Source organism: Streptomyces erythrochromogenes (assembly GCF_036170895.1).
GTDB lineage: Bacteria > Actinomycetota > Actinomycetes > Streptomycetales > Streptomycetaceae > Streptomyces > Streptomyces erythrochromogenes.
The window spans coordinates 1,357,661-1,415,331 of the sequence record NZ_CP108036.1 but is presented as its reverse complement, the minus strand read 5'-3'; the positions used below and the strand labels follow the sequence as shown (position 1 = coordinate 1,415,331).

Genomic DNA, 57,671 nt, shown 5'->3' with positions numbered 1-57,671 from the left:
GGCGGTCTCGGCGAGGAGCCGGCGTACGTCCGGGCCCTCCATGACGGCCAGCGCGAGGTAGGGGACCCCGCCCGCGGCGGCCACCGCCCCGGCGAAGGCCGCCTGGTCGCTCACCCGGGTCATCGGTCCCTGCGCGACGGGCAGCGGCCCGAGGAGCGGCTCGGACCGTACGGCGTCCGCCAGATGCCCGGTGACGGCCTCGCGTACGGCCTGGAGCACGCCGCCGGTGGTCCGGTGGCGGGCGGCCAGCCGGGCGGAGCACGCACCGTCCTGCCCGACGGGCAGGAGCTGCGTGCGCAGGTCCCGTGCGCCGAGCAGGCCGGCCACCGGGCCTTCTGGCGGGGTCAGGTCGGGCCGGGCGAACACCCTGTGCCCGTTCAGGACCCGGGTCTGCGATCCGTCCATCGCCCGCAGTGCGGCCGCCACTTCGTGCGGCAGGTCGGCCTCTCCCTCGACGGTCAGGGCCAGTTGTACGTCGAGCAGCACTCCGGCGGCCCCGCCCGCGACGGCCGCGGCCGCCGTGTGCGGCCCGATCCCGCCGCAGGCCAGTACGGGCAGGCCGATCGCGGGGTCCGCGAGGAGCTGCTGGAGCAGGACGAAGGTGGTGCTCCCGCCCACCCGGCCGCCGGCCTCGTGTCCCTTGGCGACGAGGGAGTGCGCGCCGGCGGCCACCGCGGTCGTGGCCTCGGAAAGGGTGGTGACCTCGGCCCAGACCCGCGGCCGGCCGGCCGCCGCGGCCCAGTCGGCCACCCTGCCGGGGGTGAGTGACGCGGGGTCGGCGAGCAGCACCGTGTCCACCTCGGGCGGCAGGTCCCCGGGCCCCAGCGGGCAGCCGGCGGGCACCCGCACGCCGTACCGGCCCGCGCCCGCGGCCGCGCCGCTGCCGGGGGAGGCGCCGGTGCCGGGGGAAGCACCGCCGAGCCGGCGGCCCAGTTCCGCGAGTGCGCGGCGGGCGGCGCTCGCGTCCCGCCCGAGATCGAGCAGCCCGAGGGCCCCGGCACGTTCGGCGGCGGTCACGATCCGCGGACGGGGCTCCTCGAAGGGGCTGACCGCGACGACCAGGTCGCGGACGGCGGGAGACTGTGGGGGATGGGGGATCACGAGCGCTCCTCTTCCAGTGCTGTGTGACATGACGCAAGGCAGGGCGGAAGAACGGGAGGACGGGCGAGCCGGCGGACGGCGGGCGGGCGGAGAGCGGCGCAGCCGGGAGGCGCGGCGGGCTTGAACGGTGGTCAAACACCCGGACGCCGCGTTGCATCGTGCGGGGGGCGCTGTGCACTGTCAACAGCCGTGCGGAGGAGGGCGCTTCGCATTATCGGTACCCCGGGCACACCCGGCGCGGCCCGTGGGCGGCCCCACCGGCCGCCCTCGCCGAGCCTTTGACCTGCGGCGATCCCGGCCGGCCCGGGCCGGGCCGGCCGCGCGGGCCGGCGTACGGCGGCGCCGCGGGCATGCCGCACCGGTATGCCTGGGGGCCGACCGGGCATGAACGTCACGCCGGTCGCGGGAAGTTGTTCACCGGACGAGCCCTTACAGGTACGGCCCCGCGCGGTTACCGTCCGGTCATGACCCCCACCCTCGCCCAGCTCCGGTATCTCGTCGCCGTCGCGGACTGCCGGTCCATCACCGGCGCCGCGGCCTCGGTCTTCGTCGCCCAATCCGCCCTGTCCCGGGCCGTCCAGGCCATGGAACGGGACCTGGGGGTCGAACTCCTCGCCCGCCGGGGAAGGGGGGTGGACCTCACACCGGAGGGGGCCCGGGTCGTCCGGTTGGCCCGCACCGTGCTCAACGCGGTGGAGGCCATCGACGACATCGGGATCTCGCACGGCAAGGACACCAGGGCGGTGCTCACCCTCGTCAGCACCCCCACCCTGGCGCTGGACCTGGCCGCCGACCTGATCGTCGCCTTCACCGAGCGCCACCCGAACGTCGACGTGCGGCTCCAGCAGCACAGCAGCCGGGAAGCGCTGGTCGAGGCACTGACCCAGGGGCGGTCGGAGCTGGCCCTGGTCGACCTGCCCGTCGACAAGGAGCTCTCCACCCACTTCATCCAGGAACGCGAGGTGGTGCTGATCTCCCCGGTCGGCTCCCGGCTGCCCGACCCGGTGCCGTTCCGCATGCTCGACGGACTGCCGATGGTGCTGCCCACCCCCGGCACCGGCCGGCGTACGGAGATGGAGGCCATGTTCAGCTGCCTGGGGGTGCGGCCCGTGCCCTCCCTAGAAGTCGACGAACGCCTCGCCTGGGTGACGGGTGTGACGGACGGCCGCGGCTCCCTCATCTGGTACCGGGACGTGGTGTTGAGGGCGTTCGGGAGTCGGGCGGAGATCCGCTCCTTCACCCCGCCCCTGCTGCGCCCGGTGGGCATCGCCCACGCCCGGCGGCCGCTGAGCCGCGCCGCCCGCGCGTTCATCGCGCAGGCCGGGCACAAGGCCCCGGTCCGCGAGCCCGTGCGCTGACGGGACGTGCGCTGACCGAACGTGGCCCGACCGGACGTGTCCCGACCGAACACGCCTTGTCCGTACCTGCCCCGACCGGACATGCCCCGACGGAAACGCGCCACATGCACCCGTGGCATTGAACGATGCTCGAACGGGAGGAGGTTGGGCCTGGCGCCGGCGCCGTTCGTCCCCTCACATGGTGCACATGTCCCCACTCCTGACAGCTCCCCGGGCCGCCGCCCTCGCGACCGCGGCCCTCGCCACGATCCTGCCCGCGGCCGCCTGGATGACCAGTGCCACCGCCTCCCCGGCCCCCTCCGACACCGCGGTGGCGGCCGCGGCCCCGTCCCTGGCGCCGGAGAAGAAGTGCACCCTGCCCGGCGGACTGGCCGAGCTCAGCGGCATCGCCATGAGCCGCAGGCACCCCGGCGTCTTCTACGCCGTCAACGACAGCGGCAACACGAACCAGGTGTTCGCCGTCGACTGCAGCACCCCGACCGGCCGGCTTGCGGCCACCCTCACCGTCTCCGGCGCCGCCAACACCGACTGGGAGGGCCTGGCGCTCGGCAAGGACGCCGCCGGCGGCCCGGCGATCCTGGTCGGCGACATCGGGGACAACCTCAGCGGGCGCGCCGAGATCACCGTCCACGCCTTCCCCGAGCCGGAGCGGCTCGCCGACGCCACCGTCACGCCGGTGACCCACCGCTTCGCCTACGCCGACGGCAGGCACGACGCCGAGTCCCTGCTCGCCGACCCGGTGACCGGCCGGATGTACGTGGCGAGCAAACTCATCGGAGCCACCGGCCGGCTGTACCGGGCCCCGCTGCCGCCGCTTCCCGGGCAGGTCAACACCCTCACGGCGGTCGGTCCCGCCCCGGTGTTCGCCACCGACGGCGCCTACTCCCCGTCGGGGGCCTCCTACGTCCTGCGCAGCGGCGGGCCGCTGGGCGCCAACACGGCCTCCGTCTACGACACGGCCGGGGTCAAGCTCGCGGACGTCGCCCTCCCGGCCCAGTCGCAGGGCGAGACGGTCACGTACGCGGACTGCGCCAACCTGCTCGTCGGGTCGGAGGACGACACCCAGATCTGGCGGGTGCCGCTGCCGCCGGATGCCGCGCCGGGCTGCGGATCCACCCCGACGCCCACACCCACGCCCACCCCGACCCCCACGCCCACCCCCGGCGACCTGAGGCTCGCCGATCCCGGGCCGCAGGCGTGCAAGTTCAACCAGCCCTGCACCATCCAGCTCACCACCACCGGCGGGAAGCCCCCCGTCCGGTACGCCGCCACCGGCCTGCCCTGGGGGCTGACCCTCGACAGCGCCTCCGGGCGGATCACCGGCCGGCCCTGGGGCGGCGGCACGGTCCGGATCACCGCCACCGCGACCGACTCCACCGGAGCCACCGCGGGCGCGGCCTTCCCCCTCACCCTCACCTGGTTCTGAGACGGGCCGGGGCGCGGGCTTGTCCAACCACCCGGCGGAGCAGCACTGTTGACCGAGTTCCGTCCACCAGGTCAGGAGAACCGGCTTGTCGTCGCACACCGCACCCGTCCCGCACACCGCACCCGTCCCGCAGACCCCGCCAGGCCCGGACACCCCGTACGTGATCGACCCCGCCGGCGGCTGCCCCCACGCCCTCAACGCCCGGCTGCGCGCCGAGCACGGCGCGGTCGCGCAGGTCGTGCTCCCCGGCGGGGTGCCCGGAGCGGTCGTCCTGGGACACGACGCGCTGAAGGAGTTCCTCGCCCACCCCGAAGTGGCCAAGGACGCCCGGCACTTCACCGCCCTCCACGACGGCAGCATCCCCCGCGACTGGCCCCTGCGGGCCTTCGCCAACGCCCAGGGCATGCACACCGCCGACGAGGACGACCACCGCCGGCTGCGCGCCCTGGTCGGCCGGGCCTTCACGGCCCGCCAGGTGGAACGCCTGCGCCCGCGCGTCGAGGAACTCACCGCCGAGCTCCTCGACGACCTGGACCGGGCCGCGGCCGCATCCCCCGACGGGGTCGCCGACCTGCGCGAACACTTCGCGCTCCCGCTCCCGATGAGCGTCATCTGCGAGCTGCTCGGCGTGAACCCCGAGCACCGGGGACGCCTGCACCACCTGTCCAACAAGGTGCTCGTCGCGACCGACACCACCCCGGCCGAGGCGATGGCCGCCGTACGGGAGCTCGTCGAGCTCATGGGCACGATCGCCGCGACCCGCCGGGCGGAGCCGGGCGAGGACCTCACCAGCGCCCTGATCGCCGCCCGCGAGGACGACGGCGACCGGCTCAGCGAGGCCGAACTCATCGGCAGCATGCGGCTGATGCTCGTCGCGGGCCACGAGACCACCCTCAACCTCATCAGCAACGCCGTGCGCGCCCTGTGCACGCACCGCGACCAGCTCTCCCTCGTCCTGGAGGCCAAGGCGACCTGGTCGGACGTCGTGGACGAGACGCTGCGCTGGGACGGCCCCGTCAGCTGGTTCCCCTTCCGCTACCCCACCCGCGACCTGACCGTCGGCGGCACCGTCGTCCCCCAGGGCACCCCGGTCCTCGCCGGCTACACCGCGGCCGGCCGCGACGAGGACTTCCACGGCCCGGACGCCGACCGCTTCGACATCACCCGCCCCACCGCCGCCCGCAGCCTCTCCTTCGGGCACGGCGCGCACTACTGCGTCGGCGCCCCGCTCGCCCGCCTGGAGGCCACCACCGCCCTGGAGCGGCTGTTCACCCGCTTCCCCGACCTCGACCTCGCCGGCCCCGAGGCCGAACTCCCGCACCAGCGCAGCTTCATCGGCAACAGCGTCGAGGCGCTGCCGGTCCGCCTGCACCGCCGCTGACCCCCGCTGCCCGCCGGGACCGGGTCCCGCGGTCAGCAGGTCAGCAGGTCAGCCCAGGGTGACGGGGCGCTCCGGGGCCAGGTGGGCGGCGATCGCCTGGAGCACGTTCGAGCTGGCGTTCTGGACGGTGCTGCCGAGGCCCTGGGTCGCCACCGTCGCGATGGCGAGCTTCCGCGACGGCAGGTAGGCGACCGTACCGGCGTAGCCCGCGAGGGAGGGGTTCTGGAGGATCCAGGTGTTCTCCACGGGGAGCCCCAGGGCGAACCAGGCGTTCCCCTTGACCTTGACCACGGGCGTGAGCTGGAGCTCGTGCGACTCGGGGGTCAGCAGCCTCCCCTCGCCGATGGCCGCGAAGGACTTCGCCATGTCCTCCAGCGTCGAGGTCATCACCGCCCCCTCCGCCACCGTCCACGAGGGGTCCCAGTAGGTGGAGTCCTCGAACACGCCCCGCTCGTTGTCGAAGCCGTGCAGCACCGGCGCGGGGATCTCGGCCCTGGACGAGATGGCGGTGTGCGTCAGGCCCATCGGTTCCAGGACGTTCTCCCGCATCACGTCCCCCAGGGGCCTCTGCTCCACCCTGGCGATGACGTCGCCCAGGAGCACCCAGTTGGCGTGCGAGTAGGCGAAGCCCGAACCGGGCGGCCGGGCCATGGGCCTGGACATCGCGATCCGTACCAGCTCCTCGCCGGTCCAGTGCCGGAAGGGGTTCTTGTAGAGGGCGGCGATGAAGGCCTTGTCCGTGACGTAGTCCGCGTACCCGGAGGAGGCGGACGCCAGCATCCTCAGCGTGATCTCGGCCGCGTGCGGGAGGTCCGGGCGCCAGCGGGAGAGCTTGTCGTCGAGCGTGACCCTGCCCTCGTCGACCAGCTTGAGCAGCTCGGTCGTCATCAGCGGGATCGCGACGGACCCGATGCGGAACCGCATGTCCGTCGTCGCGGGGAAGCCCGTCATCGTCTCCCCGGCCGCGGCGGTCGAGACCCGCTCGCCGTCCACCCACACCCCGGCCATCGCCGCGGTGAGCCTGTACGTCTTCAGCGCCTCCGTGACCTGCTGCGCGACGAACTCCTCCGTGTCGTCCGGCAGGCAGGTGCCTCCCCGGGAGACCCGGCCCTCCGGGCACTGCGCGGCGGCGCTCTCGGCGCGGTCGGCGGTCCAGCCGCCCGCCAGTGAAGCGCCCAGCAGGAGACTGCCCAGACAGGCGGCTGTGAAGGTCCGGTAGCGCCGCACGGCGTGCCTCCCATTGCGGGTTCGAAGGCGAAGGTCCCCCAAGCGATCGCAGGCCTCGTCCCGGCAGGCTAACCGGCGGCCCCACCCGTCGCATGCGGGAGCCGTTCCACGGGTGACGCGGCCGACCGGCGCCTCCCGGCCGGTCCGACAGGCGCAGGAGCGGGGGATCAGCCCGGGGCCCGGACGCGGACGTCCACCGCGTGCCATCCGGTCGCCCCGTCCGGCACGGTTCCGCCGCGGACCCCGGTCTGGACGGCGCCCGTCCCGTCCGTCGCCCGGACCTCCAGCGTGTGCAGCCCGGCCGTCGCCTCCCACGGCCACACCCACTGCCGCCACGTGTCCACGCCGTCCGCCGCCCCGAGCCTCGCCTCCTGCCAGGGGCCGCCGTCCACCCGTACCTCGACCCGCCGGATCCCCCGGTGCTGCGCCCAGGCCACCCCCGCCACCGCCACCCGGCCCGGTCGCAGGGCCGCGTACGGGCGCGGGGTGTCGATCCTCGACTGGGTCTTCACGGGGGCCTGCTGCGCCCAGGACCTGCGCACCCAGTACGCGTCGTACGCGGCGAAGGTGGTCAGCCGCAGCTCGCTCAGCCATTTGCAGGCGGAGACGTACCCGTACAGGCCCGGTACGACCATCCGGACGGGGAAGCCGTGCGCGAAGGGCAGCGGCTCGCCGTTCATCCCCACGGCCAGCAGCGCCGCCCGGCCGTCCATGACCGTCTCGACGGGCGTGCCCAGTGTCATTCCGTCGACGGAACGGGCCACGAGCTGGTCGGCCGGGCCGCCGCGGGAGGGGGGCCGCACCCCGGCTTCGCGGAGCAGGTCCGCGAGGCGCACGCCGAGCCATCGGGCGTTGCCCGCGTACGGACCCCCGACCTCGTTCGACACGCAGGTGAGGGTGATGTCGTGCTCGACCAGGGGGCGGGCCAGCAGCTCCCGAAGGTCGAGGGTGAGGGGACGCGAGACCCCCTCGCCGTGGATGCGCAGCCGCCAGGTGTCGGCGTCCACGCGGGGCACGACCAGCGCGGTGTCCACCCGGTAGAAGTCCGGGGCGGGGGTGAGGAAGGGGCCGAGGCCAGGCACCCGCAGGTCCGCGCCGGCCGGCACCGGCGGTGCGGGCACGGCGGGCCGCGGGAGGACGAGGCGGGCCCTGGAGGCGGTCGCCCCGGCGGAGCCGTGGGCGCCCAGGCGCCGCCCGGCGAGACCGGCCGCGGAAGACACCGCCAAGACGCCGACGACCAGCCGGCCGAAGCCGCGCCGGTCCATCGCCCAGGCGCCGCCGGTCGGGGCCCCCGCCGGCCGGGGCCGCGCGGCCGCGGTGACCAGCAGCCACAGCACACCGGCCGCCGCCAGTCCGCCGGCGAGCGAGGGCAGCGCGTCCTGCCAGGCGGCTTCCGGCCGGCTGAGCGCGGCCGCAGCCCCCAGCAGCCCGAAACCGCCCGCGACCGCGATCCCGGCGGGCAGGCTGCGTACCGCGAGCAGCCCGGCCGCGGCCGCGACCGCGGCGAGGACGGCGACGATGCCGAGCGTCAGCACCGCCTTGTCGGCGGTGCCGAACAGGGCGATGGCCCACTCCCTGACTGCCGTGGGCGTCAGGTCGACGGCGGCCCCGCCGACTGCGGTCACCGGGGAGGCCTCGGGCCGGACCGCCGCCGCGACCAGCTCCGCCACCGCGAGGCCGGCGAACGCGGCGACGACGCCGCAGGCGGTGCCCACCGCTCGCCGCGGCCTCCCGGAACCGCCTCGGTCTGCCCTCACACCGCCAGTCTGCCCCGGGCCCCGGCGCGGCGCGTCGTCGCCACGGGGGAGCGGAGGGACGTCAGTGCACGGGCGCCGGCGGCACCCAGCGCCCGGTGCGCGGCGCCTTCACCCCGTAGTCGCCCTTCAGCTCCGCGGGGATGGCGTGGTGCATGACCCGGCCCCGGGTCAGGGAGGCCAGCTCGAAGCCGGAGAGCAGCGAGCCGGCCTTGTCGAGCGCCCACTCCGCGTACGGGCTGCTGTCCTCGATGGTCTCCAGCAGCCCGAGGAACACCGGCACCGCCTTGGCCGCCGTGTCCCAGGCGGTGCGCGGGATCTCCAGCCAGTCGCCGATGGTGTCGCCGACGAGGAACCGGACGGTGGCGGGGACCATCGGGTCGAAGAAGGTGCCCGGGACCACGTCCTCGTACATGCGCATCAGCTGGGCGTTGAGGCGGACCCCCTCGGGCGACGGGCCGAGGTTGCGCAGGAGGTAGAGGTCGCAGTAGTCGCGGGCCTCGGTGAGGGTCTCCGGCACCGTCGACATGTCGCAGCCGAGCATGGCGCCCACGACCCGCCAGGCGTAGAAGTAGGCCTCGGCGCCGTCCTCGCTCATGTGGATGCCGAGCCGGTGCATGGCGTCGAGGACCAGCAGCGAGAAGCAGATCTGCCCCCCGATCATGTCCTCCTGGCAGATGGGCACCCCGTCCTTCTCGACGTCCCAGTGGCCGCCGTGGCGCAGGTGGTGGCGGACCGCCGCGTGCAGCAGCCGCACCTTCTGTGCGGCGGGGATGAACTTGCTGCCCTCCGCGAAGGAGTTGGTCTGCATGAGGTAGGTGACGAACTGCCCGGTGTTGGCCATCCGGCGCGAGGGGTACGCCATCGAGTGCGTCGAGGCCAGCAGCCGGGAGAGCCGGGGGACGGCGTAGGTCGCGGGCATGGCCGCGAAGGACAGGCCGGTGTTGATGTGGGCCGCGTTGTCCATGAAGAACAGCCTGGCCTGCTCCATCACGTCCCAGTCCACCCAGCTCGGGGGCATGGCGGTCGCCTCGAAGTAGGCGCGCGCGGAATTCGGGAGCTGCTCGGGGAGCTTGTCGCCGGCGGTGGTGAAGAACCGCATGAGGGTGTTGAGGTCGCCGACCTCCTCGCGGCGGAACATCTCGGCGACGGTCTCGTCGGCGAGCGGATCGCCCTGGGTGCTCAGGGCGTCGAGGGCGGCGTGGTCGTAACGGGGGCGCGCCGGGGCGGTCTTGGTTGCGTTGGCGTTCACGTCGGTCGTCCTTGTCGTCTTCTTCGGGTGCGGGGCGGCAGGCGGGGCTTGTTCGCCGATCGGCTACAGGGAGCGGTCGGCGGCGGTCGCGGCCAGCCCCTTCAGCGCGGACCGGGCCTCCGCAGGCATCGGGGCGAGGTCCAGCGCGGCCTCGGCCCGGCCGATGCGCTCGCGGATCATGTCCTCCACCCGCTGTCTGGCCCCGCACCGCTCCATCAGCTCGCGCACCGACGAGGCCTCTTCCTCGCACAGCTCGGGGTTGCCGACCAGCTTCGCGAGCAGCCGGCGGTCGTCGGGTCCGGCCGCCGCCACGGTCAGGGCGAGCAGGGCCGTGGGTTTGGCGTCCCGCAGGTCGTCCAGGTTCGACTTGCCGGTCCGTGCCGGGTCGCCGAACGTCCCCAGCAGGTCGTCGCGCAGCTGGAAGGCCTCGCCGAGCGGGAGGCCGTAGCCCGAGAAGGCGTCCAGCAGGGCGCCGGAGCCGCCGCCGAGGGTGGCGCCGAGGTGCAGGGGCCGCTCCACCGTGTACTTGGCCGTCTTGAAGCGGGCGACCTCCAGGGACTCCGCCACCAGCGGTTCCCGGTCCGCTCTCGCCTCGGTGCGCAGCACCTCCAGGAACTCGCCCGCCATCGTCTCGCGGAGCAGCGTGGACCAGAGGGGGACGGTCCGGGCCAGGTACGCGCCGGGCAGCCCGCAGGAGGTGAAGACGTGCCCGGCGTACCCCATCAGCAGGTCGCCGAGGATCATCGCGAGGGCGGTGGAGCGCTGCCCGTTGGCGGCGAAGGCGGCGTGCGCGGTGAGCTGCCCGTGCCGCATCCGGCTGTCGTCGATGATGTCGTCGTGGGTGCAGGCGGCCGCGTGGACGAGCTCCATGGCGGCCGCGGCCCGGATCACCCCTTCGCAGTCCGGCTGGCCCGCCGCCCGCCACCCCCAGTACAGGAACGCGGCCCGGATGCGCTTGCCCTGCGCCAGTGAACGGCGTAACTGCTCCGAAAGCGGCGTGAGTTCGGCGTGCAGCCCGAGCAGGGCCCGCTCCTCGTCGTCGGCCAGCCGGACGAGCACCTCGTCGATGCGCTCCTTGAAGCCGGTGTGGTCATGCACAGGGGCGGCCCTCGGAGGTGGTCCGCTCCGCGGCGCGCCGGGCCATGGTCTCCAGGTAGTTCTCGTCGCCCATGCCCGCCCTGCGGGTGGCCAGTTCGCCGCGCTTGCGCAGCTCCACCACCCCGTCGGTGAGCAGTTCGCGCAGGTCGGCGCGGCGCAGCGCGTCCTGCGCGCGGTCGGCGGTCTGCCGCAGCTGGTCGAGGGCCAGGTCGGCCACCCCTGCGGCGAGCAGCGTCAGCAGTTCCAGGGACGCGGCGGCGGAGCCGGCGCCCGCGGGCCGCTCCTGCTGCTGTTGCTGTTCCCGCCGGTAGGCGGACTGGTCGTGTTCGGTCTGGGACATGCTCGGGTGCACTCCTGCTCGCGTCGCGCTTCGTGGCATCGGAAGGGGCGGCCACCGGATCGCTCCGGCGGCCGCCCCTGGTCTTCTCCGGGCCAGTCAATCGAGTGCCGTCCCCGCGCGGCGAACCGCAGCCCGCGATCTCCCCCGCACGAGCGCCGACTTTCCTCCTGGCGGGTGATCATCCGGGCATCGGGCGGTCGCAGCCGCTGCAGCTGGTGTAGGCCGCGTCCTGGTCAGCCGGTGGCCGCCGCCGGGGGGAGGGCCGCCGCGACGGCGACGGCCAGCCGGTACGGGTCCCCGTTCGGCCGGTCCGGGTGCCGGGTGGTCCGCCCGGCCCACTCCTCCTCGAAGGCGTGCCAGTCGATCTCCCGCGGTGCGGCCTTGGCGACCAGTGCCTCGTCCAGCGTCGCGAAGTAGGCCGCCCAGCGCGGGGCGTACAATTCCGAGATCAGGCCGCTCCATTCGCGGTTCGCGTAGTCGTGCAGGAACCCGCCCTCGCTGGTGCTGCGCCGGCCCCACACGCTCAGCAGGGAGCGGGCGTCGTACTCGTACCGGTCCTGCTCGGCCCGGTCGGCGCCCCAGGAGCGGGCCCGGGAGAGCCACGTCCCGAGGAGGAGGTTCGGGTCGGATCCGGTCACCTGGTCCAACAGCCGCATCCCATCCTGCCATTCGGCCGTCAGCACGCGGAAGCGGGTCAGGTCCTCGGCCTCGTAGGCCGCCTTGATCTTCGGCAGCAGTACCCGCGAGTGGTTGGCGAGGGCCTGCCGGGCGGTGTCCACGAGGTCGAAGCGGTAGGCGCTGGATCCGCGCAGCGCCGGATCCACCCTCAGGAGGTGGTCCAGCGCCCGGCGCACCGAACCGGCGGGATAGCGCATCGACTTGGGGCTCCAGTACGCCGCCCCCGTCGAGGACAGGCTCGGCCGGGCGCTGAACAGGCTGTCCTGCGACTCCGACCACAGCCCCGAGGAGGTGCTGTACGGGCCCTTGCGGAGCTCCTCCCAGGCGGCGGCGGCCTCGGCGTCGGGCCGGCCGTAGCGGCGGGCCGCGAAACCGGCGAACCACGCGCGCTGGTCGACCGGCCCGGGATCCCAGGCGAGGTCGGTGAAGAGGTCGAAGGCCGCCGGGTTGGTCCCGGTGGCCTCCGGCAGGTAGGCGATGCCCGTCAGCGCGCTGTTGCTCTTGGCGCGCCAGGGACCGAAGCGCTCCAGCCACACCGAGGTGTTGGCGCCGATCGTGGTGTGTCCGCCGAAGTTGTAGATGGTGCCCATCGCATACGGGGCGCCGCCCCAGCGCTGCTCGCGGTCCAGCCGGTTGTAGCGGTCGGACAGCCCGTCCAGGATCAGCAGCTTCGAGGTGTCCACCCCGGCCAGCAGCTCCGCGGTCGGATCGTCCTGCCAGCCCAGTACGGCCCACAGCGCACCGGGGTGGGCTGCGTGCAGGGCGTCCTGGATGGCGCCCGCCGCCGCGCCGACGTCGACGGAGCCGGTCTGGCCGCCCTCGTGCAGCGGGCTCATCCGGTACATCGCGCTGTCCCCGAACACCGCGCGCTGTTGCGCGTAGTAGGCGGCGGCCAGCTTCGCGAAGACCGGCGAGGAGGGATCCAGCCAGTCCGGGCGGTCGAAGCCCGCCCAGTCGCCCTGCGCGACCGTGGCCGCCCCGGCGTTGCGGGCGGCGAAGCCGGGCGGCACGGTGCCGAAGTAGCCGGGCAGCACCGGCGTCATGCCGAGCCCGCGCAACTGCTCCGCGATCCGGCCGCCGAGCTCCGCGCGTTCGCGCATCAGCCGCTCGGAGACGGGGCCGCCGAAGCCGCTCAGGTTCTGCAGCAGCCACCAGCTCTGGTGGCCGGGGCCGGGGACCCACTGGCGCAGCTCCTCGGCGGAGTACCCGAACCCCTGGAGCGCCCGGTAGTACGGGTACTCCGCCCCGGCCTGCACGAACACCTCGTTGATGCCGTGCAGGGCGAGCAGGTCGATCTGCCGCTGGTGCTCTTCGAAGGTGCGGTACGGGCCCGAGTACCCGTCGTCGGTGTCGTTGAGGGCGTACCGGTGCGGGACCTGTGCGGCGCGGGTGACCGCTGACGGTACGGCCGGCAGCCGGGCGGGCAGCATGCCGATGCTCTCGCCGGGCCAGCCGATGTCGGCCCCGGCGACGTGCTGGAGGTACCAGCCGACGCCCGTGAGCAGGGTGGCTCCGGTGCTGCCGCGCACGGTGATCGCCCCGGCGGTCCCGGACACGGTGAAGGTGTCGGGTCCGGCGGCCGGGTCGGGCACCAGGGTGAACTGCCGTGCGTGCCGCGGGAGCAGCCGCTGCAGGGCGGCCCGGGCGGGGGCGGTGTCGAAGGTCGCGGCCCGCCGCGCCTGCGCGGGCGCACCGGCCCGTACCGCGGGCCGCGGGTCCGCCCGTACGTCGGCACGTGCGGGCACCCCCGCGCAGATCACGGCCAGCAGCGCCGCGGGGAGCGCGGCGAGGGCGACCGGGCGGGTGGCGGGCAGCCGGCGTCCGCGTCGTGGCATCGGGTCCGGCTGCGGTTTCGGGTTCGCGTTGCTCATGCCTTCGCCCGGGCCTCAGACCGGCAGGGACCAGGCCTGGTCGACCCGGTGGTCGCCGCAGGGGGTCAGCCGCAGCCGCTCGGCGGGGGCGTCGGGCGTGGCGGCCGCGGCGGGCGCGGTCAGGCACAGGCCGCTGACCTCCTCGACCAGGGCTCCGTCCCGGCGGTGGGACCAGCTCTGGCCGGGCTGCCCGCTGCCCCGCGGCGCGCAGTCGGCCAGCTCCACGGAGCCGTTCTCGCCCGCCGACAGGCATTCGCCGGCGAGCCGCAGGCGGGCGTCGTCGTCCAGGAACCACCGCTGGTCGGGGGCTCCGGTGCAGGCCGCCATCACGACCGCGCCGACACCGCTGGTGTTCGCCCCGTCCGCGCAGCGGGCGCCGTCACCGACGATCTGCCCGGTCGGCACGGCCTCGGCGCAGCCGCGCGGGCTGAGCCGCCACACGGCGGTGTCGTGGCCGGCCAGCTTGCCGGTCAGCGCGTCGGAGACCTCGGAGCGCGCACCGCTCCACAGGTCCTGGGCGTCGGCCGTGCACTCGGTCAGGCCGATCTCGTCGAGCGGGACCCGGATGTCACGGGTGTTCGCCGAGCGGTTGAGCACGGCCACCGCCCGGTCGCCGTTCGCGAGGGGACGGACCAGGATCTCGAAGGTGGCGTTGGAGGAGACCACGGAGCCCTGACGGCCCATCGGGTCCTGGTCCAGCGCGATCATCCGGGTGTTGCCGAGGGCGGCGAGCCCCGCCGGGGTCAGCTTCGAGACCTCGGAGGACAGGATGAAGGGGGCCGCCATCATGGCCCAGAGGGCGACCTGGCTGCGGCTCTCGGCGGCCGTGAGGCCGGGGGCGCCCGCGAGCAGGAAGTCGGGGTCGTTCCAGTTGCCGGGGCCGGCATAGCGGCCGAGCCAGCGGTTGTATCCGTAATTGCCCAGGACCGAACTCCACCGGGAGGTGGCGGGCGCGGCCGGGTTGTAGACCTTGATGTCCTTGCCCTCGCGCCACAGCTGGCCGGTCTCGCCGACCCAGCCGAGCACCCGGTGCCAGTCGGAGCCGCCCCACTCGCCCTGCTGGAAGTAGGCGGGCGCGGAGGCGGACAGGACCATGTCCCGGCCGCTCTCGCGCAGGGCTTTCGCGACGGCGTTGTAGGCGTCCCGGTAGGCCTGCTCCTTCGTGCGGCCCTCCGGCACCCACAGGTTGCAGCCGTCCATCTTGACGTAGTCCACCTTCCAGGAGGCGAACTGCCGTGCGTCCCGGGCGTAGTGGTCGGCCCCGCCGCCCTGGGGGGCCCCGCTCCCCGGGTACTTCTCGCAGGTGAGGGAGCCGGCGTCCTGGTAGATGCCGAACTTCAGGCCCTTGGCGTGCAGGTACTCGCCGAGCCAGGCCATGCCGTGCGGGAACCTGGCGGTGTCGACCACCAGGTTCCCCTGCGCGTCGCGGCTCTTGGTCATCCAGCAGTCGTCGACGGTCACCGTGTCGTAGCCCTTGGCCGCGAGCCCCGTCGAGACGAGCGCGTCGGCGTTGGCGACCACCTTGGCCTCGTCGATGTCGCACATGTAGTGCGCCCAGTTGTTCCAGCCCATGGGAGGGGTGAGCGCGAGCGGGGTGTCCGAGGTCGCCCGGGGCTCCGCCGCCACCGGGGCGGGGGAGAGCGCGAGGGCGAACAGGGCGGCCGCGGTCAGACAGGGGAGCGTTGCGCGCAGGCGAGGCGGCACTGGGTCTCCTTGACGTGGGGGCAGTCGTGGGCCCAGTGCACCGAGGCGACTACTCAGTGTCAACGCAAGTCGCTGTTTGTCGGCTGATGACCAGCAATATGGCTGCAATTGATGTCACACGAAAGAGACGATACAACGTATGATACGTTGTATCTATGCCGAGGAGATCCGACGCCCTGGACCGTGCGACACGCGAGGCCATCGCCGTGGCCGCCCTGCGGATCCTCGACGAGGAGGGGCCGCAGCGCCTCAGCTTCCGCACCCTCGCCGACCGCCTCGACGTCTCCCACGCCACCGTCCAGCGCCGCTGCACGGACCTCGCCGGACTGCTCGACCTGTGCACCGAGCACCTGGCCGCCCAGCTCCCCGAGATCCCCGCCGGCACCGACTGGGCGCAGGCCACCGAGCAGCGGTTCCGCGCGCTGTACCTGCTGCTCACCGCCCACCCCGGACTGCTCGTGCTGCGCGGCGGCCGGCCCTGGCTCGGCCGGCAGCTGCTGGCCCGGCTGGTCGAGCCGGCCCTCGCCGACAGCGTCGCCGCCGGCATGACCGTCACCGAGGCGATCACCGCATACCGCCGCATGTACCTGCTCACCCTGGGCAGCGCGGCCTTCGTGGACCACCGGGATCCGGCCGCGGTCACCTCCGCCTCGCGCGCCGCCCTGGCCGCGCTCGATCCCGAGGAGTTCCCCGTGCTCTCCGGCGGACTGCCCGACGTACTGCCCGCCCTGACGGACCACGAGGTGTACTACGGCGCCCTGCGCCAGCTGATCGAGGCCGTCCGGCCCGCCACCTGATGGGGAGACCGACCATGGAACGTCCGCAGCAGCTCGACTACGCCGCCGTGCGCGCCGCCGCCGCGCGGATCGACGGCGGGGTACGGCCCGTCACGGTCGCGCCCGCGGCCGACGGCGTCTGGTACGCGCTGGAGTACCTCCAGCACACCGGCAGCTTCAAGGCGCGCGGCGCCCGCAACTTCCTCGCCGCCCACCACGACGCCGGCACCCTCCCGGCCGCCGGCGTCACCATCGCCTCCGGCGGCAACGCCGGCCTGGCCTGTGCCTGGGCGGCCAGCGCCCTGACCGTGCCCGCGACGGTCTTCCTGCCCGCCAACGCCCCGCGCGTGAAGGTGGAACGGCTGCGCGGCTACGGGGCCGACGTCCGGCTCGTCGGCGACCGGTACGCCGAAGCGCTCGCCGCCTGTCAGGAGTTCGCCGCCGAGAGCGGGGCGCTGAGCAGCCACGCGTACGACCATCCGCTCATCGCGGCCGGCGCCGGGACCCTGCTCGACGAGATCCGCGGCGCCCTGCCCGGGCTGGACACCGTGGTCGTCGCGGTGGGCGGCGGCGGACTGTTCGCGGGGGTGGCCACCGCCGCGCGCGAACACGGCGTACACGTCGTCGCGGCCGAACCGGAGAACTGCCGGTCCCTGAACGCGGCCCTGGAGGCGGGCCGGCCCGTCGACGTCGCCGTGGACTCCGTGGCGGCCGACTCCCTGGGAGCCACCCGCGTCTCGGCCGACGCGCTGGCGGCCGCGCAGGAGAAGAACGTGACGTCCGTCCTGGTCCCCGACGAGGCGATCACCGCGGCCCGGCGCGCCGTCTGGGAGGAGCACCGGATCGTGGTCGAGGCCGGCGCGGCCACCGCCCTGGCGGCCCTGCGCGAAGCTCCGGAGCCGCTGGGGGAGCGGGTCGCCGTCATCCTGTGCGGGGCCAACACGGACCCGCGGGACCTGACGGAACCGGTGGCCTGAGTCCGTCGGCCCCGAGTCCCGGCCCGGGGGCGGTCAGGCCTCGCCGTCGTCCTCGCTCTCGCGGACGACCACCACCGTGCCGGCGGAGTACTGCACGACCTGCTGGCTCACCGATCCCAGCAACGCGCCCTTGAAACCGCCGTACCCGCGGGTCCCGACCACCGTCAGGTCCGCCTCCTTCGAGGCGTCGACCAGGACCTGCGCCGGCGAGCCCTGCTCGACGCGGCGGAAGACCGGTACGCCGGGGGAGGCGCCGACGGCCGCGGTGACCGTGTCCGCCAGTTTCCGGCGGGCCGTCTCCTCGGCCGTCTCCGCCTCCTCTTCGGCGAACTGGGCCTCCGCCATGCCGATGGCGAAGGGATTGCGGTTCCACTCCCAGGCCATGACCGCGTGCACCCGGCCGCCGACCAGCCGGGCCTGCTCCACGGCCCAGCGCACGGCCTCCTTGGAATGGTGGGAACCGTCCACGCCGACGACGATCAGAGGCTCGATGGTGGGCTCGTTCACGGTGGGTTCCTCTCGTTCCGCCCGGAAGGTCGATCTTCTCCCTGTATACACGCAACGCCGGGCCTACCTCGAACGACGATCGTTGCGGCGGGTGACGACTTTCGAGGACAGCCCGCGGACCGCGTCCCTTGCGAGGGTGTGAGCGTCCAGGCGATCGCCGCCGGACGCGAAGCGACTTGGAGGAACGGGCGTGGCTCAGCGCAAGGGTTGTCTGATCGGCTGCGGCGTGGCGCTGGTGCTGGGCATCGGTGTCGTCGCCGCGGTGGTCTTCGGCATGGGCAAGCTCGTCGACGTGGCCGACAGGAGCATGGTCGACCCCGCGGTCTACGAGGGCGTGAAGACCGGCGACGCGGAGAGCGACGTCCGCGCGAAGCTCCCGTCGGGCGAGAGCTTCGTCAAGAGCGCCCTCAAGGAGGGCGGACCGGTCGAGCCCGACGGCAGCACCTGCGCCTGGTACATCTCCACCGGCGACGCCGATATGGGCAAGGAGACGGTGCTCCGCTTCTGCTTCAAGGACGGCAAGCTCGCGGAGAAGACCAAGTACCCGATGAAGTAGGCGCGTCAGCCGCCGGGGGCGGCGGGCGCCGCGGGCACGGCCGCGTTGCGGATGTCGCGGGGCGCCCGCCCGTCCCAGCGCCGCACCGCCCGGCGCAGCGCGCGCATGTCGCTGTACCCGACCCGGGCCGCGATCACCTGCAGCGGCAGATCGGTGCTGCGCAGCAACTCCATCGTCCGCTCCTGGCGCACGGATTCGACCTCCTCGCGCCAGGTCGTGCCGAGCTCCCGCAGCCGCCGTTGCAGCGTGCGCGGGCTCATCGCCAGCCGTCCCGCCACGTGCTCCAGGTTCACGGCGTCCTCCCGGAAGGCGCCGGCGAGAACCATCCGGAAGCTGTCCTGCCAGAGCATGACCGGCTGGGCGGCCGCCAGGGTCAGCCGGGCCTGCTGCGCCAGGAGGCGGTCCAGCCCCGGCTGCGCCTTGGGCAGCGGCACGCGTACGTCGTCGTCGTGGAAGGTGATCGAGTTGTACGGCGCCCCGAAGTCGATGCGGGCGGTGCCGAAGAACTCCGCCAGCCGGCGGTATCCGCCGGGCGCCCGGTGCGTGACGGAGACGCGCAGCGGCGCGAGGGCCCGCCCGGTGGCGGCCCGCGCCCGGGTCAGGAACATGGCCAGCGCGAACCAGTCGATCGCCTCCACCACGTCCGGCCCCCAACTGCCCGTCGCGTGGCGGATGGTGAAGCTGCGTCCGTCCTCCTCGACGAGGAGCTTCTCGTGCGCCGGGTCGCCGATGACGGCGTTGTACTCCACCACCTGCTTCAGGGACTCGCGCAGGCTGGGCCCGCTGGTGACCAGGTAGTCCCACAGCCCGAACGTGCCGATCGGCGCCTCGTCGGTGAGCAGGGCGCCGACCGCCGTTCCGGGCTCGGTGAGCGTCAGCTCCTCCCACACGGCCAGCGCCGACGGGGTCGAGACCCGGGCCAGTTCGTTGCCCAGCACCTCGGGGCCGAGGTCGTGGAACCGGGCGAACCTGCCCGTGTCCCCGCCCGACCGGCGCAGGGCGTCGACGATGAACCGCGCGAGGTGCACGGATATGGTGCCGTGGGCGTGGTGAGGCTGCATAGGGCGGGTGACGCTACCAGCGGCTCGTGCGAACTTCCCCTTGCGACACGCAGCTTGGCGTCCGGACGTCCCCGCGCGGCGCGAAACGCGCGCTCCCGGCCCGCCGCGGTTCCCCGGTGGCGCCGGGGGTTCCCTCGCTGACGCGTGCAGGTCCTTATGGACGCCCGAGGGACCTGCCTACGGTGGCGGCGATCACGGGGACGCGGATCGCCGACCGCCTGCGCACGCGCTGTGATCCGTACGAGACCACCGAGTCGAAGGATCCGACGTGACGTTCTCACCTGCCTACTGGCAGAGCCGCCTCGACGCGTTGCGCGCCGCCCACCACGTTCCCGGCGCCACCCTCGCGGTGTTCGTCGACGGACGGATCCACGAACTGGCGAGCGGCCTGCTGCACCGCGGAACAGGCGTGGAGGCCACCACCGACTCGGTGTTCCAGCTCGGCTCGATGGCCAAGATCTACACCGCCACGCTGGTCATGCAGCTCGTCGACGGCGGCCGCCTGGACCTGGACACGCCCGTCGCAGAGATCCTCCCGGAGTTCACCCCGGCCGCCGCCCCCGGGGCGGACAAGGAGATCACCGTACGCCGGCTGCTCAGCCACACCGCCGGTCTCACCTGCGACTTCACCTACGACAGCGGGCGCGGTGACGACTGCCTTGCCGTGTACGTGCGGGCCGCCCGGAACGTGGCGCTCGACTGCCCGCCCGGCACCGCCGTCTCCTACAGCAGCGTCGGCTACAACGTCCTCGGCCGCATCGTCGAGGTCCTCACCGGACGCACCTGGGACCAGGCCCTGAAGGAGCGGATCGTCGCCCCCCTGGGCCTGACCCACACCATGACCCTGCCCGAGGAGGCGCTGGCCTTCCGTACGGCGATGGGCCACCTCCCGGGCGAGGGCCCGGAGCCCGAACCGGCGCCGGCCTGGGACATGATGCCCCGTTCGGCCGGACCGTACGGCCGGGTCCTGGCGAGCGCCGCCGACGTGCTGCGCCTGGCCAAGATGCACCTCGACGGCGGCGCCACCGCCGACGGCACCCAGGTCCTGGGCGCCCGCGCCGTCGCGGCCATGCAGCGGTGGGAGGTCGACGTCCCCGACCGGTGGACGGTCAGCGCGGACGGATGGGGGCTGGGCTGGTCCCTCTACGACTGGAACGGAGTCCCCGGCTACGGGCACGACGGCGCCTCCATTGGCCAGAACGCCTACCTGCGCGTCATCCCCGGCGCCGACGTCGTCGTCGTCCTGCTCACCAACGGCGGCGGCGCACGCCGCCTCTACGCCGACCTGTTCCGCGAACTCCTCGCGGACCTCGCCGAAGTCCGCCTGCCGCCGCCCTTCGCACCGCCCGCGCACCCGCCGACCGTCGACATGACCCCGCTGCTCGGCACCTACCGGCGCGAGGGCGTCGTCATCACGGTCGGCGTCGCCCCCGACGGGACCCCGCAGCTGCGCTACGAGTTCGCCGACGGCATGCGGGACTTCTCGCCGCCGCTGGAGATGGACCTCGTCCCGCTCAGCGCGACGGTCTTCGCCGCGGCCGGCGCCGGCCCCTCCTTCAGCGAGGACTGGATGCCCGTCGTCTTCGCCGCCCTCGTCGACGGCACCCCCTGCTGCTACATCGGCATGCGCTGCGCCCCCAGGACGACCGCCGACTAGGCGGCACGGCGGAGGGCGGCGAGCGGGACGGCGATCCCCGCGGCGGCGCGAACCGGACCTCGGAGGCGAAGGGCCGCAGCTCCTCGACGAGTTCGGCGGCGGCGCCGTCCTCCCCCGCACGCCGCAGCCATGCGACGCACAACAGCGCGGTATTGGGGGTCGCGGGTGGAAGTAAAGCGCATTAGTGCGAGCCCGGGGGAAAGCAGCGACAAAGAGTCAACATTGCCATGCGCGGCGCTTCGTTATCGAATCGATACCGGGATCTCCGATCTTTGTACTAAAGCGCATTAGTCCAGCTCGGGAGTGTGGGGTCGCAGCCCTTCCGGCCCCGCTCCGTCCCGCCCCGGGATTCGGTACCCGTCGTCATCGGCCAGCGTCAACTCGGCCTCATTGACGAGGTCTTGCTTTCCCGCGACCGTGGGCACCGCCTCCGGCGACGAGGCCGGACTTCTGCGAAGGCGGCGACGATGACCCGTTCGAACCCGACCCGTACGGCTGTTGCCGCACTGGTGGCAGGCGCCCTCCTCTCGGCCACCGCGTGCGGTCTCGGCGGCGCCGGCACCGGGGATGCCGAGGAGGCGGAGAGAACGGGCAGGGTGGCCGGTGAGATCACCTTCCGGACCCTCCAGTTGAAGCCCACCTTCACCGGCTACGTACAGGCCGTCATCGACGCCTTCGAAAAGGAGCACCCCGAAGTGGAGGTCAAGTGGGAGGACGTGCCGGGCGACGGCTACAACGAGAAGCTCGTCGCGGACGCGCAGGCCGGCGCCCTCCCGGACGTGGTCAACCTCTCCACCGACTCCTTCCAGCTCCTCGGCGACCGGGGCATGCTCGCCGACGTCGCGAAACTCGACGGGGACTCGGCCAAGGAGTACGTGCCGGGCGCCTGGGAGCAGTTCAAACTGCCCGGAAGGGGCGACAGCGTCTACGCCTACCCCTGGTACGTGACCCCGGAGATCCTCACCTACAACAGGGAGCTCTTCGAGAGGTCCGGGCTGGACCCGGCCGCACCGCCCACCAGCGTGGAGCAGTTCTTCGACTACGCCGAACAGATCGCCGCCCGGTCCGGCGGCCAGTACTCGGCCTTCATGGCCGACCCCAAGGGGCGGCTGCCCGGCGACTGGCAGAAGATGGGCGTGCCCCTCCTCAGCCCCCAGAAGGACCGGTTCACCTTCGACACCGACAAGGCCGTCGAATGGGTGGAACGTATGAAGGACCTGTACGCCAAGGGCGCGATGCCCAAGGAGTCCCTGCTCAAGTCGGACGACATCAACCAGCTCTACGGCGGCGGCAAACTCGTCTTCGGCCCGGGCTCCCCGGGATTCGTCAAGGACATCAAGCAGAACGCCCCTCAGGTCTACGCCAAGACGCAGGTCGCGGGAGCCGTCACCGGCCGGCTCGGCCACATCGGCATCTACGCCCAGTCGCTCGGCATCCGGAAGGACACCAAGCACCCCGACGCGGCAGCCGAGTTCGCGAAATGGGTCACCAACGGACCCAACCAGGTGGAGTTCTCGAGGAAGGCCACCATCTATCCCTCCAACGCCCAGGGTCTCGCCGACCCGTTCTTCGCCGACCGGGGCGACGGCAAGGACGCCGAGACCCTCGCCCGGGCGGTCGGCGCCGAGCAGCTGAAGACCGCCGCCCTCGACGCCAACACCCCAGTCCAGTGGACCAACCAGGTGGGGGACGCCGTCGTACGCGAGGTACAGAAGGCCATCACGGGTGAGCAGGACGCCCGGACGGCGGTGAAGAAGGCCGAGGAAGCGGCGAACAGGCTCCTCGCCGACGCGGCCCGCACGTGACGGCCCTCGGCACCCGCCCGCCCGCGGCGGACCAGCGCCGCCGCAGAGCGGCGCTGCGGTCCATGGAGGCCGACACCGGCCTGCCCCACCGCACCTGGTGGACCCCCTACCTCTTCCTCGCGCCCGGTCTGGCGATGGTGCTGCTGTTCAGCCTCTGGCCGTTCGTCAACACCGTCATCCTCTCCTTCACCGACGCCCGGATCCTGCGCGGCGGCGGGTTCGTCGGCCTCGACAACTACCGGCGGGCCTTCGCCGACCCCGACTTCTGGGTCGCGACCGGCAACAGCGTCCTCTACCTCCTGGTCGTCGTCCCCTGCCTGGTGCTCCTGCCGCTGGCCCTCGCGGTCCTCGTCCAGGCCAGGATCCCCGGCATCGGCTTCTTCCGTTCCGCCTTCTACACGCCGGTGATCGCCTCCGCCGTGGTCGTCGGACTGATCTGGCAGTGGGTCCTGCGCAGCGACGGACTCGTCAACACCGTCTTCCAGCGGCTCCGCCTGGTCTCCGAGCCCGTCCCGTTCCTGACGGACAGCACGATGCTGCTGGTCTCCGCGATGATCGTGACCGTGTGGAAGGGCCTCGGCTACTACATGGTCTTCTACCTGGCCGCCCTCGGGAACGTCCCCGACTCCCTCCACGAGGCCGCCGCGATCGACGGCGCCGGCCCCGTCCGCCGGTTCTTCAGCATCACCGTCCCCCAGGTGAAGCCGATGATGCTGCTGGTCGGAACCCTCTCCGCCATCTCCGCCCTGCGCGTCTTCACCGAGATCTACATCCTCGGCGGCGAGAGCGGCGGGCCCGGCGGCGGAGCCCGCACCCTGCCCTTCCTCATCCGCCAGGTGGGGCTCGGCTTCTCCGGCGAGACCGGCTACGCCAGCGCCATATCGATCCTGCTGTTCCTCCTCACGCTGGTCTTCAGCCTGCTGGGCCGCCGCCTGACGAAGGGAGACGAGGGATGAGCACGGCATCCCCCGGCCGCGCGCGCCGCCGGCTCGGCCTGGCCGCCCGGTACGGCACCCTGCTGCTCATGCTGGTGGTCATGCTGGGCCCGATCGTGTGGCAGTTCCTGACCTCGATCCGCGGCCGCACCGAGAACGTGTACGACGGAGTGCTGCCCACACAGCCCACCCTCGACAACTACGTACGCGTCGCCGAGTCCTTCCCGCTGCTCCAGTACGTCGGCAACACCCTCGTCGTCGCGGTCCTCGCCATCACCTCGAACATGCTCTTCGCCGCGATGGGCGGCTACGCCCTCTCCCGCGCCGCCTGGAAGGGCCGCGAGGTCGTCTTCACGGTCCTCGTCGCGACTCTGATGTTCCCCTTCGAGTCCGTGATGATCTCGATGTTCCTCACGGTCCGTGAGATGGGCCTGGTCGACACCCTCATCGGCGTCTGGCTGCCCGGCGCGGTCTCCGTGCTCAACATCATGATCATGCGGGCGGCCTTCCTCGCCGTGCCCAAGGAGGTCGAGGAGGCCGCCGTCCTGGACGGAGCGGGCGAGTGGACCCGCTTCACCCGGGTCTTCGTCCCCTCCGCCAAGGGAGCCCTGGCCGTCGTCTGCATCACCAGCTTCATGGGCGCCTGGGACGACTTCCTGTGGCCGCTGCTGGTCCTCACCGACAGCGACCACTACACCCTCCAGCTCGGCCTGAAGACCCTGGCCGGCGCCACCACCGTCAACGACCAGCGGCTCATCGCCGCCGGCGCGATGGCCGCGCTCCTGCCGATGATGCTCCTCTTCTTCGCCCTCCAGCGCTTCTTCTTCAAGGGAGTGGGCGAGGGAGCCGTCAAGCTCTGAGCCGGACCGTCCGACGAACCCGCAGGCCCTCCGTACCGACCGACCACCACCTCCGGGAGCAGCTGTCATGCATGACGACCGCAGCATCACCGAACACCGCCTCCGCCGGGTGCTCCACGAGCGCATCAAGCCGGCCGTCCACTCCAGCCCGCTCCCGCTGACCGTCGAGCGCTGGGACGCCCCGGGCGAGCCCGTCCCCGTCGCTGAGGGCCTGGCGGCGCCCTACGGGCCCTGCGCACCCGGCGACGCGTGGGGTCCGGCCTGGGGCACCACCTGGTTCAAGGTCACCGGAACCGTCCCCGCCGGGTGGGCGGGCCGGACCGTGGAGGCCGTCCTCGACCTCGGCTTCGACCGGATGATGCCCGGCTTCCAGTGCGAGGGCCTGGTCCACCGCGCCGACGGCCGCGAGATCAAGGCCCTCAACCCGTACAACGACTGGGTGCGCGTGGCCGACCGCGCAGAAGGGGGCGAGCGGATCGAATGGTACGTCGAGGCCGCCGCCAACCCCGTCCTCGTCGACCACCGCCCCTCCTACGAGGGCGACGCGCGCACCAGCGGCGACCAGCCCCTGTACCGCCTCGCCCGGATGGACCTCACCCTCTTCGAGACCGAGGTCTGGGAGCTGGTCCAGGACCTCGACGTGCTCTACGAGCTGATGACGCAGCTCGGTACCGAGGACGCCCGCCGCCACGGGATCCTGCACGCCCTCGGCGCCGCCCTGGACGCGGTCGACCTCACCGACGTGCCCGGCACGGCGGCCGCCGCCCGCGCCCGCCTCGCCGGGGTCCTCGGCGCCCCCGCCAACGCCTCCGCGCACCGCATCAGCGCGGTCGGCCACGCCCACATCGACTCCGCGTGGCTGTGGCCGCTGCGCGAGACGGTGCGCAAGGTCGCCCGTACCGCGTCCAACATGGTCAACCTGATGGACGAACACCCCGAGTTCGTCTTCGCGATGTCGCAGGCGCAGCAGCTCGACTGGATCAAGACCCATCGGCCCGAGCTGTTCGAGCGGGTCAAGAAGAAGGTCGCGGACGGCCAGTTCGTGCCGGTCGGCGGCATGTGGGTGGAGTCCGACACCAACATGGTCGGCGGCGAGGCGATGGCCCGCCAGTTCCTCTACGGAAAGAAGTTCTTCCTGGACGAATTCGGCATCGACACGCACAACGTCTGGCTGCCCGACTCCTTCGGCTACACCGCCGCCATGCCGCAGATCGTCAAGCTCTCCGGCTCCCGGTGGTTCCTGACCCAGAAGATCTGCTGGTCGCAGGTGAACAAGTTCCCCCACCACACCTTCTGGTGGGAGGGCATCGACGGCACCCGCGTCTTCACCCACTTCCCGCCCGTCGACACCTACAACTCCGACCTGGGCGGCGCCCAGATGGCCCACGCCGCCCGCAACTACCGCGAGAAGGGCCGTGGTTCCCGCTCCCTGACCCCCTTCGGCTGGGGCGACGGCGGCGGCGGACCCACCCGCGAGCACCTCGCCCGCGCCCGGCGCCAGCGCGACCTCGAAGGCTCCCCGCGCATCGAGATCGAGCGGCCGGACGCCTTCTTCGAGAAGGCCCGCGCAGAGTACGAGGACGCGCCCGTCTGGGCCGGCGAGCTCTACCTGGAGCTGCACCGCGGCACCTACACCTCCCAGGCCAAGACCAAGCAGGGCAACCGGCGCAGCGAATCGCTGCTGCGCGAGGCCGAGCTGTGGGCGGCGACCGCCGCCGTGCGGGTGGCGGGGTACGCGTACCCGTACGAGGACCTGGAGCGGGTCTGGAAGACGGTGCTGCTTCACCAGTTCCACGACATCCTGCCGGGATCCTCCATCGCCTGGGTGCACCGCGAGGCCCGCGAGACGTACGGACAGGTGGCCGAGGAGCTCCGGGGGATCACCCTCGCCGCGCAGCAGGCGCTGGCGGGGGAGGGCGCCGAGGAGCTCGTCTTCAACTGCGCCCCGTACGCCCGCCGCGGTGTCCCGGCGGGCGGGGCGGGCCGGCCGGTCCAGCCGCCGGAGCCGGTCACCGTGGAGGAGCGGCACGGCGGTGGGCACGTCCTGGCCAACGGCCGGCTGCTGGTGGAGATCGACGGCCGCGGCCTGATCGTCTCCGTCTACGACCTTCAGGCGCGCCGCGAGTCCGTCGCCCCGGGGGCCGCCGCGAACCTGCTCCAGATCCACCCCGACTTCCCCAACATGTGGGACGCCTGGGACGTCGACGAGTTCTACCGCAACAACGTCACCGACCTCGTCGGGCTGGACGTCCTGGAGGTCGCCGAGAGCGGACCGCGCTCGGCGACCGTACGGGTGACCCGCTCCTTCGGGCGGTCCGGGGTGGTCCAGCAGATCACCCTGCGGGCCGGGGCCAAGACGGTCGACATCGTCACGGACGTCGACTGGCACGAGACGGAGAAGTTCCTGAAGGCGGCCTTCCCCCTGGACGTGAAGGCCGAACGGACCGCGTCGGAGACGCAGTTCGGGCACGTGTACCGGGCCACCCACACCAACACCTCCTGGGAGGCGGCCAAGTTCGAGATCTGCGCCCACCGCTGGATCCACGCCGAGGAGCCCGGCTGGGGAGTCGCCCTGCTCAACGACTCCACGTACGGGCACGACGTGACCCGCGACGTACGGGCCGACGGGGGCCAGACCACCACCGTACGGCTCTCCCTCCTGCGGGCCCCGCGCTACCCGGACCCGGAGACCGACCAGGGCGCCCACACCCTGCGGTTCTCGCTCGCGCCCGGCGCGGGGATCGGGGACGCGGTCCGCGAGGGCCACGCGCTGAACCTGCCCGAGCGCACCGTGCACGGCGCCGGCCCGGTCGCCCCGCTGCTGGCGGTCGACGAGGACGCGGTGGTGGTCGAGGCGGTCAAGCTCGCCGAGGACCGCGGCGGCGACGTGATCGTCCGCCTCTACGAGTCCCGCGGCGGCCGCGCCACGGCCACCCTCACGGCGGGCTTCCCGATCGCGGAGGCGGTCGAGAGCGACCTGTTGGAACGGCCCCTCGCGGGCACGGCCGTCGCGTCCCCGGCGGCGGACGGCTCCGTCGCCCTGACCCTGCGCCCCTTCCAGATCCTCACGATCCGCCTCCGCCGCGCCTGACCTGCGCCCGTGGGACCGCGCCGCCCCGGATCGGCCGCCGTCACCGGTCCAGGGCCGCGTCCCACGCCTGCGGTGAGGCGTAGTGGTGACGGTGGCCGTCCGCGAGCACCCGGCGCAGCGGAGCCAGGTGCTCGGTGCCCGGCGCAAGGTCCAGCCCGTCCAGCAGGGTGAGCCCCTGGACGGGATCGAGGTCGCCGTACAGGTCGTGGTAGCTGCGCAGGACCGCACGGAACACCGCGTGGTGGAGGGCCGGGAACCGGGCCGCGGCCCGGTAGGTCTCCGCCTTCGCGTCCCATCCCACGGGTCCCGAGTGTTCCAGCACCCGGCGCGCCCTGCGGACCAGCGGCTCGGGGGCGCCGGGCAGGAGCAGGTGCCGGTCGTCGCCGAGGACCGCCGCGAAGGCCGTTCCGGCGGTTCCGGGGTCCTCGAACCAGTCGAGCCACAGTGAGCTGGGGTAGGCCTCGTGGTCGCGGACGGCTTCCAGACGCCGGCGGTAGCCGTCCCACAGGACGTCCTGGGGGAGCGGTCCCCGCGGCCCGAGGTGGGCCATGTGGATCTGGCCTGCCAGCAGGGGGTGGGCGCCGAGCAGGTCCATCAGCCCCAGCGCCACGCGCAGCCGGTCGGCGAGGCCGAGGTCCTCGTCGTCGAAGACGAGCCAGCCCATCTGGTCGCTGACGTCGTCGGCGGTGAGGGAACAGGCCGGGGGATCGGCGTCCCACCACGCCGACTCTCCGGTCTGGGTGATGCCGGACCCGGCCAGCCAGCGGCGGGCGAGTTCGCTGTCGGGCACCTCGGCGAGGAAGGCCTCGACTGCTGTCGCGAACTCCGCCGGCGCGGCCTGGTGGACCGGCCGCCCGTCCGCCGCGATCGCCAGCATCCGCGCGTCCGGGACCTGGCCGGCCGCATCCGCGGCGCCGTTCACCACCAGGGTCGGGGCCGTGATCCGCCCGGGCGCGGCGGGTGGTTCGCGGGGGAGGGCTGGCGGCAGGTCCGCCAGGACGAGCCGGACCACGCGGTGCGGTGCGGCCTGTGCGGCCAGGAGGGCCACGAGGGCGCCCGTCGCGTGCCCGACCAGGTCCACCCGGTCCAGCCCCAGGGCGTCCAGGAAGCCGAGCAGGTCGTCGCGCACCAGCGGCGCCGGCCGGCCGCCCCCGGTGGGCCCGCTCAGGTCCGGGGCGTGGATCCGGCGCCCGCGCGCCAGTGCGTCCCGTACCGGTGCCCAGTCGCCGGCCGTGTCCTGCGGCGCGGTCAGCAGGACCAGCGGGTCCCCGTCTTCGGGACCGGCCGTACGGTACGCCGGCCCGGAGCCGTCCGGAGTCGGGGTGTGGTGGTCCGCCATCCGCCGAGCCTAGGGGGTGAACTCCGCCACAGGCGGGTGGGGGCCGGGCCCCAGGGGCCGGGAAATGCGGGCCGGCGACCCTCGCCTCGGTTTTGCACCTAGTTGCAAAAAGCGCACGCCCTCGCTAGAACAGGTTCATCACCCCCGCGCGAGGAGGCACACCCCGATGAGTCCGCAGAGTTCCCAGAGCCGGTACCCGCACCTGCTGAGCCCCCTGGACCTCGGTTTCACCACCCTGCCGAACCGCGTGATCATGGGGTCGATGCACACCGGCCTCGAGGAGCACGAGGGCGGCTTCGAGCGCCTCGCCGCCTTCTACGCCGAGCGCGCCCGCGGCGGTGCCGGCCTCATCGTCACCGGCGGCATAGCCCCCAACGACGCCGGCCGCCCCTTCGAGGGCGGCTCCCGCCTCACCACCGAGGAGGAGGCCGCCGAGCACCGCGTGATCACCGACGCCGTGCACGCCGAGGGTGGGAAGATCGCGATGCAGATCCTCCACTTCGGCCGCTACGCCTACCACAAGGACCTGGTCGCGCCCAGCGCCATCCAGGCCCCCATCAGCCCCTTCGTTCCGAACGAGCTCTCCGACACCGAGGTCGAGCAGACCGTCGAGGACTTCGTCCGCGCCGCGCGCCTCGCCAAGCTCGCCGGCTACGACGGCGTCGAGATCATGGGCTCCGAGGGCTACCTGATCAACGAGTTCATCGCCGCCGCGACCAACAAGCGCACCGACCGCTGGGGCGGCGCCTACGAGAACCGCGTCCGCTTCCCGCTGGAGATCGTCCGCCGCACCCGCGAGGCCGTCGGCGAGGACTTCATCCTGGTCTACCGCCTCTCCATGCTCGACCTGATCCCCGGCGGCTCCACCCTCGACGAGGTGGTCCACCTGGCCAAGGAGATCGAGGCGGCCGGCGCCACCATCATCAACACCGGGATCGGCTGGCACGAGGCCCGCATCCCCACCATCGCCACCTCCGTCCCCCGCGGCGCCTACACCTGGGTCACCAAGCGGCTGATGGGCGCGGTCTCCGTGCCGCTCGTCACCAGCAACCGCATCAACACCCCGGAGATCGCCGAGGAACTGCTCGCCGACGGCCGCGCCGACCTCGTCTCCCTGGCCCGCCCCTTCCTGGCCGACGCCGACTTCGTCGCCAAGGCCGCGGCCGGCCGCCCCGAGACCATCAACACCTGCATCGGCTGCAACCAGGCCTGCCTCGACCACACCTTCAGCGGCAAGATCACCACCTGCCTGGTCAACCCGCGCGCCTGCCACGAGACCGAGCTCGTGCTCTCGCCCACCAAGCTGAGGAAGCGCGTCGCGGTCGTGGGCGCCGGCCCGGCCGGCCTCGCCTGCGCGGTATCCGCCGCCGAACGCGGCCACGCCGTCACCCTCTTCGAGGCCTCCGGCCACATCGGCGGCCAGCTCGACGTCGCCCGCCGGATCCCGGGCAAGGAGGAGTTCGAGGAGACCATCCGCTACTTCGGCACCCAGCTCGCCGCCCACGACATCGACGTCCGGCTGGACACCCGCGCCGACGTGGAGACCCTCCAGGGCTACGACGAGGTCGTCGTCGCCACCGGCGTCACCCCCCGCACCCCCGACATCGAGGGCGTGGACCACGCCAACGTCGTCACCTACCTCGACGTGCTGCGCGACGGCGCCCCCGTCGGCGAGCGCGTCGCCGTCGTCGGCGCCGGCGGCATCGGCTTCGACGTCGCCGAGTACCTCACCGACAGCGGCGAGGGCGCCTCCCAGGACCCGGACGTCTACTTCCGCCACTGGGGCGTGGACACCGCGTACGCCGGACCCGGCGGGCTCACCGCCCCCGAGCGCCCCGCGCCGCCGCGCCAGGTCCACCTCCTCCAGCGCAAGGCCACCAAGGTCGGCGCAGGCCTCGGCACCACCACCGGCTGGATCCACCGCGCGGAGCTCAAGCACCGCGGGGTCGTCTCCGTCGCCGGAGCCGCGTACGACCGCATCGACGACGAGGGCCTGCACATCACCGTCGGCGGCGAGCAGCGCCTGGTGCCCGCCGACACCGTCGTCCTGTGCACCGGCCAGGAGCCGCGCCGCGACCTGTACGAGGCCCTGCGCGCGGCCGGCGTCGACGCGCACCTGATCGGCGGCGCCGACGTGGCGGCCGAGCTCGACGCCAAGCGGGCCATCCGCCAGGGCACCGAACTGGCCGCGAAGCTCTGACCGAAAGGGGATTGTGGCGGTCCGGGCGGGCCGCCACAATCTCCCGGTGACGTTCTCTCCCGCAGAAGCAGACAAGATCCTCACCGACAACTTCGCCCCCTGGGTGCTCACCCTCGGACTGACCGTCCAGGAGACCGGCGAGCGGCACGCCGTCCTGCGGCTGCCGTGGTCCGCCGACCTCGCGCGGGACGGCGGCGGCCTCTCCGGGCAGGCCATGATGGCCGCCGCCGACACCGCCACGGTCATCGCGATCTCCGCCGCGCGCGGCGGGTACGGCCCGATGACCACCGTCCAGCAGTCGACGAGTTTCCAGCGGCCGGTGATCGACGCCGACGTGCTGATCCACGTAAGGGTCACCAAGCTCGGCAAGCGCATGGCCTTCGCCGACATCACCCTGACCCCCGAGGGCGCCGACGAACCGGCCGCCACCGCCTCCACGGTCTACGCGCTGCTCGGCTGACCTCCGTCGCCGCCGGCAGGATGCGGACGACCTGCCGGGCTGCGGGTCAGCGTGCCGAAGGAGGTCCCGTTGGCGCCGCCGCCCCGGCCTGGGTGGAGGCCCGTACGTCGGAGCCCGGCTGCCTGCCCTTGGCGAGCGCCGCGATCAGGCCTGCCCGCCGAAGGAGCGGGGGCGCGGCCCACGGCCTCGGCGAGCACCGCCACCTTGCCGATCGAGCCGCCGCCGACATGTACCCGACGAGACGCATCGTAGGGGACGCCGGCCGGCCCGGTGGACGGATTCCCGGGCGCGCGCGTCGGCCGAGGGTCTGGGAACATGGCACGGGTAGTCGCACCGAGGAGCGGACATGTCCGGACAGTTCGAGGCGAGCATCGAGATCGACCGGCCGGTCGAGCAGGTCTTCGCCTACCTCGCAGACGGACGCAACGACCCCGACTTCAGTCCGCGCGTCCAGCAGATCACCAAGACCCCCGACGGCCCCACCGCGCTCGGCACCGTCTTCCGCAGCACGGTCAAGGACGCCGGGATGAAGACCGCCCGGGAGTTCCGGATCGTCGGCTTCGACCCGCCGAACCTGATCCGCTGGACCGAGCAGAGCCGCAACCTGGTCACCGCGGAGGGCGGCTACGACTTCGAGCCCCTCCCCGGCGGGCGCACCCGGGTCCGGATCTTCAACACGCTCGACGGCCACGGCCTCGGCAAGCTCCTCGTCGGCATCGCGGCGAGCGCGGCACGCAAGGACGCCCCCGACTTCGGCCGCCGTATCAAGGCGGCCGCGGAGGCGTCCCTCACGCGCTGAACATCGGAGCCGGGTCAGAACCGCCCGGGAACCCCGGGGAAGGGCAGGGGCTTCGCCGGCGCGGATCCGCGCCTCTCCGCGGCCGCCGGCGGGTTCTGGCAGGTCACGTCCTGGGCGGGCAGCTTGCCCGTGGCCAGGTAGGTGTTGACCGGGGCATTGGCGCAGGAGTTGGGGTCGACGAGGTACACACCGTGGCCCTCACCGCCGGCCGCCAACACCATCCGTGAGCCCTTGAGCGCGCGGTGCAGGCCCTGGCCGCTGGTGAGCGGGGTCTGGGAGTCCCACTCGTTCTGCACCGTCAGCACGTTGGCCTTCTTGTGCATCGGCGTGGCCGACTCCACCGGCCGGTCCCAGAAGGCGCACGGCTTGATGTTGGACGCGAAGTCCCCGTACAGCGGGTACTTCACCTTGTCCTTCGCCGCGTCCCGCTCGTACTGCTCCGTGTAGCGGGGCCAGTTGCCGGTGTCCCCGCAGACCACGGCCCAGAAGGCGGCCGTGCCGTTGTCCGTGGCGGGCTCCTCGGCCGTCCGGCCGAGCAGCTGCAGTTTCAGCGCCGCCACGTCCGCGCCCGCCGCCTGCGGTGTGCCCTCGGCGGCGGCCTTCAGGGCCGCGATCAGCGGCGTGGCCTGCGCCGGGTAGAAGAACATCCCGCGCGCGGACCGGATCATGTCTCCGGTGACCTTCAAGCCCTCGAAGTCGATGGGCTCCCGGTCGGCGCGCTCCACCAGACCCCAGAACGTGGCGGAGACCGCCTTCGGGTCGTCGCCCAGCCCGAACTCGGCCGACCGCTCGGCCGCCCACTGCGTCCACCGCGCGAAGGCGGGCTCGGCCTCGGTGGCCCACACCTGGATCATCCCGCGCCAGATCCGCTGCGGGTCCACACCGCTGTCGAGCACGAAGCGGTCGGTGCGCTCCGGGTACATCTGCGAGTACACCGCGCCGAGGTAGGTCCCGTACGAGTAGCCCACGTACGAGATCTTCTTCTCGCCCAGCACCGCGCGGATGGTGTCCATGTCGCGGGCCGTGTTGCGGGTGGTGATGTGGGGCAGCACCGCACCGGCCTTCTCGCGGCACTTGTCGGCGACGGTGCGGGCCCACGTCACGTCGGAGGGGAAGGTCTCCGGACGGTAGGCACGGTCGAAGGCCTGCTCGGCGTCGTTCAGCCCGCAGGTGATGGGGCTGCTGGCGCCGACCCCGCGCGGGTCGAAGCCGATGAGGTCGTAACCCTCCCGCACCTCCTTGGGCATCATCCCGTCCATCATCAGCGGCAGGTCGAGACCCGGACCGCCGGGGCCGCCGGGGTTCAGCAGCAGGACGCCGTGGCGCTTGGCGGGGTCCTCGCTCTTCATCCTGGATATCGCGATGTCGATCGTGCGTCCGTCGGGGCGCCTGTAGTCCAGCGGGACCTTCAGCGTGGCGCACTCGTACGAGGCCGGCTGTTCGGGGCTGCACCGCTGCCAGGCGGGCTTCTGCCGGAGGTGGTCGGCCGCGGGAGCCGCGGCGGCCTGCGTCGCGGTCAGCAGGGGCACGGTGGTCGCGATGAGGCCGGCGGTGGCGAGCACTGGTGCGAGGTGTTTCAGGCGCACAGAGCCGTTCCTTTCGGTGAAGTCGCTTACGAGTCCACCTTGTTGCACGCGATGCCCCGGACGAGTCATCCCGGAGGGCAGTGCCGTGTGCTCCTCACGAATGAGCCGATATCAGGACACTGGCCGACACGCCGCCGTCGGATCGGCCCCGACTCAACCGCCCGCGGCGGGAGTCGAGTGGCCGGAGTGCTCGGAGGGCCCCGTGGGAGCGGAAGGCGCGCCTGCGGAGGGTGTCGCGCCCCCGGAGGGAGCGGCGTGCGCGGAGGGGTCGGTGTGCCCGGAGGAGGGCGCGCCGTGCGAGGTACCGGTCTCGACGGATCCGCCGAGCCGTTCGCGGAGCGCGTTCAGGGCGTCCGCCGACTGGGTGGTGACGACCCACCGGTCGCCCACCAGGTAGACCCCGCCGTACGCGCGGGCCTCGTCCAGCCAGGCGCGCAGTCCCTTCTGGGCGGCGAAGGTGGCCATGCGGTAGGCGCCCTGGCCGGTCTCGCAGCCGCCCTGCCGCAACTCGTCTGCGTCCACGCTCACTTCGGGTGTGCAGCCGATGGCCGTCGCGATCTGCTCGATCGAGGTGCCGGGTGTGGCCGCCGCCTCCGCGGCGACGGGTGTGGCCGCGTGTCCGGCGCACCCTCCGCACAGCAGTACGGTGACGCACGCCGCGGCGACGGCCGCGAAGGACGGGCGGATCCGGGGGGCGGGGCGGTCGGTGGTCGGCATGCGGACCTCACGGGCTGATCGGGGAAAAGGGGTCGTGGTGCCCGGGAGGGGAGGGGCCCGGGCACCACGCGTTTGGGGGGTGTCGTGCTATTCGTTGCCGGCCGGCGCGGAAAAGCCCTTGGGGGTGGGCTTCACGGCCTCAGCCGGTGGCCGTCACCTTCTTGCCCTTGTCGGAGACCGCGAACCAGGTGCCCTGCTTGCCCTGTCCGTTGATGTCGCCCGCTTCCTTGTCGCCGGCGAAGGTGTACATCGGCCAGCAGTCGATCGTCAGCTGTTCGGTACCGTCGGGCCGCTTGAACGTTCCCACCAATTCCGCGGGAATTCCCTTCACCAGTTCCTTGTCGACGGCCTTGGCCGGCTTCCACGTGTTCAGGCAGGCGCCGAGGCAGTTGGTCTTCATCGGCCAGGCGCTGTCCTTGTCGAACCGGTACAGCGTGCGGCCCTCGGCGTCCGTGAGGATGGCGCCGAGCTTCGTGTTCCGGTTGACGCCGACCGGATCCGCCTGCGCCTTCTCCTGCCCGCCGCCGGCCTCACCCGCACCGGCTTCCTCGCCGGCACCGCCGCCCGCGCTCGGGTCGGCGCCCGACCCGGAGCCCGCGCCGCCGCCGGCCTTGGCCGGCTTGCCGTCCGGTGCCAGTACGTGCCAGGTCCCGCCGACGCCCTCGCCGAGGGTGTCGCCCGCCTTGGTGTCCTTCGCGTAGCGGTACACCGGCCAGCCCGCCAGGGTCAGTTGCTTGGTGCCGTCGGCCCGCTCGACCGATCCGAGCAGGCTCTTGTCGATGCCCTCGCCGGCCGAGGCGTCGTCCGCGGAGACCGCCGGCCAGGCCGTCGCGCAGTCCCCCTCACAGTTGGACTTCGGGGGCTTGGGCGTGTCCTTGTCGAACCGGTAGAGCGTGAAGCCCGCGCTGTCGGTGACCGTCGGTCCCAGCTCCGTGGTGGCCTTGACCTTGAGCTCTCCGGCCGGGCCGTTCTTGACGGCGTCGGCCGCCGGGACGGCGCCCGAACCGCCCCCGTAACCGTCGTAACCGGACCCCGCCTGTTTGCTGTCGCCCACCGGCTGGACCGAATCTCCCTTTCCCGCGGAATTATCGCCGCTGCCACATGCGGCGGTCAGCATCAATACCGCGACGGCCGACCCGGCGAATACTCCACGACGCATTTTCTTCACGATCTCTCCTTCAGGTCAGGATTCGCGTTCTCGTGCCCTGGGTAATTTCTACGGGGCCGCTGACGGAGAATGTCAATCTCCCTGAGAATTTGTCAGATCGCGCCAACATTGAACCCGGGGGCGTTGGTTCAGTCCTGGATGCGCAGCGCGAGCGCGGGGCAGCGCCGCACCGCGCGCTGGGCCTTCTGCCGCAACTGCGCGGGTACGGGCATGGACGCCTGGGACGGGTAGCCGTCCGCGTCGAGCCGTACGACGTCGGGGAGGATGTCCACGCACAGCCCGTGCCCCCTGCACAGGGTCCAGTCGACCACCAGCCGTTCCTCCGGGGTCTCGTCCTCCGGCAGGGGCAGCGCCCCCACCACCCGTCGGCCGCAGCCGCTGCCGAGGGCGTGGTCGCGGAACTCGTCCGGGAACGCCGCGAGCGCCGAGTCCACGAAGGCCGCGGTGCCGTCCGGATGGCTGCACGCGCCGCGGCGGCGTACCACTTTCATCCGGGCCTCGATGGTTTCCAGTGCGGTTCTGCCCCCGCCCCGGACCGCGTCCTCCACCACGTCGGCCAGCGCGGGCAGTCCCCGGAAGCAGGGGCCGCACTGACCGGCCGTCTCGTCCGCCATCCAGCGGGTCACCCGGGCCACCTCGCCGGCCGGGCAGGTGTCCTCCGGCAGGGGCAGCACCGCCCCCGCCCCCAGCACCGCGTCGAAGGCCGCGAGGGACCCCCGGGACAGGTCGGCGATGCGGGCGGACCCCGGATCCAGCCACTTGCCGTGGTAGCCGCCCACCAGTACGCCCTGGCCGGGATCCAGGCCGCACAGCTCCAGTACGTACGCCAGCGAGGTCCCCAGCGGCGCCTCGACGACCGTGGAGCCGGCGATGGTCAGCATCACCGTGCCGGGCTCGGAGGGCAGGCCGACCGCCCGGTAGTCCAGCGCACCGAGGCGGGCCGCCACGGCGAGCTGGGCGTAGGTCTCGGTGTTCGAGAACAGGGTGGGCATGCCGCCCAGGCCCCGCTCGCTGGTCCGTACCTTCTGTCCCGAAGGCAGCGTCGGCCCACCGTTCAGGCCGTTGACCATCGAGGTGCTCTCTCCGGTCACGAAGCGTTCGGGCAGGGCCTGCACCCGCACCTGGCGGCCTGCCGGGCCGCGTTCCGCGACGGCCGCGCGCAGCGACTGCTCGACGTCGGGCCGGGTGACGCCGATGACGACGTCTTCGGCGCCGACCGCGGCGGCGGCCAGCAGGGCTCCGTCGAGCACCAGGTGCGGGACGTGCAGCAGCAGAGCCTTGTCCTTGAGACAACTCGGCTCGCCCTCACTGGCGTTGACGACGACCGCGGTTCCGGTGTCGCGGCCCTCGGCCGCCCGCATGACGGCGCGCAGCTTCCGGGCGAAGGGGAACCCGGCTCCGCCGCGCCCCCGCAGGTCGATGTTCTCGGCGAGGTCGACGAGCTCGTCCGGGCGGTAGCGCGGGAGTTGGCCGTGCGTCGTCAGATGGGCGACGCGGTCGAGCCGGGGGGCCTGGTCGAGCCCGGCCAGCAGTCTGGGAGCGCCCACGCAGCCGAGGCTGGGGCGCGGGAAGCCGCTCACAGCCGCCACTCGCGGGTGGCGAACTGGTCCCCGTCCATGCCCACGGCGGTACCCATGCCGAGGCCGGCGTCCATGTAGGAGCCGGTCGGGTCGGTCGAGTACACGGCCGTGAGTGCGGGTTGGTCGTCCGTGGGCGGAGCGGCGGGCCCGGTGAACTTCTCCCGCGAGCCGGCTGCCCGTGAGCCTGCCGCCCGCGAGCCGGACGCCCGTGAGCCGGCCGCCCGTGCGCGGGGCTCCCGCCGTTGCCGGGGGACGGCGGCCACGACGGGCAGCTGTTGAGTGCTGGCCGTGCCGGGGGGCCTGGACGGCGACTCGGTCATCCGGGACTTGAGCCGGAACGCGAGCATGCCGGCGACACCGAGCAGGCACAGCGCGTACGCCACCGTGACATAGAGGTCGGCGGCACGGCCCGCCTTCAGCCCGTGCACCAGCGAGGCGCCCCACGCCGGATACGCGCCGAAGTGCAGGGCCCGCCACCACAGGGACCGGCCCTTGGTGGCGAACACGCTGCGCACCGCGCCGGAGACGGCGACCGCGACGAAGAGGTACCCGGCGAGGCTGCCGAGCCCGATCAGTACGGGCTGATCGATGTCCGTGAACGGCACCACCGCCGCGGACGCGGTGGTCCGCTGCTCCGCGATCTTGACCCAGATGTGCAGGGCCAGGAAGCCCAGCCCGGATACGGCCAGGCCGCGGTGCACGCCTTGGGCGAGCAGCCGGTGACCCGATTTCAGCAGCAGCCGGTCGGTGGAGATCAGTCCCCACAGGACGGTGGAGGTGAGCGAGACGAGCGAGAGCACGCCCGCCCCGAAGTCGAGGAAGTCCCAGAACTGGGAGAAGGCGCCCGCGCGGGCGGCCACGGTGACGGAGACGATGGCCGCGCCGACGGCGCAGATGGCGCCCGGACTCATCCGTCCGGGCGTCGGCAGGAGGGAGGGCCGCCGGGCGGCCCTCCGTCCTGCTGCCGGAGCCGATGCCGCGTGTCGGCTTTTACGGCGGGCCCTGTGTGGGCGAGGCATGTGCGGCTGGGGCAAGGGCATCCAGGTCTCCTGTGCGCCTGGGTTCCGAGCACTCCACCTGGCGCTCGGAACCCGGGGGTCGTTGTCGTCTCTGCCCGGCCGCGCTGTGAAACTCCGCGCCGGCCGAGGGAACTTGGGGCCGGAGTGCAGCAGCATCGTGGAGCGTCACATCAGCTCCACAGGATTTATCGAAACGTGATAATTTCTCGCAGCGCGTCTCCGGCGCATCGAACAACACCGGAAGATTCCCCTCCAGCGGAGGTTGCGACAGGCCACCGCGCCGCCCGCCGCCTACGCGTCCCGGACAGTAAAAAGAGAGCAAAGTCCCGGGACTGTAGGTGGTCGGACCTCTCCAGGAGGGAGTACGAGGGCCGCAACTCCCGCGTCAGGCAACGATGTTGACGTGGGGGCAACCTCGGCCGGCTTGCCGCTCTTCCCCGGGCAAGCCTCACCCCGGCACGAACGAGGAAAACGATGTGCGAACTTCTGAACCGCATCTGGTCCCGCCCCCGAGGCGAGTGGACGCGCGTCCTGCGCAGGGAACTTCCCGCACTGGCCGCCGAGATAGTGGAGGAGCTTCTGCATGGAATTCCGGAATTTTCCGCACTTATCGATGACAACGATGCCATTGATGCAGAGTTGCTCCGGCAGCGGGTGGAAGAGGCACTCCTCACCACCCTCGGCTACCAGGAGCGGACCCGGGAACAAACACCGGACGAGTGCCAGGACCAGGCAGAGAACCAGGTCGAAACCGAGGCCGAAACCGAGGCCGAAACAGAGGCCGCAACCGAGCTCGCAACCGTGGGCCGCGGCAAGGCCCGCAGCAGGGAGGCGACATACACGAACGAGTGCGAGATCACGCACGAGGGCCGGCGCGACGACATCCGCGAGGAGGTCCGCCCCGGGTCCCGCGACGGGATCCGCGAACCGGCCCTCAAGCGGGTCCGGGTGACCACCCGGGAGGAAACCGAGGAGGAGACCGGTGATGGCATCCGCCCGGGCGAACGGGCCCGCCAGGAGCTGTTCAGGATCCTCACCGACGACCGCGTCGCGTCCGACAGTTCCCTCACCGAACTCGCCGAGGCGGCCGGATGGCCCCTCCCGCTGGCCGTACGGGCCATTGTGCCGGCCACGCCCGGCGAGGCGCAGCAGCTGGCGGGCGTCCTGGACGACGCCCTCGTCGGGATGTTCGCCGGCCGGCCGTGCCTGCTGGTCCCCAGCCCTGACCCGGAGATCCGCGGACCGCTGGAGCACCTGCTGCGCGGCCGGTTCACGGCCGTGGGGCACGCCGTCCCGATCCGGGACACCGCTTCATCCCTGCGCTGGGCGCTGCGCCTGGCCGGTCTGACCCCCAGCCGACCGGGCATCGAGGCCAGGCCCGTCTTCGTCGACGACCACCTCTCGACGCTGCTCCTGCTCCAGGACGAGCCCCTGGCCCACGCACTGGCCGCCCGCTGGCTGCGGCCCCTCGCGGACCTGACCCCGCGGCAGAGCGAGCGGCTGGAGGTGACCCTGCTCGCCTGGCTGGAGGGCGGCGGTGCCCCCGAGGCCGCCAAGGCCCTCAGCGTGCACCCGCAGACCGTGCGGTACCGCATGCGCCAGCTGGAGAAGCTCTTCGGTACCGGCCTGCGTGACCCGCGGACCCGGTTCGAGCTGGAGATGGCCCTGCGCAGCCGCCGCCTGATGGCCCAGGTACGGCGCCAGCACTCGCGCGTGACCCGCAGGACGGCCCGCGTGATCCAGGCGGACTTCACCCCCGTCGTCGTCGGCCGCATGGCCCGCGTCAACGGCCTCTGACCCCCGAAACCCCTGAACCCCCGACCCCTCTGAGCCACTGAACCCCCTCTGAACACACCCCCGAACGACACCCCGAACCACACCGGCCCGGCCCGGCCCCCGTCCTCACGGGGCCGGGCCGGGCCTTCGTGTGCCATGTCCGCGCACACCGCCCGGGGCGACGTCGCCGGCCCGTGCGCCGGGTGCCGCACGCGGACCGGGGCCGGACGTACGCGCGTGCCCCGGGGTCGGACGTACGAGCCCGCCGCGGGCCGGGGAGACCACAGCACCCGGGTCGCCGGACACACGACAGCGCCCGGGCCGGGACACAGCACAGCGCCCGGGCCCGGACACACGACAGCGCCCGGGCCCGGACACACGACAGCGCCCGGGGCGGGCGGACCACGGCGCGCCCCCGGGCGGACACACAAAAGCGGTGTTGGTCCGAAGGGGCTTCGGACCAACACCTTTCCCGGGGCGGGCGCGGGGTGAGGAAGGGGGGGAGCGCCCGCCCCGGGGGCGGAAGGGGGCGAACCGCCGCGAACGTCAGCGGCAGTTGCGCCCGTCGTTGATGCAGCTCACGGCCTTGTTCATCAGGCCGTTCGACATCACGTTGATGAAGTCTCCGTGGTCGGTCACCGGCTTGTGCAGCTGCTCCGGGAAGCTGTCCACGGCGATGCGGGAGCCCGGCTGCACCCCGTACACGATGCGCTGGACCAGCTGCGGGATGGCGGTGAAGCCCTTCTGGCAGCGGCCGTTGCGGTCAGCGAACGCCACGTGCGTGCGGTGGTTGGCGCTGTCGGTGTTCCGGCCGTCCCAGCAGCTCTGGAACGAGAAGGTGCGCACCACGTCACTGCCCTTGGGGCAGATCGGGTACTTGTCCTTCAGCTGGCGGTCCTCGAACCCCGTGCAGCTCCAGGAGGCGTTGGCATTGGCCGTGCCGTTGGTGAGCGCCTTGGCGTCACCGGTGATGATCCGCAGGAAGCGGGGCATGGCCTTGACCTTGCCCTCGGGGCTGCCCTTGAAGGTGATCGTGACCTGCTTGGGCTTCAGGATCGTGCCGACGTTGCCGTCCTGCCCGCCGCCGGGCGCCTGTGCGTCCCGCTCCGCCTTGCCGTCCCGCAGACGCAGCACGGGCCAGTAGTAGGTGGACTGGTCGCCGTTGCCGCACGTGGTGCCGGCCCTGGCGAGGCTGTCGTTGGTGGAGAAGGCATCCGTGGACACGTTGCCCACGTAGTCGTGCATGTGGTGCGCGCCGTTGGACACACCGGGGGCGACGATGACGTTGTCGGGGTTGAAGTGGCCGTTCTCGTTGCGGCCGCAGTTCACGCTGAAGGAGCCCTTGGAGGCGTTGTTCTGCGCCCGGGGCGTACGGACGTTGGGACGGACCTTGGTGATGTTCACGAAGTCGTTCTTCGCCGGAGCGCCCTTCTTGCCGGCCGCGGAGGACTTGGCGTCGGAGGCCAGCGCCGCCGCTCCGCCCCCGCCGTCCTCCTCGGCCGAGGCCTTCTTCATCTGGCAGGAGCTCAACGCGGCGATCTCCTTCGGGGGGTCCCCCGCCCGGTCAATCGCGTCGGACACGCCCTTGATGGTCTGTTCCCGCTTCTGCTTCAGCTCGCCGAGGAGTGCATCGCCCTGCGCCTGGCCGGAGGCGAGCCGCCGGTAGGCGTCCGCCACCTGGTCGTCCAGCTTGGCCAGGTTCTCGTCGACCTCGGCCTTGGCCTGCTCGGGCACGGCCGTGAGCTTCTCGCCCACGTCGGGGCAGTCGATGGTGGTCGTCAACTGCGACTTGCGGTTGTCGTCCTGGCCCGCGGAAGCGTTGCCGGCGATGACGGCGACCCCGCCGCCGCCCAGCACGAGCGCGGAGACCACTCCCACGAGCTTGGTCGACAATCGGGCGCGCTTGTGGCCCTTTGGACTCATGCGATCACTTCACTTCGTCGGTGGGACATTGTCGGAGAGCCCGTCGAAGTCGACCAGCCCGGTGTCTTCGAGGACCGTGATGTGGTCCAGGACCGTGGCGTTGGCGGACGTGGCGAGGGCTCGCACCATGGAATTGCGGGTCTGGTTCCGGATGGCGGCCACCAGGGAGAACACCTTTCCGTGCGCTCGGCGCAACAGCTGGGCGAACAGCCGTTCGTACTCGTCTCCCTTGGCGCGGTTCATCTGGCCCAGCCAGTCCTGCTGCTGCGCGGAGGGCTGGTTGGGCAGGTCGATGGCGAGGGCCTGGCCGACCTGGATGACCTGACGGTCCAGTTCGGTGTGGCCGTCGACGAGGTGGTCCCCGGCCGTGCGGATCGCAGGCCGTGAACCGCGCTGCTGGGCCTGCCGTCCGGCGGGCAGCTCCCACAGCCCGGCGAGCCGGACCTTGCGGACGAAGTCGCGGTCCGCGGCGGTCAGCGGCCCGAACGCCGTGCTCACCGTTCCCAGACCGTCGTCGTCGGCCGGTGCCGGCGCCGCCGCGGTGGCGGCATTGGCCCGGCTGCCGAACTTGTCCACGGGGACCAGCAGGGCGATCAGGGTGAGCGCGAGCGCGGTGATGACGACGGCGCTCGCGATCGAGTACCGGGTGGCCGTCGACCAGCCTCGCGTGTTTCTCCGCCGCAATGACAGCAATGTGCCTCCTTGCTCCGTGGGGCCGGGAGGTGGCGGGGCAGGGAGGTCCCGCAAGCGTCGTGCGGTGCAACACCCGCATTCCCGGGGGTGTCACGGGACGGTAGTGCCCGGTGTGACGCCGCCGCCGGAGGACATCACCATCGGATAAACACTCCGGCGATTCCTGGAAAGGCTGATATCTTGCCGCGTTCCGCCCTGCCTCCCCAGGGGTGTCCTACGCGGACGGCGTGGGTTCCGGGGACGGTGCGGCGTAGCGGGCGGCGATGGCCGCCGCGCGGTCGTGCAGGGAGTCGCGCAGCCACTGCGGCGCCAGTACCTCCGCGCTCGCGGCGAGCTGCCACAGCGCCCATTCGGCGTGCCTCGGGTCCTGGAAGGTGACCTCCAGCCGCAGCCGGCCCTCCGCGCCGCCCTCCGCGTCGCCTCCCTCGGCGAGGACGGCCACCGCGCTGCCCACCAGGTCCTCCCGCCGTGCCGGGTCCACCCGTACCAGCACGGTGACCTGGTCACCGCCGGCCCGGAACCGCCTGCTGCGCTCCTGCCACGCCAGGTCCAGATCGACCCCCTCCGGCCGCTGCGCCGGCTCGGCGAGCTCCTCGGCGGCCAGGACCCGGGACAGCCGGTAGGTGCGGTCCGCGCCGGCCCGCGTGGCCAGCAAGTAGCCCTGGTCGCGCACGGTGACCAGGCCTATCGGGTCCACCGTGCGCCACTCGGGGTCCCGGCCCGCGGCCGCGTAGCGGATGCGCAGCCGGCGCCCTGCGAACACCGCCCGCCGGACCTCGGTCACCACGGCGTCGGGCAGCTCCTCGGTGACCAGCCGGCGCGCGAGGGCGTCGGTCTCCGGGTCGATCAGCAGGCGCCGCGCCGCACCCGCCGCTGTGGCCCGCTGGCCCTCGGGCAGCGCGTCGACCACCTTGCGCATGGCCGAAGCGAGCGCCGAGCCGAGGCCGAACGCCTGCGCGCCGCGCCGCGATCCGGCGACCAACAGGGCGAGCGCCTCGTCGTGGTTCAGCCCCGTGAGCTCGGTACGGAAACCCGGCAGCAGGGTGAAACCGCCGTGCCGGCCGCGCTCGGCGTAGACCGGGACACCGGCCGCGGACAGCGCGTCGATGTCGCGCAGCACGGTCCGGGTGGACACCTCCAGCTCGCGGGCCAGCGTGGTCGCGGACAGCCGGCCGTGCTGCCGCAGCAGCAGTACCAGGGAGACCAGACGATCGGCGCGCACCCGAAAACGCTACCGGAATACACGACACACGATGTCGTGATTGGTTGCGAGGCTTCAACGCGACACAGTCCATTGCACACGAGAGGTGGCCCCCATGGCACACGACATCGTCAACCCCGACGGTCTGCACGACCCGACCCCGTTCGGCTACAGCCACACCGCCGGCCTCCCCGCGGGAACGGAACTCGTCCTCGTCGCCGGCCAGTACGGATCCGGTCCGGACGGGGCGGTCGTCTCGGCCGACTTCTCCGAGCAGGTGGAGCAGACGTTCCACAACATCGGTGTCGCCCTCGCCGCCCACGGGCTCGACCTCGGCCACGTCGTCCAGCTCAGGACGTACGTGGTGGGCCACGACGTCTCCAAGCTCGGGCCGATCGCCGCAGCCGTGCAGGAGCGCTGGGGTGCCAAGCCGCCCACGCAGACCCTCATCGGGGTCGCGGGCCTGGCCACTCCGGACATGCTGTTCGAGGTCGAGGCCGTCGCGGCCCGCCCCTGACCCCGCGGCCCGCCCCTGACCCCGCGGCCCGCCCCTGACCCCGTGGGCCGCCGCCCACGGGGGGCGGCGGCCCACGGGCCCGGCGCGCCGCCGCCCCTTCCGGGCCGCGTCCCGGATCAGGCGGGCGACGCCGAGAGCACCGCCTCGCGCGTCCCCCGCGGGGCCCGCTCGCCCTGCGCGGCCGGGGCCTGCGGCTCCGGCGCGGGCGTGGGGGTGTCCGTCAGGAGCGCGATGAGGGAGGTGCGCGCCCGGGCCACGCGGGAGCGGACCGTGCCGATCGGGCAGCCGATGGCCTCGGCCGCCTCCGCGTAGGGGAGACCCAGCAACTGCGTGAGGACGAAGGCCTCTCGGCGTTCGGACGGGATCGCGGCCAGCAGTTCCGCCAGCGCGATGCCGTCCTCGAAGCCCGGCACGTCGTACGGCTGGGCCTGCTCGGCGGCCGTCTGCCAGTCGCAGCGGTCCGACAGTCTCGGCCGGGCGGCGGCGTGGCGCAGGCTGTCCACGACGGTGCGCCGGGCTATGGACAGCAGCCAGGTGCGTGCGGAGGAGCGGCCCTCGAACCGGTGGAGGCTCGCCAGCGCCCGCAGGAACACGTCCTGGGTGAGGTCGTCGGCGGCCTGGGTGTCGGCGCTCAGGTAGGCGACGTAGCGCCAGACATCGCGGTGGAGGGCGCGCACGAAGCGGTCCGTCTTCGCGCGGTCGCCGTCTCGGGCGTCGAGCGCCAGCCGGGTCACCGCCGCGTCGGAGGCCTGGGTGTGCCGGGCGGGACGCTCGGCGGCGGTACAGGACTGGATGGTCGTCAGGGCAGGAGTCATCGCCAAAGGTCCTTATGTGCAAGGGGAGTCCGGCGCCGCACGGGGGCGGGACCGGTGAGGGGCACGGCCTGCCGGAGGGCAGGGCCGAGGGCCCGAGGCGCGGCATCCGCGCGACACCTGTGGTGTACGAGGTGCGTCGGAAGCGTCAGGTGCATCCGGTACGTGCGCGGCGTGCGCGGCGTGCGCGAGAGCGGTCGCGCACACGAACGCGGATGCGATGCGTATGCGTATGCGTATGCGGATGCGGATGCCGATGCGGCTCGGGTGACCGGCTGTCGTCAGAGGACAGCGGTCGCCGCCGGCGGACCCCTCGAGGTGATGGCGTGGACGAGGAACAGCTGCCGCAGTACGCGCGTCCGGCGCGGCCGGCGCACCCGCAGGCGCGGCCGGTGCGCGGCCGTGACCGGCCGCAGGAGCAGCCGCAGCGGGGCCCGCAGCCGGGCGGCCACGGCGCGCACCACGCGGAAGAGGGCACGCTCGCCGTGGGCGAGCCACAGACCGCACAGCACGGCGGCCAGCAAGTGGGCGATCAGCATCCCGGCAGGTGACATGAACGCCATCGGCACGGCCGAGGCCCCGTGCCCACCACCCGCCATGTGCATGGCCGTCGGAGCGGACGCGGCTTCCGCCATCGGGTGCACGGCGTGATGTGCGTGAACAGCCGCTTCCGCGCCCGCGGTTCCACTCTGCAGGGCCGGCTCGGCCGCGGACCCGGCCAGGGGCTGGGCCAGGGAGAAGGCCGAGTGGAGCACCGCCTGGACGGCGACGGCGGCCCCCGTGACGGCGAGGATCCCGCGCTCACGGCCCGCGAGGGACCAAGCCGCCCCCGAGGCCGCCGCGAACCCGACGGACAACGCCCACCAGGGCACCGCAGCGCCCGACATGAGCATGTGCCCGATGGCCGCGAGCAGCACACAGAGGGCTGCGAACATCGCAGCCCGTAGGGCGCGTAAACAGCGGACCGGCTCCATGGCGGGGCTCATCCTCGCACCGGCCTCCCGAGCCGCACATCAGGGTGCGCACTTCCGGACAAGTTTCCGCGGCCCCACCATGTCACAGCCGGGCCGTCTGCCTCGTGTGGTGCAGGGCACAGCGGAGGGGCGGGAACCGACCCGCCGCTCCATCCGACTGCCTACCCGGCCGAACGAGCGGTTCAACGTCCTGGGAAGGGAGACTTTGTGGCGTCGGAGAGAACGGCGACGGCATCGTCGACGGAGAAGGACGGCGGTGCGGGGCGGCGGCTGACGGCTCTCCTCACCTGCGCCATGGCGTTCTCGATGCTGCAACTGTTCCTGATCGGCGCGCTCGGTCCGCGCCTCGTGACGGAACTGGGCATCTCACCGGCCCTGTTGGGACTGACCACCACGATCGGCTTCGGAACGGCCGCCGCCCTGTCCCCGGCGGGCGGGCGGATCGTGGACCGGATCGGCCCCCGGCGCTCGCTCGTCGTACTGCTGCTCCTCTCCGCCGCGGCGCTCGCCCTGATCGGGGCCGCCCCCGGCGCCGGCCTGCTGCTGGGCGCCGTCGCACTGGGCGGCGTACCGCAGGCGCTCGCCAACCCGGCCACCAACAAGGCCGTGCTGCGCTCCGTAGCGCCCGCCCGGCGGGGCGCCGTCACCGGCCTCAAGCAGTCCGGCGTGCAGCTGGGCGCCTTCGCGGCCGGAGCGCCGCTGGCCGCCCTCGCGGGCGGGATCGGCTGGCGGGGTGCGGTCTGGACGGGCGCCGCGGCGGCCCTGCTCACCGGGCTGTGGGCGCTGCGGGTCCTTCCGGCGGACCCCCCGCCGCCGGCGGTCGGCCCCCGTACGGAACTCGTCCCGCGCGCGATGGTGGCCTGGCTGGCCGTGTTCTCGCTGTTCCTCGGTGCGGGAATCGCCTCGGTGAACACCTATCTCGCCCTCTTCGGCGCGCAGCGCCTGGGCATGGGACCGACGACGGCAGCCGCCCTGGTCGCCGTGCTGGGAGTGGCCGGGATCGCCGGCCGGGTGGGCTGGTCCAAGGCGGCCCGTCCCGGGCGCGCCGAATGGCTCCCGGGCTGGCTCGCGTGCGGCGCGCTGGGCGCGGCGGCCCTGCTGGCGGCCGCCCTCGTGGCGGGCCCGCTGGTGTGGGTGGGCGCGGTCGCCGTCGGGGTGTTCGCCGTCTCCGGCAACGCCGTCTCGATGGTGCTGGTCCTCCAGCGGGCCGCCCCCGGGCGGGCCGGACAGGACTCCGCGCTGGTCGCGGCCGGGTTCTTCGCCGGATTCGCGCTCGGCCCGCCGCTGTTCGGCCTGCTCGCGCAGAGCGGGCGGTACGGACCGGGCTGGCTCCTGGTGGCGGCGGAGTTCGCGGCGGCCGCGGCCGTCGCGTTCCTCTGGGCGGTACGGGACCGGCGCGGAGGCACGGCGTGAGCGCCGCGACCGGCCGGGCGCTGGCAGCGGTCATGGAGCGGGTGGCGGTGACCGCAGCCGAGGTGGGACCGCGCTTCCCCCTCTACGCCGACCCGGCCGACGGACGGTGGACCACGACCGGCCGCGGTTCGTGGACCGGGGGCTTCTGGGCCGGGCTGCTGTGGCTGCGGGCGCGGTACACCGGAGCCGAGCCCGACCGGCGGGCCGCCGCCGCGTGCACGGCCCGTCTCGAACCGTGGGCCGGCGCCGACACCGCCACCCGCGGCCTCATCTTCTGGTACGGGACCGCCGCGGCAGGCGACGACGCCGAAGCCGCCGCGCTCCGCGCCCGGGCGGCCCGGGCCTGCCTGTCGGCCTGCGACCCGGAACTCGGGATCCTGCCCTGGGGCGACGCCCTGGGCGGCCCCCGGCTGCTCGCCCGCGTGGACGCCGTACCCGGCACCGTGCCGCTCCTCGCGGGCGCCGGACCGGGCGGGGCGGCCGCGGCGGCCGCCCACCTCCACCGGCACCTGGACCTCTGCCTCGGCCGGCCCGGCGACGCGGCGCCGTGGTTCCGGCCCGCCCTGGGCTTCGAGACGGCCACCGGCCGGTGGCAGCCCTGCGAGGACCCGCCGCCCGGCTGGAGCCGGGGACAGGCGTGGCTGCTCCTCGCGGTCGCCGACGCCCTGCTCCGACCGGCCGTCCCCGCAGGCGACTTCACCCGTCTCACCGAGGCGGCCGCCCTGCTGATCACGCGCGGCGGGGTGCTGACCGGCCGGCCGGTCCCGCCGGCCGACACCGGCCGCCCGGACGGTCCCCTCGACACCTCGGCCGCGGCGATCACGGCGGTCGCCCTGCTGAAACTGGCCCGGACGCCCGGCCCCCGCGCGGAGCAGTACGCGCTCCGGGCCGAGGAGATCCTCGACCGCCTCACCCGGTCCCATTTCACCGGCGACGACGGTGTCCGCCCGCCCGGGATGCTCCTGGACGGCTGCTACGACGCGGCGAAGCGACTGGCGGTCCGCCACGAACTCGTCTGGGGCGACTTCTTCCTGGCCCTCGCCCTGTCCGCGCTCCACGGCCTCGCCGACATCACCCGCGTCTAGGAAGGGTTCACCGGGTCACGGCGCCCGGCACGGTGCGCGCCCTGGCTGCTCCCCGACCTCGTCGCCCGCGATCAGCTCTGCGTCTCCTCGCGGCGTCCAACAGCGGCCGCATCGGGTACGACGAGCAGCTTGCCGGTGGTACGCCGAGCCTCCAGATCGCTGTGGGCCTGGGCGGCCTCGGACAATGCGTAGCGGCCCGTTACGGTGACCTCAAGCGCCTTGGAGCGCACCCACTCGAACACATCGGCGGCCCGTCGGAGCAGTTCGGACCGATCGGCGATGAAGTCCCCGAGGCTGGGCCGGATCAGGGTCAGCGAACCGCCGTGGGCGAGCCGAATCGGATCAAACGGCGGCACGGCACCACTTGCCGCGCCGAAGAGCACGAGATGGCCGCGGGTTCGCAGGCTGGCGAGGCTCGCATCGAAGGTGTGCGCGCCGACGCCGTCGAAGACAACCGGCAGTCCCTGACCGCCGTTGAGCCGCCTCACCTCGGCTGCGAGATCGTCGACTGCGGAGGAAAGGATCACCTCAGCGGCCCCGGCACGCTTCGCCAGCTCGGCCTTCGCCGTGGTCGACGTCGTGCCGATCACCCTGCCGCCGAGATGGGTGATGAGCTGGGTCAAAAGCAGCCCCATGCCACCAGCGGCCGCATGCACGAGCACCGTGTCGCCCCCCTGAACCGGGTAGGCATCCTTGACGAGATAGTGCGCGGTCATGCCTTGGAGGAGCACGGCGGCGGCGGTCTCGAAGTCGATATCGTCGGGCAGCGGCACCAGCCGGGAGGAGTCCACGACGGCCCGCTCGGCATACGTGCCGGGAATCTCCACCCAACCGACCCGGTCCCCGACTGCGACGTCAGCGACGCCGGGTCCGACTTCGACGACCGTGCCGGCGCCCTCAGCGCCCGGGGTGAAGGGCAGCGGGAGGCTGTACCGGCCTTCGCGGTGGTAGACGTCGAGGAAGTTGACCCCGGATGCGGCGACCTCCACGATCGCCTCGCCCGGACCCGGCCGCGGCTGGTCCACCTCGGCCTCCTGCAGCACCTCGGGACCGCCCACTTCGTACACCTGAATCGCTCGCATGGCCCTCCAATCAACGGCTCATCCCCCACCAACCCCGTTGATGGCGATCCGATTCCCGGCAAGCAGGCCGGCCCGCCGCCCCCGCCGAGAGCTGAGACGCCTGCTTCGCACCCGGGTCCGGGACAGGAGACCGAGGCCGTCAAGGGTCTACGAATGCACCACCCGCCGCTTCCGCACCGCCGTACGGCCACCCACCATAACCGGCGTAGTCTCCGGCAGCTCCACCGCGCGGCGCACGAAGTCGACCACCGCCGCCGGATACTCCTCCGGCCTCGGGAACCGGCCCATCCGCTGGTACGACTTCAACGCCAGCAGCAGGGCCGGCTGATCTCCATCCGCGTCCATCCACTCCGCCCCCACGCCGCCTCCTCCCGCGTCGGCGCGAAGAACAGATGCAGACCAACGGCAAGGTCGAACGCTTCAACCGCACCCTGCTCGACGAATGGGCCTACGCCCGCCCCTACCGGTCAGACATCGAACGCCGCGAAGCGTTCCCCGGCTGGCTCCGCTCCTGCAATCACCACCGCGGACACACCGCACTCGCAGGCGAACCACCCGCAGGCCGCGTCCCCAACCCGACGAGGCAATACACCTAGCACTCTCCGCGCCACGTCACCTTGGTGATGACGGCGTTGTGGTTGAAGTTGATGCCGTAGTCGCCCGGGCCGGGGTAGTAGTGGACACACTCCGTGCCGGGGCCGATGCCCTTCCACTCGACCTGGATGTGGTCGAGGCCGGGGAAGGGCGCGCCGTTGTTGAAGATGGACCGGCCGGTGACGCTGCCCGACCAGTTGCCGTCCGACTTCAGGACGAGCTGACCCGTCCCGTAGTCCCCCGAGTAGACGCAGAAGTAGCCCTTGTCGCAGCCCGGCGGAACCTCTGCGGCCGAGGCCGTCGGCGCCGCCCCCAGCAGGCCGGTGATCGCCGCCGCCGCGGCCAGGGAGCCAAGTGCACGCTTGTTCATCGCAGTTCTCCTTGTTCGAAGGTCGTCTCGCAACGCGACGGCGGGTCGGCACTCGCCGTATGAGCCGAGGGCCGCTCCCGCAGCCCGGTCAGCAGACCGGCACCCCGGGTACCTGGTTCTCCGGCACGCTGAGATAGATGTTGGTCATGTAGCCGCCGTACTGGGGAAGTTGGGCCCACCAGTCGTTGACGTAGGGCGGTTGGCTGACCTGCTGCCCGCGCTTCTGGCAGCCGACCAGGACCTCGACCCCGGCGGGCAGCGTGGTGATCGCGCCGGAGGTGGTCGTCGCCTGGGTGCGGACCCGGACCCCGCTGCCCCAGGTGCCGACCCACGTCCCGGCGGGGCGGGAGGCGCCGGGGACGTCCAGCGAACGGGTCAGCCGCCCGATGTCCGTGTAGGCCTTGCCGTAGGGCGTTCCGCCGGGGTGCAGGGTGAAGACCGCCACGATGGAACGGTCGCCCGCGCCCACCACACCCGTCGTGTGCAGTGCGGGACGGGAGAGGTCCACGGCGTCGGCGCCCGCCGGCGTCCGGGCATCCGTTCCCGCCGGTTCCCCGGCGGACTCAGCGGCCCCGGCGGCCTTCGCGGTCGTCGCGGTCGGTGCCGTGCAGCCGCCCGAACTGAAGCCCGACCAGCCCTGCTTGACGGCCCAGGGGCGGTTGAAGGAGCCGGCGATGCCGAAGTGCTGGTCGTAGCCGTCGGTGGCGCAGCGGGTGGACTGCCGCAGGTCGCCGAGGATGTAGTCGCGTGTCGCCGCCGGGGCGGAGTCCAGCAGATGGCGGTAGATCTTCACGGTGTCGCGGGCCGAGAGGGCCGTGTAGCCCCAGTAGCCGGGGTGGGTGGACGGCGGCCGGGCGGTGTCCGTCAGGCCGAGCCGGGTGACCATCCGGTCGACGATCGCCCCCGAGCCGTTGTTCGACCAGAACGTGCTCGCGGCCGTGTCGTCGCTGCCGCGCAGCATGGTGTCGATCCGGCCCCGGTCGGCGGCCGGCAGGGCGTCGGGGCTGCGGTTCCAGAGCACGTCCAGGGCGATCAGCAGCTTCACCACCGACGCGGACCTGAACTGTGTGGCGGTGTTCAGCTGTTCGGTGAAGGTGCCGGTCTGGCGGTCGAAGACGGCGACGCCCGCCGTCACCCCGGCGGGCACGTCGGCCTGAACCGCCGCCGGACGCGCAGAGGGGGACTCGGCGGAGGCGACGGAGACCGCGGTCGCGGTGGTGCACAGGAACGCGGCGAGGGCGGCGGTCAGCGCGCCCGCCCGCACCGCGATCCGTGTGCTGCTCAAGGTCATCATGTTCGTCCTCGGAATGGGTGGAGAGGGAAGTGGAGGCGGATGCCCCCGGGACCTGCCGTGGTCCCGGGGGCATCCGGTCGGTGCGGGCCGCCGTTCAGCAGTTCGGCAGACCGGAGTCCGGCTCGTCGTTGCCGCCTCCGACGAGGAATATCTCGCTCATGTACGCGGACGGGGCCATGCCCACCGCCGGGGTCTTGACCCACCAGGTGTGCCAGTAGTCGCCGTAGGTCGCACGGCCGCCCTTGACCTGGCACTGAACCCTGAGGACGCCACCGGGGGGCGACGTGGAGGTGACCTGGGCCTGGGGATCGGGGGCGGACCGCAGATTGACGTTCGAGCCCCATATCTGGCACAGGAACGTACCCGCGTAGTTGCGGTCGGGGGTGCACGGCGCCGAGTCGGCGGCCCGCGCGGACGGGGTGAGGCCGGGGGAGAGGAGCAGCGCGGCGGCCAGAGCCGCCGCCGCGGCACCCTTCCTGCCGGTGAGGGCGCCGGTCAGCACGTGCCCACCCCCGGCAGCCAGGCGGCGGGGTGGTCGATGTAGATGTTGGAGATGTAGCCGCCGAGCGCCGGGATGTAGGACCAGGCGTCGTTGGTGTAGCCCTCGGCGGTGACCGAGTCGCCGCGCTTCTGGCACTGGACCTGGACCGGAGTCGGCCCGGTCAGGGTGCGCACGACCGCAGCGTTCAGCCGGGCGTCGGCGCGCACCCGGACCGATGTGCCCCAGGTGGTGAAGTTGGTACCGGGCGTTCCGCTGCCCGGGGTGCACGGCAGGCTCACACCGCGCTCGGCCAGATAGGCGACGGGGTCCATGCCCCGGGTGCTGGCCGTGGAGGAGTGCGCCTCGAAGTGCAGGTGCGGCCCGGTGGACTGGCCCTCGGAGCCCATGCGTGCGATCAGCTGGCCGCTGCTCACCCGCTGGTTCACGGAGACGAGGCGCTCGTACATGTGGCCGTACTCGGTGACGGTGCCGTCGTCGTGCTTGATGCGGATCCACTGGCCGTAGCCGCTGGCGGTGCCGGAGACGATGACGGTGCCGGGCCCGGCGGAGTGGATCGGCGTACCACGGTTGTTGGCGATGTCGACGCCGTCGTGGCCGGAGTGCCACCCCTGGGTCACCGTGCCGGCCGTCGGGCAGGATCCGGCGTAGCCGGCGGGCGCGGCGGCGGCCTGGCCGGCCGTGAGCGGGACCAGCCCGGCCGCGGCGACCGTGGCGACGAGCAGGCCGATGGACTTGGTGCGCTTGAGTGCGCGCATGGCGGAGTCTCCTCTGTGAGCGATGTGAGCGATGTGAGAGGCGGTGAGGAAGCGGTGGGTCAGCAGGTGGGAACCCCGGGCAGCCAGGCCGCCGGGTCGTTGATGTAGATGTTCGAGATCCACGCCTTGTACTTGGGCAGGTACGACCAGGCGTCGTTGGTGTAGCCCTCGGCCGTGACCGTCTCCCCGTGTGCCTGGCAGAGCACGTCCACGGCCGTGGGGCCGGGCAGCCGGGCCACGGGAGGCTTCTGGGTGCCGGGATCGGGACGGAGGCCCACATGGGTGCCCCAGGTCATGAACCGCTTGGTGCCCGCAGGCGGCTGCTGGGTGCCGGCGATGCGCAGGGCGCCCGCGTACTGGGAGTCCAGCCGTACGTCGCTGACCATCACGAGCGTGCCGGACTCCCGGGCCTCGACCATCCTGCCGTTGCCGAGGTAGACGGCGATGTGGTGGACGCTGCCGAGGTTGGCCGGGTCCGACCCCCACAGCAGCAGATCCCCCGGCTGCAGCGGAGCGGTTCCCTGGGCGCGGGTGAACCGGGCGGTGGCGCCGTTCCACCGGGCCTGGTTCCACGTCCCCTCGGGCAGGGCGATGCCCGCTCCCTGCCAGGCCGCGTACTGCACCAGGTGCGAGCAGTCGAAGCCCTTGACCTGGCTGTCGTGGGCGCCGGGGCCGCCGCCGGGATAGTCCTGACCGTACGTCGGCCCGTGGACGGATCCGCCGCCCCACGAGTACGGCACCCCGATCTGTGAGCACGCCGCGTTGACGATCGCCTGCGCCTGGGCGGGCGCGTCCGCCAGGGGACGGCAGTCGGCGGCGGCCGCGGCCGCCGAGGAGACCGGCGGTACGGCGGCCGTCGCCGTACCGGTACAGGTCAACGCGGTGGCGAGCAGCAGCCCTCCCGCCGTCGCGAGTGTGCGGTGGGCACGGTGCATGGGTTCCCCCTCGGGTGGTCGGTGCGATGTGTGCAGGTGCTGTACGGGTCGGCAGCGGCCGGTGCGGCGGCCGGTTCCTATGCGGCGAGCGCGGCGCGGATCTTGGCGAGGCCGCGCATACGGTTGCGCTGCACCGTGCCGCGGTGTGCGCCGAGCCGTTCCCCCGCCATGTCATGGGTCAGGCCCTCGATGTCGACCAGGATCACGGCCGCCGCTTCCTTGGGGGACAGCCCGCGCAGCAGCGCTGCCGTCACCGCCTCGGCCTCCCTGCCGGCGAAGCCGCCGTCCCAGCCGCGTTCCGGCAGCCGGTCGGTGCAGCGCTCCTGGCGCGAGGGGTGCCGCCACAGATCGCGCAGCAGGTTCAGCGCGGCCGCGCAGGTGTAGGCGTACGGCTGCTGCTGACGCGTCAGGGTGTGGGCGCGTGCCCGGCGGGAGAGCCTCAGGTACGTCTCCTGCAGCAGGTCGTCGGCGTCGTGCGGATTGCCGGTCAGAGCCAGCAGCCGGCGCCGCAGCCTCGGCATCACGGCGGTGAACGCCTCGTCGAACTCGGCGGCGGTCATGTGGTCGGTGAGGGCCGCCGGGCTCGTGCTCGGCTTGCTGGTCTCGGAGGCCTCGGCCGACGTGGTCGTCGTCGTTGCGATGCAGGTGTTCTCCACGGTGTCCCCCCGGGGTCGGGCTGGTTCAGGCTGTGGTCGGGCGCAGGGAGGCGGGACCGTACTTGGCCGCCGGCGCTTGGGTCAGGAGCGCCCAGTACCGGTCCCCGTACGACCAGTGCCACCACTCGGTCGGGTAGTTGACGAACCCCGCGGCCGCCATGGCCCGGCCCATCGCCGCCCGGTTGGCGCGGGCGCGGGAGCCGACGTTGAGCGCGGCGGTGCGGCAGCCGCCCTCGCTCTCCTCGGGGGTGGCGTTGACCTCCGTACCGAGGGACAGTTCGGCACCGTCCTCGGTGCACAGCGTCAGATCCACGGCACCGCCGCTGACGTGCGGGGCGACCTCCGGGGGTGAGATGTACGCGCTGGCCAGCTCGCGGATGCGGTCCGGTCCGGCGTCCGGATGCGCCGTGCGCAGCGTCGCCGCGTACTCGTCGAAGTAGCGGCGCTGCAGGGCGGGCGGCCGGAAGCCCTCCACCATCAGCAGGCGGATGCCGGCAGGCAGCGCTTCCTGTGCGAGCAGGAGCCGGCGCAGCACGTCGGCCCGCAGATGGGCGTACGAGCCGTCGTGGTCGGTCTTCCGCGTGTCGACCCGCAGCGCGGCGAACTCCCGGGCGTCGACCAGGGGTTCACCGTTGTCGGTGACATGCGTGGCGGCGACCCGGGGGTCCGAAAGCAGGATGATGTCCGTCACGCTCACAGCGTCGAGGCGGGCGCTGCAGGATCGATGCAGATCCTCTGCAGAACGCATGCAACGCCGGGAACGGGCCACCCGCATGGGCAGACCTGAGGGGTTTCGGCCACCCCTACGCCACATCCGCCAACAGTGAAACCGGAGGTCCGGTGCAGGGCGTGCACCTCAGTGGGGGCCGACACGTTGTCCCCGAATGCGGAACGTGAAATCGGGGGACGTGGTGGACCTTTGCCTTCTGGGTCCGGTCGAGGTGTTGAGCGGGGGACACAGGATCGCGCTGAACGGCGCCAAACCGACCGCGATACTCGCGGCTCTCGTCGTGCATCTCGGTGAGGTGCTGTCCGTCGAGCGGCTCGTCGACCTGGTCTGGGAAGAGGAGCCGCCCGCCACCGCGCGGGCGCTCGTCGCGTCGCACGTCTCCGGACTGCGCAGGGCCCTGGCCGGTACGCAGGGCGCGGAGGCCATCCGTACCCGCACACCGGGATACGTCGCCGAGTTCCCGCCCGCCGCCGTGGACGCCCGCTGCTTCGAGAAGGCGTTCGCGGCCGGCCGGAAGGCGGCCGTCGACGGGCGGGCCGAGGAGGCCGTCGAGACCCTGCAAGCGGCGTCGCGCCTGTGGCGCGGCCGGGACGCCCTGGAAGGGCTCGGTCAGTCCTTCGCCCGTGTCGAGGCCATGCGCCTGAGGGAACTCCGGCTGGAGGCGCAGGAGTTCCGCTTCTCTGCCGAACTGGACCTGGACCGTCGTACGGATCTCGTCTCCGAACTGGTGGCCCACGTCGCCGCCCACCCCCTCAGGGAGCGCCCGCGCGGCCAGCTGATGACCGCCCTGTTCCGCGCCGGCCGGATGCCCGACGCGTTGCGCTGCTACGAGGAGGGCCGCCGGCTGCTCCGTACGGAACTGGGCGCGGACCCCGGCCCGGAACTGCGCGCGCTGCACCACGCCCTGCTCCGGGCGGACACGACGGTGCTGGGGCCGCCGGCCGCCCCAAGAGCCGCGCTCGCCGGGAAGAGACACGTGCACGCACCCGCGGCGGCTCCCCCGCGCTCGGGCGAGGACATGCCGGCAACCCGCCGTGCCGACCGGTCCCACGACGGCACCGGCCGTCCGGTGCCCACCCAACTTCCCCCCGATGCAGCTGACTTCGTGGGCCGTACGGCACAGACGGCCTGGGCGACCGCCCTGCTCGGGGAGGGCGACCCGCTGCGCACCGCACCGCGCATCGGGGTGATCTCCGGCCGGTCGGGCACCGGCAAGACCGCCCTGGCCGTCCACGTGGGCCATCGCACCGCCGCGCTCTTCCCCGACGGACAGCTCTTCGTGGACCTGCGTGCCTCGGACTCCGAGCCGGTACGGACCGCGGACGCCCTGGCCAGACTGCTGCGTGCCCTCGGGGTGGACCCGGAGGCCCCGGCGCGCGACGAGGAGGACCTCCTCGGGCTGTACCGCACGCACATCGCGCGCCGTCGGGTCCTGCTCGTCCTCGACAACGCTGTCAGCGAGGCCCTGCTGCGCCCGCTGCTCCCGCCCGGCGGCGGCTCGGCCGTGCTGATCACCGCCCGCCGCCGGCTCGTCGCGCTGGAGGGCGCCGCCCACCTCGATCTGGGGGTGCCGTCCGAAACCGAGGCACTGGACCTGCTGGCCCGCGTGGCCGGTCCGACCCGGCCCGCGCTGGATCCCGACCGGGCCGCCGAGATCGTCGCGCTGTGCGGTCGGCTTCCGCTCGCCGTCCGCATCGCCGGTGCCCGTCTCGCCGCCCGCCCCCACTGGACACCGGCACGGCTCGTGTCGCGCCTGAGGGACGAGCGCCGTCGGCTGGACGAACTGCAGGCGGGCGACCTGGAAGTGCGCGCGAGCCTCGGAATGGGCTACGCGGACCTGGACGAGCAGGAGCAGCGCGCCCTGCGCCGCCTGGCCCTGATGGATCTGCCCGACTTCGCGGCGTGGGTCGCCGGGCCGCTCCTGGACGTGAGCGAGGACGACGCCGAGGACGTGGTCGAACAACTCGTCGACTGCCACTTCGTGGAGGTCGTGGGCACCGACGAGACGGGCAGGACGCGCTACCGGATCCACGACCTGGCGCGCGAGTACGCCCGGGAGCGCTGCTTGGCCGACGA

Annotated in this window: 49 protein-coding genes and 1 pseudogene (2 of these 50 running past the window's edge); 20 read left to right on the top strand and 30 right to left on the bottom strand. The window is 73.0% G+C overall.

Features of this window, described 5'->3' with window-relative positions:
- Window positions 1-1,101, bottom strand: the start of a protein-coding gene (locus OHA91_RS06795) for an SDR family NAD(P)-dependent oxidoreductase (RefSeq protein WP_328738829.1). 5,952 nt of this gene lie to the left of the window's left edge; 1,101 of the gene's 7,053 nt are visible here — the first part of the coding sequence; it begins with the start codon at window positions 1,099-1,101; its stop codon lies off the left edge, out of view.
- A 464-nt stretch (window positions 1,102-1,565) separates the two neighbouring features.
- Between OHA91_RS06795 and OHA91_RS06790 the strand changes: the two genes are divergently transcribed.
- The 3 genes from OHA91_RS06790 to OHA91_RS06780 all read left to right on the top strand — a co-directional run bounded on the left by OHA91_RS06790 (window position 1,566) and on the right by OHA91_RS06780 (window position 5,266).
- Window positions 1,566-2,459, top strand: a complete 894-nt coding sequence (locus OHA91_RS06790) for a LysR family transcriptional regulator (protein ID WP_031146833.1) — start codon at window positions 1,566-1,568, stop codon at window positions 2,457-2,459.
- A gap of 187 nt (window positions 2,460-2,646) precedes the next feature.
- Entirely contained in the window at window positions 2,647-3,885 is a 1,239-nt protein-coding gene (locus OHA91_RS06785) for an Ig domain-containing protein (RefSeq protein WP_328738828.1), read from the top strand.
- Between the two features lie 160 nt (window positions 3,886-4,045).
- Entirely contained in the window at window positions 4,046-5,266 is a 1,221-nt protein-coding gene (locus tag OHA91_RS06780) for a cytochrome P450 family protein (RefSeq protein WP_328741095.1), read from the top strand.
- A 48-nt stretch (window positions 5,267-5,314) separates the two neighbouring features.
- Here the strand turns inward: OHA91_RS06780 and OHA91_RS06775 are convergent, their stop codons facing one another.
- The 7 genes from OHA91_RS06775 to OHA91_RS06745 form a co-directional block, all read right to left on the bottom strand.
- A complete protein-coding gene (locus tag OHA91_RS06775) occupies window positions 5,315-6,493 on the bottom strand; it encodes a serine hydrolase domain-containing protein (RefSeq protein WP_328738827.1) in 1,179 nt (392 codons plus the stop codon).
- A gap of 167 nt (window positions 6,494-6,660) precedes the next feature.
- Complete coding sequence (locus OHA91_RS06770) at window positions 6,661-8,250, bottom strand: molybdopterin-dependent oxidoreductase (protein WP_328738826.1); 1,590 nt, start codon at window positions 8,248-8,250, stop codon at window positions 6,661-6,663.
- A gap of 61 nt (window positions 8,251-8,311) precedes the next feature.
- On the bottom strand, window positions 8,312-9,499 hold the full coding sequence (locus OHA91_RS06765; RefSeq protein WP_328738825.1) for an oxygenase MpaB family protein: 1,188 nt from the start codon (window positions 9,497-9,499) through the stop codon (window positions 8,312-8,314).
- A gap of 63 nt (window positions 9,500-9,562) precedes the next feature.
- Window positions 9,563-10,597 (bottom strand): polyprenyl synthetase family protein, encoded by a 1,035-nt coding sequence (locus OHA91_RS06760; RefSeq protein WP_031146845.1) that lies wholly within the window; start codon window positions 10,595-10,597, stop codon window positions 9,563-9,565.
- A complete protein-coding gene (locus OHA91_RS06755; protein ID WP_266493877.1) occupies window positions 10,590-10,937 on the bottom strand; it encodes a hypothetical protein in 348 nt (115 codons plus the stop codon). Before OHA91_RS06755 ends, OHA91_RS06760 begins: the two co-directional genes overlap by 8 nt.
- A gap of 233 nt (window positions 10,938-11,170) precedes the next feature.
- Complete coding sequence (locus OHA91_RS06750) at window positions 11,171-13,486, bottom strand: alpha-N-acetylglucosaminidase (protein ID WP_328738824.1); 2,316 nt, start codon at window positions 13,484-13,486, stop codon at window positions 11,171-11,173.
- Window positions 13,487-13,501: 15 nt separating this feature from the next.
- Window positions 13,502-15,190: a ricin-type beta-trefoil lectin domain protein gene (locus OHA91_RS06745; protein WP_245240001.1), complete on the bottom strand. Its 1,689-nt coding sequence runs from the start codon at window positions 15,188-15,190 to the stop codon at window positions 13,502-13,504.
- A gap of 155 nt (window positions 15,191-15,345) precedes the next feature.
- Between OHA91_RS06745 and OHA91_RS06740 the strand changes: the two genes are divergently transcribed.
- Both OHA91_RS06740 and OHA91_RS06735 read left to right on the top strand, forming a co-directional pair.
- A complete protein-coding gene (locus OHA91_RS06740; RefSeq protein ID WP_266493884.1) occupies window positions 15,346-15,987 on the top strand; it encodes a TetR/AcrR family transcriptional regulator in 642 nt (213 codons plus the stop codon).
- Window positions 15,988-16,001: 14 nt separating this feature from the next.
- On the top strand, window positions 16,002-16,943 hold the full coding sequence (locus OHA91_RS06735) for a serine/threonine dehydratase (RefSeq protein ID WP_328738823.1): 942 nt from the start codon (window positions 16,002-16,004) through the stop codon (window positions 16,941-16,943).
- A gap of 33 nt (window positions 16,944-16,976) precedes the next feature.
- Here the strand turns inward: OHA91_RS06735 and OHA91_RS06730 are convergent, their stop codons facing one another.
- On the bottom strand, window positions 16,977-17,450 hold the full coding sequence (locus tag OHA91_RS06730; RefSeq protein WP_328738821.1) for a universal stress protein: 474 nt from the start codon (window positions 17,448-17,450) through the stop codon (window positions 16,977-16,979).
- Window positions 17,451-17,640: 190 nt separating this feature from the next.
- Here OHA91_RS06730 and OHA91_RS06725 point away from each other — a divergent pair, with 190 nt between their 5' ends.
- Window positions 17,641-18,006 (top strand): hypothetical protein, encoded by a 366-nt coding sequence (locus OHA91_RS06725; protein WP_031146861.1) that lies wholly within the window; start codon window positions 17,641-17,643, stop codon window positions 18,004-18,006.
- Between the two features lie 5 nt (window positions 18,007-18,011).
- On the opposite strand, the gene OHA91_RS06720 is transcribed toward OHA91_RS06725, so the two are convergent.
- Window positions 18,012-19,067 carry an AraC family transcriptional regulator gene (locus tag OHA91_RS06720; protein ID WP_051892682.1) on the bottom strand — a complete coding sequence of 352 codons (1,056 nt, stop codon included), beginning with the start codon at window positions 19,065-19,067 and terminating at the stop codon, window positions 18,012-18,014.
- A 268-nt stretch (window positions 19,068-19,335) separates the two neighbouring features.
- Between OHA91_RS06720 and OHA91_RS06715 the strand changes: the two genes are divergently transcribed.
- From OHA91_RS06715 to OHA91_RS06695, 5 genes are all read left to right on the top strand, one after another.
- Window positions 19,336-20,724 (top strand): serine hydrolase domain-containing protein, encoded by a 1,389-nt coding sequence (locus OHA91_RS06715; protein WP_328738820.1) that lies wholly within the window; start codon window positions 19,336-19,338, stop codon window positions 20,722-20,724.
- 467 nt (window positions 20,725-21,191) lie between these two features.
- Window positions 21,192-22,529: an ABC transporter substrate-binding protein gene (locus tag OHA91_RS06710; protein WP_328738819.1), complete on the top strand. Its 1,338-nt coding sequence runs from the start codon at window positions 21,192-21,194 to the stop codon at window positions 22,527-22,529.
- A gap of 62 nt (window positions 22,530-22,591) precedes the next feature.
- On the top strand, window positions 22,592-23,485 hold the full coding sequence (locus OHA91_RS06705) for a carbohydrate ABC transporter permease (RefSeq protein ID WP_031146868.1): 894 nt from the start codon (window positions 22,592-22,594) through the stop codon (window positions 23,483-23,485).
- The gene (locus OHA91_RS06700) at window positions 23,482-24,324 is read left to right on the top strand and encodes a carbohydrate ABC transporter permease (RefSeq protein ID WP_031146869.1); all 843 of its coding nucleotides are present in this window, start codon (window positions 23,482-23,484) and stop codon (window positions 24,322-24,324) included. The genes OHA91_RS06705 and OHA91_RS06700 overlap by 4 nt, the downstream gene beginning before the upstream one ends.
- A gap of 67 nt (window positions 24,325-24,391) precedes the next feature.
- Window positions 24,392-27,415, top strand: coding sequence for an alpha-mannosidase (locus OHA91_RS06695; protein WP_328738818.1), 3,024 nt, complete (start codon window positions 24,392-24,394; stop codon window positions 27,413-27,415).
- A gap of 40 nt (window positions 27,416-27,455) precedes the next feature.
- On the opposite strand, the gene OHA91_RS06690 is transcribed toward OHA91_RS06695, so the two are convergent.
- On the bottom strand, window positions 27,456-28,754 hold the full coding sequence (locus OHA91_RS06690; protein WP_266493904.1) for an alpha/beta fold hydrolase: 1,299 nt from the start codon (window positions 28,752-28,754) through the stop codon (window positions 27,456-27,458).
- A gap of 166 nt (window positions 28,755-28,920) precedes the next feature.
- Here OHA91_RS06690 and OHA91_RS06685 point away from each other — a divergent pair, with 166 nt between their 5' ends.
- From OHA91_RS06685 to OHA91_RS06675, 3 genes are all read left to right on the top strand, one after another.
- Window positions 28,921-30,954, top strand: coding sequence for an oxidoreductase (locus OHA91_RS06685; protein ID WP_031146873.1), 2,034 nt, complete (start codon window positions 28,921-28,923; stop codon window positions 30,952-30,954).
- 46 nt (window positions 30,955-31,000) lie between these two features.
- Entirely contained in the window at window positions 31,001-31,414 is a 414-nt protein-coding gene (locus OHA91_RS06680; protein ID WP_031146875.1) for a PaaI family thioesterase, read from the top strand.
- Between the two features lie 346 nt (window positions 31,415-31,760).
- Entirely contained in the window at window positions 31,761-32,213 is a 453-nt protein-coding gene (locus OHA91_RS06675; protein WP_031146877.1) for an SRPBCC family protein, read from the top strand.
- A 14-nt stretch (window positions 32,214-32,227) separates the two neighbouring features.
- On the opposite strand, the gene OHA91_RS06670 is transcribed toward OHA91_RS06675, so the two are convergent.
- From OHA91_RS06670 to OHA91_RS06650, 5 genes are all read right to left on the bottom strand, one after another.
- Window positions 32,228-33,799, bottom strand: coding sequence for an alpha/beta hydrolase (locus tag OHA91_RS06670; RefSeq protein ID WP_266493914.1), 1,572 nt, complete (start codon window positions 33,797-33,799; stop codon window positions 32,228-32,230).
- Between the two features lie 153 nt (window positions 33,800-33,952).
- Window positions 33,953-34,516, bottom strand: a complete 564-nt coding sequence (locus OHA91_RS06665) for a hypothetical protein (protein ID WP_051892687.1) — start codon at window positions 34,514-34,516, stop codon at window positions 33,953-33,955.
- 139 nt (window positions 34,517-34,655) lie between these two features.
- Window positions 34,656-35,675 carry an SCO0930 family lipoprotein gene (locus OHA91_RS06660; protein ID WP_031146883.1) on the bottom strand — a complete coding sequence of 340 codons (1,020 nt, stop codon included), beginning with the start codon at window positions 35,673-35,675 and terminating at the stop codon, window positions 34,656-34,658.
- Between the two features lie 137 nt (window positions 35,676-35,812).
- Window positions 35,813-37,231 (bottom strand): NADH-quinone oxidoreductase subunit NuoF family protein, encoded by a 1,419-nt coding sequence (locus tag OHA91_RS06655; protein ID WP_245240002.1) that lies wholly within the window; start codon window positions 37,229-37,231, stop codon window positions 35,813-35,815.
- Window positions 37,232-37,260: 29 nt separating this feature from the next.
- Window positions 37,261-38,175, bottom strand: a complete 915-nt coding sequence (locus OHA91_RS06650; RefSeq protein WP_063835497.1) for a hypothetical protein — start codon at window positions 38,173-38,175, stop codon at window positions 37,261-37,263.
- A gap of 762 nt (window positions 38,176-38,937) precedes the next feature.
- Between OHA91_RS06650 and OHA91_RS06645 the strand changes: the two genes are divergently transcribed.
- The gene (locus tag OHA91_RS06645) at window positions 38,938-40,080 is read left to right on the top strand and encodes a PucR family transcriptional regulator (protein ID WP_245240003.1); all 1,143 of its coding nucleotides are present in this window, start codon (window positions 38,938-38,940) and stop codon (window positions 40,078-40,080) included.
- Between the two features lie 525 nt (window positions 40,081-40,605).
- Here the strand turns inward: OHA91_RS06645 and OHA91_RS06640 are convergent.
- The 3 genes from OHA91_RS06640 to OHA91_RS06630 form a co-directional block, all read right to left on the bottom strand.
- Window positions 40,606-41,982, bottom strand: coding sequence for a DUF1996 domain-containing protein (locus OHA91_RS06640; protein ID WP_031146891.1), 1,377 nt, complete (start codon window positions 41,980-41,982; stop codon window positions 40,606-40,608).
- Window positions 41,983-41,991: 9 nt separating this feature from the next.
- Window positions 41,992-42,666, bottom strand: a complete 675-nt coding sequence (locus OHA91_RS06635) for a DUF4142 domain-containing protein (RefSeq protein ID WP_037631566.1) — start codon at window positions 42,664-42,666, stop codon at window positions 41,992-41,994.
- Window positions 42,667-42,889: 223 nt separating this feature from the next.
- Window positions 42,890-43,897, bottom strand: coding sequence for a helix-turn-helix transcriptional regulator (locus OHA91_RS06630; protein ID WP_328738817.1), 1,008 nt, complete (start codon window positions 43,895-43,897; stop codon window positions 42,890-42,892).
- A gap of 94 nt (window positions 43,898-43,991) precedes the next feature.
- Between OHA91_RS06630 and OHA91_RS06625 the strand changes: the two genes are divergently transcribed.
- Window positions 43,992-44,393: a RidA family protein gene (locus OHA91_RS06625; protein WP_031146897.1), complete on the top strand. Its 402-nt coding sequence runs from the start codon at window positions 43,992-43,994 to the stop codon at window positions 44,391-44,393.
- Between the two features lie 116 nt (window positions 44,394-44,509).
- On the opposite strand, the gene OHA91_RS06620 is transcribed toward OHA91_RS06625, so the two are convergent.
- A complete protein-coding gene (locus tag OHA91_RS06620; RefSeq protein WP_328738816.1) occupies window positions 44,510-45,208 on the bottom strand; it encodes a sigma-70 family RNA polymerase sigma factor in 699 nt (232 codons plus the stop codon).
- A 278-nt stretch (window positions 45,209-45,486) separates the two neighbouring features.
- Window positions 45,487-46,140 (bottom strand): hypothetical protein, encoded by a 654-nt coding sequence (locus OHA91_RS06615; RefSeq protein WP_328738815.1) that lies wholly within the window; start codon window positions 46,138-46,140, stop codon window positions 45,487-45,489.
- Between the two features lie 246 nt (window positions 46,141-46,386).
- On the opposite strand from OHA91_RS06615, the gene OHA91_RS06610 reads away from it, so the two are divergent.
- Complete coding sequence (locus tag OHA91_RS06610; protein ID WP_328738814.1) at window positions 46,387-47,592, top strand: MFS transporter; 1,206 nt, start codon at window positions 46,387-46,389, stop codon at window positions 47,590-47,592.
- Entirely contained in the window at window positions 47,589-48,677 is a 1,089-nt protein-coding gene (locus OHA91_RS06605; protein ID WP_328738813.1) for a sugar ABC transporter permease, read from the top strand. Before OHA91_RS06610 ends, OHA91_RS06605 begins: the two co-directional genes overlap by 4 nt.
- A gap of 71 nt (window positions 48,678-48,748) precedes the next feature.
- Here the strand turns inward: OHA91_RS06605 and OHA91_RS06600 are convergent, their stop codons facing one another.
- A complete protein-coding gene (locus OHA91_RS06600) occupies window positions 48,749-49,759 on the bottom strand; it encodes a quinone oxidoreductase family protein (RefSeq protein ID WP_328738812.1) in 1,011 nt (336 codons plus the stop codon).
- A 147-nt stretch (window positions 49,760-49,906) separates the two neighbouring features.
- Window positions 49,907-50,119 carry a hypothetical protein gene (locus OHA91_RS06595; RefSeq protein WP_328738811.1) on the bottom strand — a complete coding sequence of 71 codons (213 nt, stop codon included), beginning with the start codon at window positions 50,117-50,119 and terminating at the stop codon, window positions 49,907-49,909.
- Window positions 50,120-50,148: 29 nt separating this feature from the next.
- Here OHA91_RS06595 and OHA91_RS06590 point away from each other — a divergent pair.
- A pseudogene (locus OHA91_RS06590) lies at window positions 50,149-50,355 on the top strand (integrase core domain-containing protein); the annotation flags it as partial.
- On the opposite strand, the gene OHA91_RS06585 reads toward OHA91_RS06590, so the two are convergent.
- The 7 genes from OHA91_RS06585 to OHA91_RS06555 all read right to left on the bottom strand — a co-directional run bounded on the left by OHA91_RS06585 (window position 50,352) and on the right by OHA91_RS06555 (window position 55,556).
- Entirely contained in the window at window positions 50,352-50,723 is a 372-nt protein-coding gene (locus OHA91_RS06585) for a peptidase inhibitor family I36 protein (protein ID WP_266493940.1), read from the bottom strand. The pseudogene OHA91_RS06590 and the gene OHA91_RS06585 overlap by 4 nt on opposite strands.
- A gap of 88 nt (window positions 50,724-50,811) precedes the next feature.
- The gene (locus tag OHA91_RS06580) at window positions 50,812-52,017 is read right to left on the bottom strand and encodes a hypothetical protein (protein WP_408059154.1); all 1,206 of its coding nucleotides are present in this window, start codon (window positions 52,015-52,017) and stop codon (window positions 50,812-50,814) included.
- Between the two features lie 94 nt (window positions 52,018-52,111).
- Entirely contained in the window at window positions 52,112-52,519 is a 408-nt protein-coding gene (locus OHA91_RS06575) for a hypothetical protein (RefSeq protein WP_328738809.1), read from the bottom strand.
- On the bottom strand, window positions 52,513-53,274 hold the full coding sequence (locus tag OHA91_RS06570; protein ID WP_266493946.1) for a M23 family metallopeptidase: 762 nt from the start codon (window positions 53,272-53,274) through the stop codon (window positions 52,513-52,515). Before OHA91_RS06570 ends, OHA91_RS06575 begins: the two co-directional genes overlap by 7 nt.
- Before the next feature lie 59 nt (window positions 53,275-53,333).
- Window positions 53,334-54,209, bottom strand: coding sequence for a C40 family peptidase (locus tag OHA91_RS06565; RefSeq protein WP_266493948.1), 876 nt, complete (start codon window positions 54,207-54,209; stop codon window positions 53,334-53,336).
- Between the two features lie 77 nt (window positions 54,210-54,286).
- The gene (locus OHA91_RS06560; RefSeq protein ID WP_136234041.1) at window positions 54,287-54,769 is read right to left on the bottom strand and encodes an RNA polymerase sigma factor; all 483 of its coding nucleotides are present in this window, start codon (window positions 54,767-54,769) and stop codon (window positions 54,287-54,289) included.
- Window positions 54,770-54,890: 121 nt separating this feature from the next.
- Window positions 54,891-55,556, bottom strand: coding sequence for a M15 family metallopeptidase (locus tag OHA91_RS06555; RefSeq protein ID WP_031146923.1), 666 nt, complete (start codon window positions 55,554-55,556; stop codon window positions 54,891-54,893).
- Between the two features lie 250 nt (window positions 55,557-55,806).
- Here OHA91_RS06555 and OHA91_RS06550 point away from each other — a divergent pair, with 250 nt between their 5' ends.
- A protein-coding gene (locus OHA91_RS06550) for an AfsR/SARP family transcriptional regulator (RefSeq protein WP_328741093.1) crosses the window boundary here: on the top strand, window positions 55,807-57,671 show its 5' portion. It continues 1,249 nt past the right edge of the window; the window shows 1,865 of its 3,114 coding nt (coding positions 1-1,865); its start codon is at window positions 55,807-55,809; its stop codon lies beyond the right edge, outside the window.

Coding starts and splice junctions, on each gene's coding strand:
- OHA91_RS06640 (WP_031146891.1), bottom strand. CDS start 41,982: ATGAGTCCAAAGGGCCACAAGCGCGCCCGATTGTCGACCAAGCTCGTG.
- OHA91_RS06710 (WP_328738819.1), top strand. CDS start 21,192: ATGACCCGTTCGAACCCGACCCGTACGGCTGTTGCCGCACTGGTGGCA.
- OHA91_RS06785 (WP_328738828.1), top strand. CDS start 2,647: ATGTCCCCACTCCTGACAGCTCCCCGGGCCGCCGCCCTCGCGACCGCG.
- OHA91_RS06600 (WP_328738812.1), bottom strand. CDS start 49,759: ATGCGAGCGATTCAGGTGTACGAAGTGGGCGGTCCCGAGGTGCTGCAG.
- OHA91_RS06700 (WP_031146869.1), top strand. CDS start 23,482: ATGAGCACGGCATCCCCCGGCCGCGCGCGCCGCCGGCTCGGCCTGGCC.
- OHA91_RS06690 (WP_266493904.1), bottom strand. CDS start 28,754: ATGGCGGACCACCACACCCCGACTCCGGACGGCTCCGGGCCGGCGTAC.
- OHA91_RS06560 (WP_136234041.1), bottom strand. CDS start 54,769: ATGACCGCCGCCGAGTTCGACGAGGCGTTCACCGCCGTGATGCCGAGG.
- OHA91_RS06720 (WP_051892682.1), bottom strand. CDS start 19,067: ATGCAGCCTCACCACGCCCACGGCACCATATCCGTGCACCTCGCGCGG.
- OHA91_RS06565 (WP_266493948.1), bottom strand. CDS start 54,209: ATGCACCGTGCCCACCGCACACTCGCGACGGCGGGAGGGCTGCTGCTC.
- OHA91_RS06625 (WP_031146897.1), top strand. CDS start 43,992: ATGGCACACGACATCGTCAACCCCGACGGTCTGCACGACCCGACCCCG.
- OHA91_RS06735 (WP_328738823.1), top strand. CDS start 16,002: ATGGAACGTCCGCAGCAGCTCGACTACGCCGCCGTGCGCGCCGCCGCC.
- OHA91_RS06660 (WP_031146883.1), bottom strand. CDS start 35,675: ATGCGTCGTGGAGTATTCGCCGGGTCGGCCGTCGCGGTATTGATGCTG.
- OHA91_RS06585 (WP_266493940.1), bottom strand. CDS start 50,723: ATGAACAAGCGTGCACTTGGCTCCCTGGCCGCGGCGGCGGCGATCACC.
- OHA91_RS06740 (WP_266493884.1), top strand. CDS start 15,346: ATGCCGAGGAGATCCGACGCCCTGGACCGTGCGACACGCGAGGCCATC.
- OHA91_RS06675 (WP_031146877.1), top strand. CDS start 31,761: ATGTCCGGACAGTTCGAGGCGAGCATCGAGATCGACCGGCCGGTCGAG.
- OHA91_RS06695 (WP_328738818.1), top strand. CDS start 24,392: ATGCATGACGACCGCAGCATCACCGAACACCGCCTCCGCCGGGTGCTC.
- OHA91_RS06665 (WP_051892687.1), bottom strand. CDS start 34,516: ATGCCGACCACCGACCGCCCCGCCCCCCGGATCCGCCCGTCCTTCGCG.
- OHA91_RS06615 (WP_328738815.1), bottom strand. CDS start 46,140: ATGTTCGCAGCCCTCTGTGTGCTGCTCGCGGCCATCGGGCACATGCTC.
- OHA91_RS06570 (WP_266493946.1), bottom strand. CDS start 53,274: ATGCGCGCACTCAAGCGCACCAAGTCCATCGGCCTGCTCGTCGCCACG.
- OHA91_RS06755 (WP_266493877.1), bottom strand. CDS start 10,937: ATGTCCCAGACCGAACACGACCAGTCCGCCTACCGGCGGGAACAGCAA.
- OHA91_RS06580 (WP_408059154.1), bottom strand. CDS start 52,017: ATGATGACCTTGAGCAGCACACGGATCGCGGTGCGGGCGGGCGCGCTG.
- OHA91_RS06685 (WP_031146873.1), top strand. CDS start 28,921: ATGAGTCCGCAGAGTTCCCAGAGCCGGTACCCGCACCTGCTGAGCCCC.
- OHA91_RS06650 (WP_063835497.1), bottom strand. CDS start 38,175: ATGAGTCCGGGCGCCATCTGCGCCGTCGGCGCGGCCATCGTCTCCGTC.
- OHA91_RS06620 (WP_328738816.1), bottom strand. CDS start 45,208: ATGACTCCTGCCCTGACGACCATCCAGTCCTGTACCGCCGCCGAGCGT.
- OHA91_RS06705 (WP_031146868.1), top strand. CDS start 22,592: ATGGAGGCCGACACCGGCCTGCCCCACCGCACCTGGTGGACCCCCTAC.
- OHA91_RS06750 (WP_328738824.1), bottom strand. CDS start 13,486: ATGAGCAACGCGAACCCGAAACCGCAGCCGGACCCGATGCCACGACGC.
- OHA91_RS06790 (WP_031146833.1), top strand. CDS start 1,566: ATGACCCCCACCCTCGCCCAGCTCCGGTATCTCGTCGCCGTCGCGGAC.